Source organism: Nonomuraea sp. NPDC050451, from assembly GCF_044458585.1.
In genome coordinates this window covers 212,067-268,554 of the sequence record NZ_JBITHZ010000006.1, presented here as the reverse complement: position 1 = coordinate 268,554, position 56,488 = coordinate 212,067, and the positions used below count along the sequence as shown (strand labels likewise).

Genomic DNA, 56,488 nt, shown 5'->3' with positions numbered 1-56,488 from the left:
TCGTACGCGCGGCTCAGCCTCGGCCAGGCTTCGGGAGGCTGTCAGTGCGTACCCACACCCCAGGGGCCCGACATACCGCCGATATACCAGCGGGATATAGCGTTCCACGGCGTTGATCGCACGAGGAGCTCTATGAACCACGTTCCGCCTCACCTACCTCACCGGCAGCCCTGGGGCGCGCAGCCGTACGGTCAGCCTCCGATACGCAGGCGCAATCGCACGGCAGGCCGCAGCGTCGTCGACGTCACTCTGGTCGCGGTCATGCTGGTCGCCGCGGGCGTCCTGCTAGCCGCCGGCATCCTGATATGGGAATACGATGATGGCCCCAAAGGGACCGGCGGTTACCGGGCATGGTCGGCGGCTGCGGAGAAACTGGGCATCGCCGACGTCAAGGTGAAGACAGCCGCAGCTATCGGCAAGGGAGCGCTGGCGTCGAACCAGGGGACGGCCTGGTTCACGCAGACGCATTTCGTGCACAGGAAGTCCGGCAAGGTCGTCTCCTACGAGATCGCCACGGGGAAGCTCGCCTGGGAGTACCGCTTGCCGTCCGACGACCGCTGTCCGAGCTCGGCCGAGCAAGTGGATGGCCGGGTGGTGATCACGACCGGGGGCGGTTCCAGGATCGACTGCACGACCCTGACCCTCCTGGACATCGGCACCGGCAAGAAGGTCTGGCAGACCGAGCTCCCCAGCTCCGGTCCGCGGCCCGCCACGTACGACGCGCCGGTCGTCCACGGGAAAAGGGTCGCAATCAGCGCGGGGCACGGCTACTACCTCCTCGACCTGGCGACGGGGGTGCCGGAAACGGTCGAATCCACGCAGGGCTGCCGGAGATTCAGCTTCACTGTCGTCGACGGGCTCCTGCTGGCCAGACGCGTCTGCCCAGCGACCGGCGACGGGCTCGAGGCGTTCGGTGAGGCGGGTGAGAGTGTGTGGCAGTGGTCGTTGCCGCAGGCGCAGGGCGAAGGCGAGAACTGGCCGAAGCTCGCGCAGGTGCTCTCCGCCGATCCGCTCGTCGTCATGGTCACCCTCGACCCGAGCAGTCGCGACGCGGAGGTCTGGAAGGTCGATCGGGAGTTCGGTAGGCACACCACGGTGTGGAAGGGAACCGACGGCGACACCTCACCCTGCGACCCGCACGCCCCCGGCCTGCGTCACTGCCCGCGCGGCGCCATCATCGGTGAGAAGCTCGTCCTGCACACCGTACGCGCCAAGATCTACCCCTCCGCTGAAAAGCACGAGGGAACTCACAATCATGCCAATACCCACGGGGAACTGTTCGCCGTGGACCTGGAGACGGGCAAGACGGTCTGGACCACCCCGGTGATACAGAACCGGACGCTCGGCGTGATCACGGTCGCCGATGGGAAGATCATCGCTTACCAGGAAGCCCTGCCTCCGCAGACTCGGCATAGAAGAAGCCGCAAGTCCACATGGGCGGGCGTGCCGGGGCTGGTGGTCGCCATCGATCCCGCCACTGGCAGGGACACCCCGCTCATGGCCTTGCCCTCCGACTCGACCACATCCCTGCGCAATCTGACCGGCACCTCCTCCTTCGGACGCTTCGGCACCAGCGCGCTCTGGGACGGCAAGCGCCTGGCCATCTACAACAACGAGAGCTTGAACGCGTTCGGGCCCACCGTGGACGCGGTCGTCTTCGAGTGATCAGCGGGGCCGAGGGCTATTCTGCGCTCGAACGCGATCCGTACCGGAATGACAAATGCATTCGCTCGGTACTACCGGGTGGAGCGGGCGGCAGTCGCCGCCGAGTCGGTCTGCTGGGTGTGGTCGAGGAGGACCTCGGGCTCCATCGAGACCGTGGATGCTGTCTTCGGCAACGGAGATCAAACTGGGTAGTGGCTCCCGGAACGCGCGAGAACTCACGATCGATCATCCCGTCTGCCGTCGACCCACCGCGGAGCGGCAGCGGGCCGGTGACGGAGGTGCAAGCCCGGCTTGGCGTGTCCGTTCGCCTATGCAGTTTCCACGGTCATTGGACGCCAACGGTTACAGCCGGGCTTGCGGCGGAGGAGGCGGTCTGCTGGGCTTGCCTGGGTCGATGACAGACGGGATGAACCCTGCCAGCCACCCCACAACCCGCACGTGCGCTCGAACGCCATCCCGGAGCCGGAGCGCCCCCGCCGGAGGCATGTAGTAAGGCTGGCCCCCGTGACCGTGCGCGCATGCGCTGGCCGGCTCCTCCTCGTGACTCGAGAAGTGCGCCCCTGTGATCAGACTGTACCGTCGCACGGCGGCCCCTCCACTCGTCCGCGCCAGCCGTCCGGCGCGCTTTTAGCCGGCCGCCTGGAGCCCTAGGAGTGTTCTGAAGATGTTGCTTGAGTGATCGGTGGCAGGTAGATGGCCGGGTGGGCAAGGCTTCGCGGCGAGGTTGGGTGGTTCGTCATCGCGCTGGGGCGCTTTAGCTGGTGGCGGGCTGCAGGATCCAGGTGCCCTGCACGTGGGTGAGTCCGAGGTTGATCAGGCGGCGCAGGTTCAGGGCGGCTGCTCTCAGGTGGAGCCAGAGGTTGTTGCGCAGGACGCCGCGGTAGCGGAGCTTGCGGGCGCCGCCGTCCGCGCCGATCAGCCAGGCGATGGAGCGTTCGACCATGGGGCGGTGCTGCCGGTAGGTGGCGGCCAGCGTGGGGTCGGTCGGTGGCCCAGGCCCAGCGGGCCTGACGTAACAGGGCGTCGTGCGGGTGCAGCTGCAGGGGACGGCCGTCCTTGCTGGTGGTGCAGCGTTCTCGGAGCGGGCAGGAGCGGCAGGCGGCCCCGAAAGTGACATACCGTGCTGCGGTGATATGCCGTATCACTCCGGCCGGGCAGGTGACGGTGCCCGCGGCCTCCTCGACGTGGAAGTCATCGATGGTGAAGCCGCCGGCCACGGCCGGGCGCAGCGGTGCGGGCTTGATGATGACGGTGTGCCCGGCCTCAGCCAGCGCGGCGCGGGCGTCGCCGGTGCCGTAGGCCGTATCGCCCAGCACCTCGAACGTCGCAGGGCCTGCGGGCGGCTGGGCGGGCGGCTGGGCCAGCAGATCCACACCGACCACCGCCTCATGGTTACCGGCTCCGGCGGCCATGGTCAGCCGGACGCCGGTGAACAGCCCGGTATCGGGTTCGATCACGACGTGGGCCTTGTAGCCGTCTTGGCGCTGATGCACGGTCTTATGCACGTGCCGGGCCTCGGTGTCGATGGTGGAGATGACCCGGTCCGAAGCGACCCTGCGGGCGATCCGCCAGCGCCCGTCGGTGCCGTCGGAGCCCTCGGCCGGCTCGACGTCTTGGCCGGCCACCAGCGCCAGCAGCGCCAGCTCCTGGACCGCCGCCTGCTGCAGTTCACCCGCCACTGCGGCTGCCTCGAACGCGGCCACCACCGTGAGCGCGTCGCTCACCAGGCCGGACACCAGCTCTTGGCGAGCCTTGGCGTCGTCCCAGGCGATCGCGGGCTTGCCCGTATCGGCGTAGTCGACCGCATGGCAGCGCTCAGCGATCACCTGGGCGGCGCCCGGCACATGCCGGGCCACCCGCCGCACCCAGGATGGCGCGACTGTCATGGATCGGATCTTCCCAGGTGATGAAGGTGACACAGGACAGTCACTCAGTTAGTCACCTGGAAGATCAAAAGGGCCACTCCCCATGTTGGGATGTGGCCCTTGACCTTGGTGGGCGATACTGGGATCGAACCAGTGACCTCTTCGGTGTGAAGGAACATCGGGGAGTCTGGAGATGTCGATCTGAGTCGATCGGGGGGCTTCTCACCTCGCCAAACACTCCAGGGAGGACACGGGTAATCCGAGTAAGTCACAAGGCGTTGGCTCCCAAAATTGGCTCCCTGCAGCTCCTTCTTAGTGAGAGGGAGGTCGTCATGTCTACAAGATCAATGAGCGCTCCGACCCAGGCCGTCGGTCGCCCCGGAGGGTGGCCGCCACACTGGTCGGTCACGAAGATCCCTTTTGCTGTGAGTTGCAACCCTCGGTCGCCCCGGAGGACGATCGCCACCCACCCGGCCGAGGGCATCACGCATTTTCGTGGGTGTTGCGATCCTCGGTCACCCCAAAGGGCGACCGTCGCCCGCGGCCCGCGGCTCGCTGGCCGACGACGGGCACGTCGTTATGACCCTCAGTCGCCCCAGAGGGCGACCGCCCACTCGACTGCTGGAGCTGCACGGCGTTGCCGAATCCCCAGTTGCGACCCTCAGCCACCCCAGAGGACGACCGCCACTGTACGTGCAGCCCGACATCATCAGCGTGCTGCTGTTGCGACCCTCGGTCGCAACAGAGGGCGACCGCCACTGTGCGCGAGCTCGACGATCGGCGCGGTGTTTGGGATGTTGCGACCCTCGGTCGCCCCCGGGCGACCGCCACCTCGCGAGATCCCGCTCAAGAGCACTGACTGATCGTTGCGACCCTCGGTCGCCCCGGAGGACGACCGCCACGTGACGCCCGGCTCAACCGTGACCTTTCGCTATACGTTGCGACCCTCGGCCGCCCGGGAGGGCGACCGCCACGGGGATGGTCATCTGCTCGCCGCCGATCATAATGTCGTTGCGACCTCCGGCCACCCCGGAGGACGACCGCCACCCGCCCTGGAGCATCGGGTGCACGAGCTGCAGGTAGCGTTGCGACCCTCGGTCGCCCCGGGAGGCGACCGCACCCAGGAACGCGTGTTCGGCGTTGTCGTTGATGAGCTCGTTGCGATCCTCGGTCACCCCAGAAGGCGACCGCCACATCCAGGTGATCAACGCGATCATGGCTGATCAGCAGTTGCGATCCTCGACCGCCCCTAAGGGCGACCGCCGCCCCTGCGCAGCCTGCTGGTTGTTGAGACTGAGACCGTTGCGACCCTCGGCCGCCCCGGAGGGCGACCGCCACCGGACATCACTTACGCTTCGGTGCCCGACTCCTAGGCAAGTTGCGACCTCGGCCGCCCCGGAGGGCGGCCGTCACACGATACAGCCTCGCCACGGATCAGAGCAGCCTCACGGTTGCGACCCTCGGCCGCTCCAGAGGGCGGACCGCCACCGCTTCCACGTACTTCACCATGGTGAGTCTTGAGGTTGCGACCCTCGGTCATCCTGGAGGGCGACCGCCACGCCCTGCGTGCCGTCCGTGTTGACCGGGTCGTCGGCGTTGCGACCCTCGGTCGCCCTGGAGGACGACCGCCACCTGCCCGGAAGCACTGAGTACTCCTACGCAGAGGTGTTGCGACCCCCGGTCGCCCCGGCGGGCGACCGCCACACGGTTGATTCCGTTCGAGCACGAGGTGCCGGAAGAGTTGCGACCCTCGGTCGCCTCTGGGGGGCGACCGCCACTGCGCTCGCAGGGCGTTGGCGATTGCCACCTCCTGGTTGCGACCCTCGGTCGCCCCAAAGGGCTGCCGCCACTGTGCCACCCTCATGCGCGGCCCGGATCTCGTTGTAGTTGCGACCCTCGGTCGCCCCAGAGGGCGACCGCCACCGCTCGCCCTATCGCTGCTGGGCGACCCGGGCCGAGGCGTTGCGACCCTCGGTCGCCCCGGAGGGCGACCGCCACGCCGCACGACAAGCATCCGGCTATCAACACTGAGCTGTTGCGACCCTCGGCCGCCCCGGTACGTCACCGCCACGTTGCGACCCTCGGTCGTCCCGGAGGGTGACCGCCACCTGGACACCGTACTTGCCCTCGGGGCTGTGACGTGGGTGTTGCGACCCTCGGTCGCCCCGAAGGGCGACCGCCACCACAACCCAGATCTGCACGACAATGCCGACCAGCACGTTGCAACCCTCGGTCGCCCAGGAGGGCGACCGCCACAGCGCCGCGCGGTCAGCCCGACGCCGCTGTGGTTGATCCCGTTACGACCCTCGGTCGCCCCGGAGGCGACCGCCACCCATTCATACCCGTGCCGCGCCGACGCACGATCGGATTGTTGCGACCCTTGGTCGCCCGAGAGGGCGACCGTCACGGATGAGCCGGACCCGTTGTTGACTTCAAGGCTGCGACCCTCGGTCGCCCCGGAGGGCGACCGCCAGCACGCGGGCCCGTCGTCTTCGTGGGGCAGGTGCAGTTGCGACCCTCGGTCGCCCTGGAGGGCGACCGCCACGCCTCCCGATTGCGCCGGCGACTGCCTTGATGATGGGCAGGTTGCGAACCTCGGTCGCCCCGGAAGACGACCGTCACGGCAAGCGCCATGGCGTCGAGCCGACACTCTTGGCTGCACTCCTCGATCGCAGCCGAGAGAGGGAGACCGCCACGACCACATGATGGGCGCGGCGTGCGTGGCCGGGAAGTTGCGACCCCCAGTCGCCCCAGAGGGCGACCGCCACTGTACCGGTACGCGACCAGCGTGCCCCGGATGTTGCGACCCCCGGTCGCCCCGGAGGGCGACCGCCACCCGGAGGACGCTCCTGGTACAGCAGCCAGCCACGCATGTTGCGACCCTCGGTCGCCCCCGAGGGCGACCGCCACTCGTGCAGCGGGACCAGACCGGGTTTGACGATCTCGTTGCGATCCTCGGTCGCCCCGGAGGGCGACCGCCACACGAGCCACGGGCATGAGGTCGGCGTAGATGTGCCAGTTGCGACCCTCGGTCGCCCCGGAGGGCGACCGCCACGGCGAACTGCTGGTCGTGGCGATCGAGCTGACGCAGTTGCAACCCTCGGTCGCCCCGGAGGGCGATCGCCACGCCGGACGCTGAGGCGCGCGACCGTGAGCGCACGTCGTTGCGACCCTCGGTCGCCCCAGCGGGTGACCGCCACGGCCGGATCATGGACCATTGAGACGCAGGCGGAGAGGTTGCGATCCTCGGTTGCCCCGGAGGCCGACCGCCATTCTGCGAACAGTGCGTCATGGCCTGGCTGGTCATGTTGCGACCCTCGGTCGCCCCGAAGGGCGACCGCCACCTTGCCTCCGCGCGCGTCCCCGCTCATGTGACACCAGTTGCGACGCTCGGTCGCCCCGAAGGGCGACCGCCACTTGAATCGGCCGCTACTCCCAATCACGCCCATGAACGTTGCGACCCTCGGTCGCCCCGGAAAGCGACCGCCACGGCGACGGTCATCCGCTCGCCGCCAACCGTAATGTCGTTGCGACCCCCGGCCACCCCGGAGGACGACCGCCACCCTGCGCCCATGAGCACCTGGAGGGGATCCTGGTCGTTGCGACCCTCGGTCGCCCCGGACGGCGACCGCCTCCTTCCGGGTAGATCTCGTTCAGCCCGCCCGGATGTTGTTGCGACCCCTCGGTCGCCCCAGAGAACAACCGCCACCCGAGCGTGAGCGATCACGGGCGGACGGAGCTGGAGCAGTTGCGACTCTCGGTCGCCCCGGAAGGCGACCGCCACGACATCTGAGCAGGCATTATTCCGTTCTCGGTGCCACCACGAGGACTTGTGAATTCACTTATCAAGGAACATTTAGGGTGATAGCCCCTAAGGGATCTACCGGGTGTCGCGTGAGCACTTCGGGTTTCGGCACCCCTTACTCGGAGGATCCCTGCGAGAGCTGAACTTTAGGAGACAGCACCGACAGTTTCGCCGCCTTCCACCAAATCGGCGCCAACAACATCAATTGCTCACGTTTCACCGTCTCCCGCCCCATGCCCTCGGTTGCGCGACCTGCATGCTGGCCACAAGAGTGTTTCCATCCTCCACATGCCGAGCATAGCCATCGGACAGGCCAAATCCGGCTTTGCGGCAAGTGTAAACGGCAGGCCCGGGCGCGCGCCGTCATCGTACGTCGGGCGGCCACACCATAATCACGCACCTTGACGTTCATGGTCATATTGTGCTCCAAGCAGGCGAGAGGCTAATTGTCGGTAGCCCCTTGTACGGTTTCTGGCCATGAGAACAGTTAGCCCCGCCCAGCGGGATTCAGATCCCGACGAATGCCCGTTATGGGCACATAGCCGTGCCAACGGGACTGACCGCAGGCACCTTCTGGAGGATCATCTCCGGTCGGTGGCCTCGTGGGCGGGGCAGTTCGCCGAGGCGTTTGGCGCTGACCAGCTTGCTCGTTGGCTGGGGCTGACGCATGACTTCGGAAAGGCTGCCGATATTTGGCAACGGAGACTGCTTGAGGTGGAAGGCACCGATGATCCTGTGGGGATCGATCACCGAGCAGCGGGGACTCGGTTCCTGGTAGACCAGCTAGGGTTCGACGCGTTCGCTCTACCGGTCTATGGCCATCATGGCGGGTTGGATCATCCGAGCGCGATGGCGAACTTCCTGGCGTCTCCTCCGCTGGATGCCGTGCATGAAGAGCAAGCGCTCCAGCGTCTGCGGGCCCGTCTTCCTGAACTGGCTACGCCGATGGCTCCGATCTGGCCGCCGTGCGCCTCTGATGCGCTGGGTGCTGAGCTGCTGACTCGGATGTTGTTCAGCGCCTTGGTCGACGCGGACCACTTGGATACTCAGGTTCATTTCGGTAAGCGACGCGAGCATGTTGCCGCCCCGGTGGCAGCGGCTCAGCTGCTGGACCGGTTCGAGGCTGGGCGGAAGGCCAAGCTGAGCGATCGACACGATCGGACACCGAGTCCGGTTGATCCATTGCGAGGTGAGGTCTATGACGCGTGCGTCGCCGCAGCATTACTTGAGCCGGGGTTCTTCAAGCTGGCCGCGCCTACCGGCCTCGGCAAGACGATCTCCAGTGCGGGGTTTGCGCTGCACCACGCGGTAGCGCACGGGTTGCGTCGAGTGGTGGTGGCGGTGCCGTTCATCTCGATCACCGAGCAGAACGCGAAGGAATATCGCGGCCTCCTGCGCTCAACCCCACAAGATTCGGTGGTGTTGGAGCATCACAGCAGCGTCGCGTTGGATGGTCCGGGCAGCCGGTGGCAGCGGCTGGCAGCCGAGAACTGGGATGCGCCGTTCATCGTGACCACGACAGTGCAGTTGCTGCACTCGCTGCATGATCGGCGGCCGTGGGCGATGCGCAAGCTGCACCGGCTGGCCCGGTCCGTCATCGTGCTGGACGAGATTCAAGCACTGCCGGTGCACCTGCTGATCCCGATCTTGGCGATGTTGCGTCAGCTGGTGGAGCACTTCGGGGTCACGGTGGTGCTGACCTCGGCGACTCAGCCGGAGTTCTGGGATCTGCCACCACTGCGTGAGGTGCAAGCGGTGGAAATCCTGCCGGATCCTGCCGACCTGCAGCGGCGGCTGCGTGCCATCCGGCCGATGCGTTACCGGTGGGAGGTCAGTCCCCGCCGATCGCTGAAGCAAGTGGCCGCTATGGTGTCCTCAGAGCCGGCCACGCAGGTGCTTACCGTGGTGAACACCGTCGATCACGCCCGCACCGTGTATGACCTGCTGAACCAGGAGCGGTCGGGGGCAGTACGGCATCTCTCCACCCGGATGTGCCCCGCGCATCGCCGCGATGTGCTCGCCGACGTCGAGACGACCTTGAAGCGAGAGCCGACCAAGCCGCTGTATCTGGTGTCTACCCAGCTGATCGAGGCGGGCGTCGATCTTGACTTCCCAGTCGTTTACCGGGCGATGTCACCAGCGGAATCGATTCTGCAAGCCGCCGGTCGGTCCAACCGGGAAGGACGACGGCCCGAGGGCGGCCTCGTGGTGATCTTCGATCCGGTTGAGCACGCCATGCCAGCCAGCTACGGACTGCCGGTCGCCGAGACCCGCCGCCGATTCGGCCCCGCCAAGCAGACCGAACCAGACGACCTCCGAACGCTGGCGGACTACTTCCATGGCTACTATGCCACCCTGCCAGATAAGGCCATGGGCTCCGAACTGCTGGCCGCTCGCGCCTCCTGGGACTTCCCTACGGTGGCCAGAGACTTCCGGATGATCGACGAGGACGGCATCCCAGTCGTCGTGCGCTACCACAACCCCCACGCCAACGAGCGGCCGGATCCGATCGATAGCTGGCTTCAACAGTTGCGGCGTGACCCCGCCCGCGGGCATGTGTGGCTGCGCCGCCTTCAGCCCTACACCATCTCGCTGCCCAAGAGCCAACTCACCAAGCCGCACGTGGCAGCCCTGATGCGTCCAGTCATCGGCGATCTGTACGAGTGGATCGGCGACTACGACCTCAATACCGGCATCGTCATTCCCGCCAAGGAGGAGAGCCCGTGAGCAAACCCGCCCGCGAGTCCTATCCCGCCCTCGTTATGGAGGTGCGCGGAGACTTCGCCTGCTTCACCCGTCCGGAGCTGAAGGCCGAACGGGTCAGCTATCCGGTGATGACGCCCAGCGCCGCCCGCGGCGTGCTTCAGGCGATCTTCTGGAAGCCGGAGTTCGATTACCGGATCGAGCAGATCGACGTGCTCAACGAGATCAAGTGGTTCAGCATCAGGCGCAACGAGGTCACCGACGCGCCCAGCCTGAGCACGGTGCTCAAGGAGGGTCGCCGCTACCACTTCCGCGCCCCAGACAAACGCGACCAGCGCAACACCGTGGCCTTGCGCGACGTGGCCTACCGCATCCACGCCCAGATAGAACTCAAGCCCCACGCCACCGCTCACGTGGCCAAGTACCGCGACCAGTTCCACCGCCGGATCGAGCGCGGAGCCTCCTTCACCCACCCCTACCTGGGCACCCGTGAGTTCTCCTGCACCGACTTCAGCGCACCCGACTACAGCAATCAGCCCATCATGCGCAGTGAAGACCTGGGCGTCATGCTGCTGCGCATCGACTACGCCTCGCCCACACCGCGCTCGCTGTGGTTCACCGCCCAACTGCACCAGGGCGTCTTGAAGGTGCCGCGTGAAGGCATCCACGACCCGGCCCGGGATGCCGAGATCGACACCGCCGAACGGCGGAGGGCCTGATGCTCCTGACTCGCCTCCAGCAATACGCCACCGCCCACCCCGAGCACATCCCGCCGCCCTTCCACATCCAAACCGGTGTGCATTGGCTCGTCGACCTGGACGGACGCGGCTACCCGACCGCAGGACCGGTCGCCGAGCTCGCGCCGATCCGCGATCCCGGTGATCCCAGCGGACGGCGCGGCCTGCCTATGGTGGTGCCCAGTCTGGGCCGCACCTCGGCCGTCGTACCACTACTGGCCTGCGACAAGATCGAGTACGCGCTGGGTTGGCCCGACCCCAAAGACGCCGACGACGAACGTAAACGCGCCCGAGCGCACCGCTACCACCAGGCATTCATCGACCTCGTGTGCGCCTGGGCAGACCACGACCCCCACGAGCCTGCCGCGCAAGCCCTACGCGCCTTCCTCACCTCCCAGGGCGTTGGCCACATCCAGCCGCCGGAACACTTCGCCTCCGGCCAGATCGTGATGTTCCGCATCGACGGCCAGCCCGCCCACGCAACCGCCAGCGCCCGTGCCTACTGGAGCCTGGTCGCCTCACAGCGCAAATCCTCCGGTGCCCACGACCGCTGCCTGATCTGCGACACCGTCCAGCCAGTACTGCAACGAGCCCCACGCCCCGTCCGACCCGGCCTGATACCGACCGTGGGCCACGACCCGTTCAGCAAGACCGAGCGTAAACGCGGCAACTCCGCCTCCCTGGTGAGCGTCAACCAGCCCGCTCAAGGCTTCAACCTTGTCACCGGCCTGCAGCACACTCCCCTGTGTGAAACCTGCGTCGAGGGCTACACGGGCACGCTGGAACACCTGCTGCAACATCCCAACCACCGGCGCACCATCGGCGACACCGCGATCATCTGGTGGATCGTGCCAAACGACCGCACAAGCAACCCGGCCGTCCCGCAGAGCGGGGCTCCCATCCAGCTGCTCTTCAAACCTGATCCCATAAAGATCGCCACCATGCTGGACGCGCCCCGCGCCGGCGCTCCCATCGTCGCCGGCACTGCACACACCGAACGTTTCTGCGCGACCACCCTGTCCAACAACTCCGCCCGGATCATGGTCCGCGACTGGATCGACATCCCTCTGCCCGAGGCGGAACAACACATCGCGTCCTGGTTCTCCGACATGCTCATCACCGACCCCTGGACAGGCCAACGACGCTTCCCCTCCCTGTTTCGCCTAGCCCTGGCACTCGGACGCTGGCAACCCGGCAAGAACGGCGCCCGCGGCAACTACGCCCCCTTCGGCGCCAAGGGTGCCCAACGCCCCGTCTGGATCCAACGCGAACTCCTGCACTCCGCCCTCAACGGCACCCGGCTGTCCTCAGCCATGCTGGCCCACCTGCTGCTACGCATCCGCACCGACGGCGGGTTCGACCTCACCCGCCAAGCCCTGATCCGGCTCTGCCTGACCCGCTGCCACCCCAACCAAGCCCGGAGGCTTCCCATGGCCCTCGACCCCAACGACGACACCCCCGCCTATCTGGCCGGCCGCATGTTCGCCGTTCTGGAGTCCCTCCAATACGCCGCTACCCGCGCGGGTGGCGGACAGCTCAACACCACCCTCGGCGACCGCTACTTCAGCCGTGCCGTCACCAGCCCAGCCTCCGCGCTGATCCCCGCCGTGCGCGGTTCCCGCGCCCACATGAAGAAGCTACAAACCCGCGACCGCAAGGCCTACGCCGACTTCTTCGCCCGCAACCTCAATGACCTCATCGGTCGACTACGCCCCTTCCCCACCTCCCTGACTCTGTACGACCAGGGACTATTCCTCAACGGCTACGCCGACCAGCGCAACCACGACATCGCCCGCGCCCGCGCCCGCCGCCTAGCCGCCGACGACCTCATCCCTGACAGCGCCGCCGACGATCCCAACACCGACGCAGAACCCGGCACCACCCCCGACACCGACAACTCCGTCGCCCTGGAGGACTGACCATGACCGACCAGATCCCCACCCACCTCGACCCCGCCCGCCGCCACGACATCGTCATGCTCTTCGACGTCCACGACGGCAACCCCAACGGCGACCCCGACGCCGGCAACCAACCCCGCCTCGACGCCGAGACCTACCAGGGCCTAGTCACGGACGTCGCCCTCAAACGCAAGATTCGCGACACCGTCCCCCTGCTCCACCCAGACGACCCCCGCTACAAGATCTTCATCGAGGCTGACGTCGCCCTCAACAGCCAGATCGAACGGGGTTTCGCCGGCGCCGGCGTCAAACCCAGCAAGAAAGCCACCCCCCAAGAACGCGACGCTGTCCACAAGTGGATGTGCGACAACTTCTACGACGTCCGCCTCTTCGGGGCTGTCCTCTCCACCGGCGATGCCCAAGCCGGACACGTCCGCGGCCCCCTCCAAATCGCCTTCTCCCGCAGTATCAGCCCCGTGTTCCCCGTCGATCACGCCATCACTCGCATCACCCAAACTCGCCAAGCCGACATCGACAAAGGCGAACGCACCGAAATGGGTTCCAAGTGGACCGTTCACTACGGTCTATATCGCGTCCACGCCTACTACAGCGCCGCCCGAGGTCTCCAAACCGGCATAACCAGCCAAGACCTCGACACCCTCTGGCAAGCTCTGACCAACATGTTCGATCACGACCGCAGCGCCACCCGTGGCGAAATGGCCATCCAGGGCCTCTACATCTTCAGCCACGACAACGCCTTCGGCCGCGCCCGCGCAGCAACTCTCTTCGACCGCATCAAGGTCACACCCCTGAACCAGAACGTGCCCCGATCTATCGATGACTACAAAATCGAAATTAACGACATAGACCTACCAACTGGAATCACACTCACACCCCTCATCTGAGGCAAAGCAGACCGCGAGGCATTATGCACTAACAGCAAGGCAGCGCCAGCTGCACCTGGTGCTGCCAATTACAGCATTACCAGGCATCTGATGATCGTGCTTAGGACAGCCGAGAACTAAAACGGGACGAGGACCGGAGCCTGGATCACGTGAGTCGCGTATCGAAACTTGAGAACTGAAGACAGACGCAAGACATGGCCAAGCAAGGCGGTCGTCCTCATCAGCGGCCGAGTATTGAAACCTGATGGCGAGTGCGACGCGGGTCAACTGACGGTGGGGTGGCAGTCACCCTCCCGGGCGGCCGAGGATCGCAACGACACGTGGGCGGCGACGTTCGGCGACGTCATCACCGTGGCAGTCGCCCTCCGGGGCGACTGAGGATCGCAACAGCTTGGCGATCAGCTTGTTACGCCGACCGATGCCGTGGCGGTCGCCCTCCGAGGCTACCGAGGATCGCAACATCCTCGCGGCGGCCGTCATCCTGCGTGGCGTCTTCAAGGGGCGGTCGCCCTCCCGGGCGACCGAGGATCGCAACCCCACGAGATAGCGCTTCGGCGTCAGAGTCGCGATGAGGTGGCGGTCGCCCTCCGGGGCGACCAAGGATCGCAACAAGCTCAACCCGACGATCGACGGCTCTGGCGTCTCTCGTGGCGGTCGCCCTCCAGGGCGGCCGAGGTTCGCAACACGCCCGGTTCGACTGGGGCAAGCGAACCGTTAGCCAGTGGTGGTCGCCCTCCGGGGCAACCGAGGATCGCAACGCGTATCCGGTCGGGCATCCCCACTGCCGGTCCGGGTGGGCGGTCGCCTTCCGGGGCGGCCGAGGGTCGCAACCACGGTGAAGTGAGATCTTGGCCGCCTCGCTGGGACCTGGTGGCGGTCGCCCTCTGGGGCGACCGAGGGTCGCAACTGCAACTGCTCGACGCTGCTGCGCACCTGGCTCGGCACGTGGCGGTCGCCCTCCGGGGCGACCGAGGGGTCGCAACGGCAAGGGGCCGGTCGAGGCCGGAAAGTTGACTGTCGTGGCGGTCGCCCGCGACCCGCGTCATCGCGAAGGCCGGCGTGGTGGTCGCCCTACGGGGCGACCGAGGATCGCAACCACGGGGTGATGCCCGGCCGCGGGCCGGCAACGGGGTGGCGGTCGCCCTCGGGGGCGACGGAGGATCGCAACCAGCAGAGCGTTCAGGAGGCGTTCTTCACGGGTCTCGTGGTGGTCGCCCTCCGGACGACTGAGAATCGCAACTGCGTCTGGTACGCATCGTGACCGAAAACGCGTCTGCCGTGGCGGTCGCCTTCCAGGGCGGCCTAGGATCGCAACCCCGAGGACGCCCCGGCCCTGGTGCGCTACCCGCTCAAGTGGCGGTCGCCCTCCGGGGCGACCGAGAATCGCAACCGGTTCGCGTACGTGTCCGCTCCCATGGCGTCCGTGCCGTGGCGGTCGCCCTCCCGGGCGACCGAGCATCGCAACAGGGTCTCCGCTGTGAACGTGGCTGCTGCGTCCCGGTGGCGGTTGCGCTTCGGGCGACCGAGGATCGCAACTTCCGGGCGCAGTAACGTGGCGGTCCGCTACGCCGCCGCGGCGGTCGCGCTCCGGGGCAACCGAGGATCGCAATGCGTCCAAGTTGGGGATACAGCCGTACCCACTGTGGTGGCGATCGCCCTCCCGGGCGACCGAGGGTCGCAACTCGTTGCAGGGCGGCACGGGCACCATACGCCGGGGTGGCGGTCGCCCTTCGGGCCGACCGAGGGTCGCAACGTGCTCGTCTCCTGGGACGCGTCCGAACCGTGGCGGGTGGCGGTCGCCCTCGGGGCGACCGAGGGTCGCAACCCTGAGAGGCCCGCCTGCGCACGCAACATGCGCAGGGTGGCGGTCTCCCTTCCGGGGCGACCGAGGATCGCAACGCGTGCGCGTCCGCGCTGAAGCTCGGGTGGGGGCTCAGTGGCGGTCGCCCTTCGGGGCGACCGAGAATCGCAACGACATCTTCGCCCACGATCACGCCTCCCGCACGTTCGAGTGGCGGTCGCCCTCCGGGGCAACCGAGGGTCGCAACACCTACAACTTCGACAACGGCTACTACGTCCGCTGGTGGCGGCCGCCCTCCGAGGCGACCGAGGATCGCAACTTCCTGGAGTTCTGGAGAATCGCGGCGGCGGCGCAGGCGGAGTGGCGGTCGCTCCCCGGGCCGAGCCGAGGATCGCACCAGGGCATCCATGCCCGATACATGCTCGTCATCCTGGTACCGGTCGCCTCCAAGACGACGAAGGATCGCAACTTCGCGAGAGTGCGAAGCAGGTTTTCGAGGAGCATCTTGTGACGGTCGCCCTCTGGGGGGACCGAGGGTCGCAACGGCGCCGCGCGCACGCAACCCACTACCGCCTCGGCGTGGCGGTCGCCCTCCAGAGCGACCGAGGATCGCAACTTGACTCCGGATCTCTGCCAACCTGCCGGATCAGGATGGCGGTGCCATCCGGGGCGACCGAGGATCGCAACGCCGCCCGGGGCCGCGCCGTCACCGCCGAGGACTTCGGTGGCGGTCGCTCTCTGGGGCGACCGAGGATCGCAACCACATGGGCCCCTCCCGAGGCTGGAGTGACATGGGTGGCGGTCGCCCTTCGGTCGACCGAGGATCGCAACGCCGACGGCATCCCCCGGCAACTGGCCGGCCGCGGCGTGGCGGTCGTCCTCGGGGGCGACCGAGGATCGCAACGCCCGAGTCATGTACGCCGTGGCCACCGGCGACGCCGGTGGCGGTCGCTCTCCGGGGCGACCGAGGATCGCAACCAGCGGGCAGAAGGGCTCAAGGCAGATGGCGTGGTCGGTGACGGTCGCCCTCCAGAGCGACCGAGGATCGCAACTTCATCAACAGCGCGCTGCCGGGCGGCGTCATCGAGGTGGCGGTCGCCCTCCGGGGCGACCGAGGATCGCAACCAATGGTTCCCGGACCGCCCGTAGGTACACGCGAGTGGCGGTCGCCCTCCGGGCGACCGAGGATCGCAACCTGACCGTCACCCTGCCCCACATGCTCGGCGCGGTGGTGGCGGTCGCCCTCCGAGGCGACCGAGGATCGCAACCACGTGCCGCTGGGCAGGTACTTGTTGACCAGGTAGTGGCGGTCGCCCTTCGGGCGGCCGAGGATCGCAACATCAACGGCCAGTACGTGAAGCCGACCACGAACGGTAGCGGTCGCCCTCGGGGGCGACCGAGGATCGCAATTACTACTCCGACTCCATCAGCGGCTCGTGGACGCAGGTGGCGGTCGCCCTCCGGGGCGACCAAGGATCGCAACGTTGAGCGTGCTATGGATGCCGACGCCTGGGACGGTGGCGGTCGCTCTCCGGGACGACCGAGGATCGCAACGTGCCCAGCAGCAGCGTGCGGAACTGATCGCCCTGAGTGGCGGTCGCCCTCTGGGGCGACCGAGGATCGCAACATGGCCGTGACCTTGCTGCGGACCCCCGTGGCGAAGTGGCGGTCGTCCTCCGGAGCGACCGAGGATCGCAACTGGCTACGGCACGACGGCACCATCTACGTGGTTGCCGCGTGGCGGTCGCCCTCCGGGGCGACCGAGGATCGCAACTTTGAGCTGTACGGCTGGAGTGATGGGGCCGGGAAGTGGCGGTCGCCCTCCGGGGCGACCGAGGATCGCAACTCGTTCGCGGATAGGTCGGTGACCTCGTCACCGGGTGGCGGTCGCCCTCCGGGGCGACCGAGGATCGCAACTACGCGTACCTGACCCAGAACGTGGCCGGATCGCTGGTGGCGGTCGCCCTCCGGGGCGACCGAGGATCGCAACGTAGGACAGCGCGATCACGCTCTCTCCGCTGATCGTGGCGGTCGCCCTCCGGGGCGACCGAGGATCGCAACACCATGGCCTTGTCGGTCGGCACGGGCGGCTCGCGTGGCGGTCGCCCTCCGGACGACCGAGGATCGCAACTCTCTCGCCAGACGCTCACGGGCGATACTGAGCTGTGGCGGTCGCCCTCCGGGGCGACCGAGGATCGCAACTTGTAGACGCCATACCCGGCCACACCAGTACCGGAGGTGGCGGTCGCCCTCCCGGGCGACCGAGGATCGCAACTCTAGGTAGACCATGCTGGGCTCATCGCCAGGGAAGTGGCGGTCGCCCTTCGGGGCGACCGAGGATCGCAACTCGATCGCGAACTCGACGCCTTCTTCGCTGATCTCGTGGCGGTCGCCCTTCGGGGCGACCGAGGAACGCAACGCTTTCAGCCACTGGTCGATGACCCAGCCCTTGAAGTCGCGGTCGCCCTTCGGGGCGACCGAGGATCGCAACATTCTCGACGTCCTCGACGGCAACACGCACCTCTGCGTGGCGGTCGCCCTCCGGGGCGACCGAGGACCGCAATCTGGTGGACGGGCCAAGGCTCGCTCTGTGAGGAATGATGTTCCTATATGAAGGGTTACATTCAGGCCGTGACCACTGCGCCGAGCGCTGACGAGGGTGCTGCTCTGGCACATAGCATCGCCTCGGAGCGTCTGGCCGCTGGCGTACAGATCGTCGGCCCAATTCGGTCTCTGTACTGGTGGCGAGGGTCTTTACGCGACGAGCAGGAATGGCAGTTGATCATTATAACCACGCATGCTCTGCTCCCCGCGCTTGAGAACCACATCAAAGCCAACCATAGTTATGAGACACCAGAAATCATCGCAACTGAAATTATTGCAGGAAGCGATGATTATCTAGACTGGATCAGACAGGAGACGCGGAGAATTGACGCTTCGTGATGGCCAACTCTTCTAGGAACGCGCGGACTGGCGGTTGAGTCTGCCAGCGCCTGAGCGACTCTGCGAGAACGATAAAGCGTGGCAGCCAGATGCCGGACTCCGTTTCACGAATGATCGCGAGACCCTCCCTGGCTGCTTTGACAGCTTCCATCACCGAGCCGTGCACGAGATGAGCTGTGGCAATGTCGCCAAGAATGATGCCTGCGCGCTTTCGTTCCACCTCGGGCAAGCGCGCTATGACGGCACGGGCTACCTGCTCGGCTTCGTCCAGTCGGCCGATTTGTGCGTAGGTGGAGATCTGGAAGGAGTCGAAGCGATCCCGGTCTAGGAATCTTGTCCATACGCGGTCCTCTTCTGGATCCGCGATATTGAACGCCTCGTTGGCGTCAGCCCACGATTGAAGGGCTGCTTCCTTTTCTCCTAGCGCGGCGCTCTCTTCCGCGTGCCTTGCGGCCAACCATGATGTGGTTCCAGGTGATGTCTCCCTGGGCAGATGCTGTAGCGCGGTGGATAGGAGGGCGCGCGCCCGCCCGTGATTTCCTTTGCCGCTTGGTATGTAGCTCCTGTATCCAAACGCGCACGCGATGATAGCTGGGTCGTTAGCCTCCTTGGAGGCTTTCTCTGCCGTGTCATAGAAGTTCCGGGCAGCAGATACGTTGCCTAGATCTGTTGCGATCCAGCCGGCCAGGACGCTGCTTTCTCCCGCCACGACGATCAAGCGTTGGCGAAGCTCGTCTTTGGGATCGGTCGCGGTGCCGTTCAGGATGGTGCCGACCTCGTTCAGGTGGGCTGCAAGTCCCTTGAAAATCGTATGTGCGGGGAGCATTTCTTCGAGACGGTGGAAGCCGGCGGATCTGGCCTCCATCTCCCGCACGACCGCTTCGTCAAGTGCGCTCGGCCTGGACAGGGCGAATGCGACCTTCTCCCATGCCTCACTTTGAGCTAGAGCTGACTGGGCACCGAGTTGTGCGACCATGGCTAGCAGTTCGCGGCGTTTCAACGGCTCGCCCCTTTTCCCGATCGCTTCAGCGAAGAGCTGCAAGTCGAAAGTGTCTGTGGGGATCTGGACCCCATCACTGACGACCTGTGCACCGCCTCTGCCGCCAGAGGACGACAGTCCCAAATGGCGACGCAGATGGGCAGGCATGCCCAAACCATCAGCGAACGCCTCAAATGTATGCTTTGCGGTCGGGATGCGCTTGCCGCTCTTGTACTCGCTGATGCGGCCCTGGGGCCTCCCGGTGAGATGGGCGATCTGGCCTTGGGTGATGCCGTACTTGGTGAGGATGCGGATTAACCCGCCCAGATCACGGCGTTTGCACGCGTCTTCCACGTCCTGACGTGCGAAAACAGTCTCAAGAACTTGTCGTGCCCGCTCTTGATCCATAGTCATGGCGGCGTTCCGTTCCCCTGGTAGCGCAGCCTTTCGAGAGAAGTGAAGCTCTTCAAGTCCATCACACCGTGAGATATCACGGTGAGATTCTGCGGAACCGGTCTACTTGGAAACCTCACATCAGTTCATGGCGCAGGTCAGGGCTGATCTGAGGCAGAGCCGAAGATCCGCATTTGTCTGGCTTCCGCCTGTTCTTTGCTCAGAAAGCGGAGTTGCGGGAGGGCCAGAGCATGACCGGGGAGCACGAGGCGTATCGCCTCAACCCCATCGTCGCCGTGGCCGATCAGCTACAGCGGGAGCTGGCCGTGCACGGGATCACGACCGATGTGCACGACGGCTACGGGCTGGCCGTGGTGTCGGTATGGCGTGGCCTGCTCGTGTGGACCAACGGTGATCTCTTCTGGTGGCTGGCCGGCTGGAATGACCGCCGCGCCCGCGCCATCTACGCCTGGCATTCCACGACCGACCCGAAGAGGGCTGCACGACGTATCGCCGCCCGGTACAAGGATCTTCGCGGCGTGCTGGACGGGTCGTGATCGAGATGGGGCAGAGCAAGTGGAGCCAAGCCCATCCCGTGGCCGATGAAGCGTCCGAGCTGGGGAAGACTCACGCATGGTGCAGCCCCTTTTCTAAGGCCGCGTTCCTCGACCATTTCGATCTGAATATCGATGACTGCCGTCAGGGTTACACCGCCGCCTCGCTGTATCACCTGTACTTGGATTCTCGTATCTGTACGCGAGTCCGGGCCTGGACCGAAGCGGAAGACGCACGGTCGGCGCTTGCCGAGAATCCCGCGCTGCCGCCGCCCTGACGCGCGACGGTGCGGTTGATCGTGGCTCGCTCACACCTGTGCCACCGCGTCCCGCATCGTCGCGTCAACGCCCCCGGCAGAGCCCTCTGCGCTCGAAAGAGTGCCAGTTCCCAAGGGCTCTGTCGGGGGTCCCTTTGCGTCTGGCGTCGTGAGCTGGGGTTTATCTCACCGCAGGATCTGATCCATCTCATCGCCAGATGTTTTTGATCTCACTACACGATCACACCGCGCGATGGGTTCACCCCTTCCCCGAAACCTACTTTCGCCTCGTAGGTCACCGGAAACGGAAGGGAAGTGATCTAGATGAGCCCAGCTCAGCACCACCGGCGCCGCGACCTGATCGCGGGGCTGCGCACGCTCGCCGCTTTCCTGGACAGCCACCCGCAGATGCCCGTCCCCAGATACGGAACGGTACGGGTGTCGATCCACACGCTCTACGACACCGACGCCACCACGGAGACGGAGGCGATCGCCGAAGTCGGGCGGGTGGCCGCGCTGTTGGGCGTCACGCCCACGATCCAGGGCGGACATCACGTCGCCTGTGCGACGTTCGGCGCGGTCTGCTACGAAGCGCTTCACGTCACGCACGCGGCCATGGCGCGTCGCCAGGCCCTGGACTCCTACCGCGACGCGATCACCCTCGACGAGATCGAGGGGGCGTGAGCGATGGACATCGGACTGTTCGTGGTGTTCCTGGGCCTGGCCCTGTCGATCGGCACGCTAACGCTGTTCGCGGTGCTGGTCACCGTGATCCGCGCCGAGGACCGCCGCCACGCCCCCACCGGAACCCTGAGCCGCCGCCTCCTGGGCACTCACGCCCACCACTGCCCGCCGGCCGCCCGTCCCGGGAGGAGGTGAACCCCTGATGCGAGCCCTCCCATTCCAGCCTGGCCAATGCCTGTGCGGAGCTGCCACGCCCGGAACCCTGCGATGCCGCAAGTGCCGCGCCCGCTGGCGCTGGTGCCGCCGCAAGTCCCGCCACGACGGCATCTAGCCCCATCCCCCAGTCCACCGCGAGATCCCGTGAGAGGAGGTGAAGCCCAAATGACGGTAACTATCCCGCTGGTGCTCGTGGTCGGCGCGGTCGTGTTCATCGCCTGGCGCTATCTGGGCCTGCGCTGGTGGCACGCGCTGATCTGCCTGCTGTTCGGCTTCCTGCTGGCCGCCACCACGCTCGCACCCGACATCCGCACCGTTATCCAGGCCGCCCTGAGCTGGATCACCGGCCACTGAACTGCCCGCCAACCGAAGAAGGTGATGCTTAATGCCCCAACGCCACCCCTACCCCCACGCTGATCTCCAAGGAGCTGCCACCCGCAACACCACCGCCGCCGAACTGCTGACGGCATTCGCCAAGTCCGCCCCCGCTCTCGACCACCTGTGGCGCCACATCTTCGACGCCCTGGCCGATACCCCCGTCCTGATCACCGAAATCGACCGTCTCCGCGCCGAGCTGTCCACCGCCCGCTACCAGCGCGCCAACCTGATCGCCGCCATCCGCGCTACCCTCGCTGCCCACGAGGAGGGCGAGTACGACCCCCTGTTCTACGTGCGCGACGAACTGCACTTCCAGCACCGCACCGACACCCGACGCGCGACAGGTGGTGGCCGATGAACCGTCATCGCGCCTCGCGCTACCAGATGCGGCGCAATGCCCGCCGCATGCGCCGCTACGGCGTCGAACCCATCGGCCTGATCACCGATGACCTCGAATTCGCGCCCCTGGTCATCGCCAGCATCGCCCGCACCGTCTGGCGCTACCGGTCCGAACTCGCCCCCTTCACCGCCGCGTTGGTCACCGTGGCGGTGGGGGTGACCCTGCACACCTGGTACCCGGCCTGGTGGCCCATCGTCCCCCTGCTAACCGCCGCCGTGGCGCTGACGCTGCTCGTGTGGGGACGCTGGGTGAACCTCACTCGCCCGATCGAACGCGGCTATGCGGCGATCACCACGGCGTTCGCGGGTGGATGGTTGACCGCCGCCGCCCGCATCGGCCCCTTCACCCCGCCGCTGCCAGCGATCCTGCTGATTGGCGGAGTGCTGCTGGCTGTCCCGTGGTGGGCGCACCGCCGTCGGCGTGCCCGGGTCCGCGTCGAGCGGGCGCTGGCCGCCTGGCCCGACATCGCCAAGGCGGTCGGCCTGACTGGATCACGCGTCCAGTCCGCGATCGTGGACCTGTGGGGCTACCGCTTCCGGCTCGGGCTGGGACTCGGCCAAACCGTCGAAGACGCCATCAGCGCCGTCCCCCGCCTGGAATCGGCACTCGGCACCACACGCGGCGGCATCCGCGTCCAACCGGTGGCCACCAAACAGGCCAACCGAGCCGACGTACGGGTCATCGAAACCGACCCACACGCCGACGCCATCGCCTGGCCAGGCCCCTCCATCGCCTCGATCACCCAGCCCGCCAAGCTGGGACTGTTCGAAGACGGCGCACCTGTCCGTGTCCCCCTGCTGCGGCGGCATGGGCTGTTCGCGGGCATGTCTGGGGCAGGCAAGTCAGGTGGTGTGAACGTGCTTCTCGGAGACCTGACCGCCTGCCAAGACGTCATCTTGTGGGCGGTCGACCTCAAGCGCGGAATGGAGCTGATGCCCTGGGCATCGTGCATCGATCGCCTGGCCACCACCCCGCAAGAGGCAGAGAACCTGCTGGCCGATGCCGTGGTCATCCTCGACGGACGGGCCGACGACCTCACCAAACGGGGCGAACGCGTCTGGGAGCCGTCCCCCGACAGGCCCGCGCTGATCATCGTCATCGACGAGTACGCCGAGCTGGCCAGCGAGGCGCCACGAGCCATCGACTACGCCGACTCGATCGCACGGCGGGGCCGCGCACCAGCCGTCAACCTGATCGCAGCCACCCAACGCCCCTCCAAGGACGCCATGGGCAAGAGCGCGGTCCGCGCACAGATGGATGTCCGGCTGTGCTTCCGCGTCCGGGAGCCCCGCGACGGTGACCTCATCCTGGGCCAGGGCATGGTCAAGGCCGGCTGGCACCCCCACAAGCTCGACGCCCCCGGTAAGTTCCTGATCAGCTCCCCGGAACACGACATCCCCCGCCGCGCCCGCACCTACCTCCTCGACGACGAGGGCGTACAGGCCACCGCCGAACGGCACGCCGAACACCGCCCGTCCCTCGACGAGGTATCGGCTCAAGCCCTGCAACGCGCGACTGAGACGCCCGCCCCGCCGCCGCAACCCGCCGTCCGACCGTCACCCCGGCACGCCCGCGACAACGCCGTACGGGAAGCCGAGGAGGCTCTGACAACCGCGCTGAGGCAGGCCCCCGACGACGGGACAAGCATCGGTGATCTCATACACGCAACCGGCATGCGCCGCACCTGGGTCTACCAACGCCTCCAGGAACTAGGCCATGCGCGCCAGGTCGAACAGGTCGCACGGGGACGCTGGCGCGCCCTCCCCGAGATACACGATCCGTAATCGTCTGCGTCCGTTGTCCGCGTCCGTCCGCGCGTCTGCGCATGTATAGGCCGTGACAGACGCGGACGGACGAACGGACGGAACATCACAGCCCGTAACCAAAACACGCAAACCCCGCGAAGGAAGAGAGCCGCCCACGACAAACCGAGAGGGGGGATGCACATGCAGGCATACACCGTCGAACAGGTCGCAGAGATGCTGAGCATCGGACGCGACAAGGTCTACTACCTGCTCCGCACACAGCAGCTCAAAAGCATCAAGATCGGCAAGCTTCGCCGGATCACCGACCAGCACCTTGCCGACTTCATTTCCTCGCTGGAACCGATGGACGAGGCGTAGAACGCTGTGCTACACCGTTCGCATAGGCCGGACGCGAGACACAACCCACCGTCCGGCCGGCGCCTCTTGATAACTGCATGACACGAAAGGAAGCCGTCTATGACGAGCGACCGAACGACCCTGCCTCCCGTACGCGTGGACACAGAACTGAAAGACCGTCTCCGCAAGTACGCCGAGTCGCAGGAACGAGATGTGTCGTGGGTGATCAGGAAGGCGATCGAGGAGTACCTCAACCGTCACGAGAAAGGGTGATCCCTTGGCCAAGATCCTGATCGGCAAGTACGAAGCGACCATCTACCCCGAGGGGGACGGCTACACCGGAGCCATCTCCCTCGGGTTCGGCCCCGACGGCAAGCGCCAACGCCTCAAGCGCAAGGCCAAGACCAAGACCGCGGTCAAGGACAAGCTGATCAAGGCCGTCAAAGACCTTGAGGCGGGCATCACCGCATCGGAGACCTACACCGTGCGCGATGCCATCAACGACTGGCTCAGCAAAGGTCTCAAGGGCCGATCCGAAAGCACCGTCACCAAGCTACGCATCCTCGCCGAGACACACGTCATCCCAGGGCTGGGAAAGATCAAACTCGAGCAGCTACGTGCCGATCACGTGGATGAGTGGCTTGACCAGCTCGCCGGCAAGCTAGCCACCACCACCCTGCGAGAGATTCACAGCGTACTTAAGAGGGCCATCCGGCAAGCTCAGGCGCGTGACATGGTGCTCAGGAACGTTGCCGAACTGGTCACCACGCCCAAGGGCACGGACGGCCGGCCAAGTAGAGCACTCAATCGGCAACAAGCCGAAGCGGTGCTCAAGGCCGCCAAGTCGTCCGAACTCCACGCGTACGTGGTGATCAGCCTCACCACAGGTGTTCGCACCGAGGAAGCCCGCGCGCTGCGCTGGGATCATGTCGTCGCCTGGATACCGGACAGCAAGTCCTGGCGACCGGTGACCGAAGTGGGGTTCAACCACAGGAAGTTCGCCATCTACGTGTGGCGCGCCGACCGAGATGGAGGTGACACCAAGACCCGCAAGTCACGTCGCACCCTGGAACTGCCCAAGCTGGCAGCTCAGGCCCTCCGGCAACACCACGTCCGCCAAGCCGCCCACAAGCTCAAGGCCGGCGAGGCATGGCAAGATCACAACCTGGTGTTCTGCACGAGCGTCGGCACCCAACTCGACGCGTCAAACGTGCGACGGGCATTCCGAAAGATCACCAAGGACGCGGGACTCGGAACCGCCTGGACGCCCCGCGAACTGCGTCACTCGTTCGTCTCCATCATGAGTGACCAGGGCGTGCCCATCGAGACCATCGCCGATCTCGTCGGGCACGCGGGCACCAGCGTCACGGAAGCGGTCTACCGGCACCAACTCAGGCCAGTGATCACCAAGGGTGCCCACACGATGAACATCATCTTCGGCGACAGCCGACACGGGTAGAGAGTCCGAGTGAGATGGCTCCCCGATTGGCTCCCATCGACTTCCAGACACGAAAAACGGGGCTCCGGATCTCTCCGAAACCCCGTCTCATCTGCATCTTCGTGGTGGGCGATACTGGGATCGAACCAGTGACCTCTTCGGTGTGAACGAAGCGCTCTCCCGCTGAGCTAATCGCCCGCCCTGTCGGTTCCTCGCGGTGCCGACGGGGAAAACCATACCGCACTCTGGCGCCTGCTGGCGAAGCGAAGCGATCGGGCGGTGGAGCGTGGGTGTGGATCCCCGGTGGATCTGAGGTGGTTCGCAGGTGGCTCCGCGGTTGCTCTGGGGTTGCTCCGGGGAGGATCGGGGGAGGTTCCGGGGTGACGACGACGGGGCCGTGGGAGGGATTCAGGTGAAACGCGGCGGTTGCCCACCGGCGGGGTGGGTCGGTGGCATACCATCGTCCTGTTCCGTAAGGCACCGATCGCGATCTTTTGGCAAGAAACGTTCATGGTCGAGCGCGGCGGGACAGGCTCCACAACACGCAAAACCCTCGTAAATACGACCCGATTTGATCCCGTTTAGCCTGGTAGATGCCTAAATGTCCAGCTGTGATGTGCGTTACAGAAGGCCCCTGGAGCGGAATCTTTCCTACAGGTTTCTTCGTTCCGCGTCATAGCTCAGGACGAAGTCCGTCAGAGCAGTGAAAGCCCCGAAGAGGGGACCTACGACGAAAAGGTTTGGCTGACGATGAACAGCACCACCGTCTCCGCCGAGCTTGGCCTTCGGCTTGTGGTCCCCGACCGTACTACCGTCCCCCTGCTCGCCGGACTGAGTTACACAGCCGACGATCCTTACGCCATACGCATGGCCTTCCACGTGGGGAATGACGAGCCGGTCGAGTGGATCTTTGCTCGCGAACTGCTCACTGTGGGCATCGTGAGGCGTGTCGGCGACGGCGACGTGCAGGTGTGGCCCGCGCGTGCCGATGGCGAGCGCACGCTCCACATCAGCCTCACGTCCCCGTTCGGGCAGGCGCTCTTCGAGGTGCCGCTGGCCCCGCTCACCGAGTTTCTCCACCGTACGTACGAGAAGGTCCCCGCGGGCCGTGAGACGGACTACATGGACCTCGACGCCGAGCTGACCAACATGCTCTGGCCCTCCTGACCCTCTAGCCAGGCAGCGTTTCCAGGACTTTGCGCATGCGGGCGATCTCGATGCTCTGACCCGAGTACACGTCCTTCGCCATCAGCCGCATGCGCTGGTCCCGGCCTGTCGCCAGCTCCTCCCCCGCCATCTTGACCGCTCCCTCGTGGTGTCTGGTCATCAGCTGCAGGAACATACGGTCGAAGGCCGCCCCCTTGACGCCGCGCAGCGCGTTCAGCTCCTCCGGCGTCGCCATGCCGTACCCCGCCGCCTGGGTGTGCGTGTGACCGTCCGGGGCGGTACGGCCGAGCTCGGCCAGCCAGGCCGTCATGGCCTTGATCTCCGGGGTCTGGGCGGCGGTGATCTGGCGGGCGAACGCGCGGATGGTGTCCGTGGTCGTACGGTCGTTCACCAGTGAGGTCATCTCCAGGGCCTGGCGGTGGTGGGGGATCATGGCCTCGGCGAAGCGCACGTCCGAGGCCACCGTCGGTCTGGGCGTCTGCCCGACCCGCTCCCCCGGCGTCGCGGTACGGCCCGGCGTCCCCGGGCTCCCCGGCACGATCACCGGTGCCCCCGTGCCCACGGGGGAAGGCCCGGCCGGCTCCGGAGAGCAGGCGGCAAGGGCGATTGTGGTCACAACTGTGATGAAGACGGCACGCGGGCCCGTACCCACTGACATAGCTTCCATAGTGAACTACGAGACAAAGGGGAATGCGCGTTGATCTCTGCCAAGTTGCGCGGAGCGTTGTTGTGTACGGTGCTGCTGTTAACTTCGGCCTGCGCGGCGGGACAGACAGCGTCCGGGGCCTCGACGCCCGACACCTCCACGCAGGAGACCAGCGCTCCAGCCGGCAAGCCGTCCGCCACCGGTGACGTGACGATGAGCGACAACGTCAAACTCGTCGCCCAGATGCGCCGCCCAGCCCCCCTGAACGGCCGGGACGACATCAACACAGACCTGGCGTTCCAGGGCGATTACGCGTTCGTGGGCAACTTCGGCGGGTTCGCGATCTACGACATCAGCAACCCGACCAAGCCTCAGCTGGTGAGCACGGTGTCCTGCCCGGCCCAGCAGAACGACGTCTCGGTGTACGGCGACCTGCTCATCCTGTCCATCGACGAGCCGCGCGGGGGCGAGGAGTGCGACTCCGGCGAGGACAGCCCCGAATGGGAGGGGCTACGGATCTTCGACATCAGCGACAAGAAGAGCCCCAAGTACCTCAGCGCGGTCAGGACCGACTGCGGCTCGCACACGCACACGATGGTCCCCGCCGGGGAAACGCTCTACGTGTACGTCTCCTCGCCCGGCCCCGAGCCCGACTCGCAGACGTGCCCCCCGCCCCACGAACTCATCCAGATCGTAGAGATCCCCACAAAGTCGCCTCAGTCCGCGAAGATCGTGGCGAAGCCGGATATCTTCCCTGAGCGGCAGCACTCCGAGCTCGCCTCCGGCTGCCACGACATCACCGCGTACCCCGAGAAGAAGCTGGCCGCGGCCGCCTGCTTCGGCGACGGCGTGCTCCTCGACATCTCCGACCCGGTCAGTCCGAAGGTCCTCCAGCAGATCACCGACACGGAGAACTTCCAGATCTGGCACTCGGCGACGTTCAACAACGATGCCACGAAGGTCGTGTTCAGCGACGAGCTGGGCGGCGGCGGCCAGGCCACGTGCGACAGCAACACGCCGCGCACGAAGGGCGCGGATGCCGTGTACGACATCGTGAACGGCAAGCTGGAGCGGCGCGGATACTTCAAGATCCCTCGGGATCAGCAGGAGAACGAGAACTGTGTCGCCCACAACGGCTCCCTGATCCCGGTGCCGGGCAAGGACGTCATGGTGCAGTCGTGGTACCAGGGCGGGGTGTCGATCTGGGACTTCACCGACTCGGCCAGCCCGAAGGAGATCGGCTTCTTCGAACGCGGCCCGTTCCCGGGCGGCGGCATCGCCGGGTCGTGGTCGGCGTATTACTACAACGGGTACATCTACTCCAGCGACATCATGGAGGGGCTGGACGTCCTCCAGATCAACGATCCCCTCACCGACCCGGCCAAGAAGGTCAAGATGGACGACTTCAACGTCCAGACCCAGAAGTCGTACTGAGCTGAGGGCTGACCGCCTACCGCCGGCCGCCCCACCCGGGCTGGGGCAGCTCACCCGGCTACCCGGGGGCGGCCCACGTGGCCGTCCCCGGACCTCGGCTCTCCCGTCGGCACCCGCCCGGGGCGGCCCCTGGACGCTGCTCCGGGGCACGGCCCACCCGGGGCCCGGGTTGCAGCCCGCTCGGCCGCCCCTGGACGTCGTTCCCGGACGCGACACCCCGGCGACCGTCTGTGGGTGGGTGCTCTTCTCGTGGGCGCCCGCTCACTGGGTGCTTGGGGCCCGCTTGGGCACTGCCACTACGTGGACGATGTAACCGAGTGAGGGTGGCGGGCCGATCAGTCGCCGCAGGGTGAGGCTGGCGGGCCGCTTGATCGCCGCCGGGTGAGGGTGGCCGACCGGTTGACCGTCGCCGGATGAGGATGGCGGGCCCATCGGTCGCCACCAGGTGAGGGTGGCGGAGCATCAGGCGCCACCGGGTGAGGGTGGCCAGCCGGTGGGCCGTCATCGGGTGAGGGCTGTGGGACGGCCGGTCCTAGGGTGAGGTGGTGGGGCGGTCGGTTGTCGCCGGGAGTTGCCCGATCAAGCCGAACAGCAAGAAACCCCAGCTCACGGCGGGTGCCGCGAGCTGGGGTTGGAGCATGGTGGACGATACTGGGATTGAACCAGTGACCTCTTCCGTGTCAGGGAAGCGCTCTCCCGCTGAGCTAATCGTCCTTGGAGGTGGCGACGGGATTTGAACCCGTGTGGACGGCTTTGCAGGCCGCTGCCTCGCCTCTCGGCCACGCCACCGAGCCGGAAGCTCCGAGCGGAAGACGGGATTCGAACCCGCGACCCTCACCTTGGCAAGGTGATGCTCTACCACTGAGCCACTTCCGCATCCGCCTCGTTTAACCGGGGCGACGAGAGAACTCTAGCGAATCCTGGCCGAGTACCCAAACTGGATTACGCTCGCGCAGGTCACGTGTGGCCCCCGTTAACGGTGATGCGCTGGCCCGTGACGAATGCGCCGCCCTCCGAGGCGAGGAACGAGACGGCCGCCGCGACGTCGTCGGGCGTGCCCATGCGCCCCAGAGGCACCTCCGCGAGGTAGCCGCTCTCGTCGAGGCCCGCGTGCCGCTCCACCGGGATCCAGCCGGGGGCGACGACGTTGACCGTGATGCCGTACGGGCCCAGCTCGCGGGCCCAGACCTCGGTCATGGCGTGCTGCGCGCTCTTTGCCGCGATATAGGCGGACATGCTGGGCAGTTTGCGGTCCACGACGTCGGAGCCGATCTGGATGACGCGCCCGCCGCCGTTTTCCTTCATGCCCGGCAGCACCGCCTGCACCAGCAGTGTGGGACTCTTGACGAAGAACTCGAGCTGGTCGAGCTGCGCCTGCCAGGTGAGGTCCTCCAGCGCGATGGTCGGCTGCGGGCCGGTGGCGTTGGCCACCAGGACGTGGACCGGGCCCAGGCGCTCGGTGACGTCGGCGATCAGGGCCGGCACACTGGGCTCCTGCGTGACGTCGGCGGCGAACGCCTCCGCGGCGCCGCCCGCGGAGCGGATCTCGTCCACCACCCTCGCGGCGCCGGCGGCGTCCCGGTTGTAGTTGACGGCGACGGCCAGGCCGTCGGCGGCCAGCCTGCGCGCGATCACGGCTCCCAGGCCGCGCGACGCGCCGGTCACGAGGGCGACTGCTGTCATGAGACCCGACTCTAGCGACGATCTCCGGCGACGATCCCCCTCAGCCCCTCAGCCCCTCACCCCCTCGGACAGGGCCTCAGCCTCAGTGACTCGCCCCCCGCCGACCAAGCCCAAGCCCAAGCCCAAGCCACGCTACCGCCAGGGGCCAAGGGCCAGGGCGCAGGCTCAAGCGGCGTGAGGCCCCGTGAGCGCTGAGAGGCATGAGCGGCCCTGAGCGGTACATGAGTGGCGTGAGGGCCGCGAGCGCCCTGAGCGCCGTAGGCGCCGTAAGCGCCGTGGTTCAGAGCTTCGGTGACGCGGCCCGCCGCCGAACAGGGTCGACACCGTAGGCAGGGTTCTAGCGGCGTTGCCGGCCGCCGGTCAGGCTCGCCGGGTACGGTTCCTCCGTTTCCAGGCGGTAGTCCCGGCCGGAGACGGCGCGGTTGCCCTCGATGACGCGCTCGGACGGCGGCCGCTCCCCATCCGCCAGCGCCTGCCGCATCCTCCGGAACCGCTCGTGCTCCTCCAGCACGTACCCGGTGCCCAGCGTCGTGCGGTCGGCCTGGGTGGCGAGCAGATCTCGGAGGTACGCCTTGTTCGGCTCGAACGTCATCGGCGGCGGGCACGCCTGAGCCAGCACCTGGTCGGGATCGCGCCCGTCGAACCGCCTGAACAGCTCGGCCGCCAGCCGCAGGTGCTCCAGCTCCATGTTGAGATGCAGCTCCCAGATGCCCTTCACCCGGGGATCCGACTCGGTCTCCATGAACGAGTAGTACAGGTAGCACTCGTTGTACTCGTGGTTGAGCAGCCGTTCCCACCAGCTCTCGCCCGCGTCGACCAGCGACTCGTAGTGGGTGAGGTGCCCCTCCTCGACCAGCCCGATCTCCTGGTAGAGCCGGCGCGCCGCGGGCTCCAGGCACATGGGGCCGGCGGTCATGGAGAAGTTCATGATCTGCTGCTCGACCGCCATGACGGTGAGCGCGTGCAGCCGTGACAGCGGCTCCGTCTTTCTCCTGTCGTACGGCTCGCGCACGTTGTCCACCGGATCCCGATGCTGCAGGTGCGTCGGCCGCCCCGGCATCACCTCGGTCACCCGGCCCACGATCTTCTCGGTCGCGCGGTGCTCGATCATCTCGTACAGGTTCGCGTACCGGTAGAGGTGGTCGAGGTGCTCCAGCAGGCCGAACTGGTAGGCCTGCTTCAGGTACTCGTCCGGCTCCATCCGCGCCGCCCACGCCGTCAGGTCCACCGCCGCCTGCTCGTAGGCGATCGTGGTCTCCAGCACCGACGAAGATCCCGGCAGCAGCCAGTTGACCACTTTCTGCTGCTGCGCCTCGATGTAGCGCACCCGCGCCAGTCGCTGCCTGATCTCGGTGTCGGGGCAGTGTCGGGCGAGCTGGTGGCTGAAGAAGATCGCCTCCGTCTCGATACCGTTCATGGTGACGATGCGGCACCGCGTGTAGGGGTCGGTGTGGTCGGGATCGATCGGCGTGACGTTCAGCTGGTTCCAGTGGCGCAGCTGGTCGTCCAGCGGGATACCCCGCTCCTGCAGTGGGTCGAAGGCCATGTCGCTGCGCTTACCCGGCGCGAAATGCGGCAACCTCCGCTTTCGGTCCGCCGACGGCCCGCGTTCGGTAAGGAAGCGCGTGCCCCCCGGAGGCTCGGGTAGGGCGCGGGCGTGGGTGAACAAGATGTCATCGATTTGCTGGTGATCCAGCACAGCCAGATCAGGGACCTGTTCGACGAGGTTGAGCAGGCGCCGCCGGACAAGGTGGAGGAAGCCTTCGACCGCCTCACCCGGATGTTGTCCGTGCACGAGACCGCCGAGGAGGAGATCGTCCATCCGTACGCGCGCAGGAAGCTCGACAACGGGCAGGGCATCGTGGGCGACCGCCTGACCGAGGAGAACCGGGCCAAACGGCTCCTCCTCGACCTCCACAAGGGCGGCGTGGACCATCCGCAGTTCTGGGAGCGGCTCGGCGAGCTGCGCCTGGCCGTGGCAGCACACGCCCGCAGCGAGGAACGGTACGAGTTCGTCAAGCTGCGCGCGAACACCTCCATGGTCGAGCGGCGGGCCATGGCCGCGGCGGTGCGGGCGGCCGAGAGCCTCGCCCCGCTGCGCCCGCACCCCGGCACGGAGAGCGCCACCAAGAACATGCTGGTGGGCACGCCGATCGCGCTGATGGAGCGGGCGCGCGAGCTGATCCGCAAGGCGCTCGGCAAGCGCGCCTGACCCTTCGACGCAGGTCGCAAGGCGCTCGACGGTCCGATGCGCGTCGCAGGGCGCTCGGCAAGCGCGGCCGACCCTTCGACGCAGGTCGAAATGTCGCCGTACTAGCGTCGTACGCATGGAGTACATCGCTCGCGACGCCGACATAGCGCCCGTCGCCGCGCTCATCGCGGACCCGACCAGGGCGGCCATGCTGACCGCCCTCCTCGACGGGCGGGCCCTGGCGGCGGGAGAGCTGGCCAGGGTGGCCGGGGTCAGCGCCGCCACGGCGAGCGCCCACCTGGCCAGGCTGCTCGACGGGCGGCTGGTCGACGTCGTACGCCAGGGCCGCCACCGCTACTACCGCCTGGCCGGGCACGACGTGGCCGAGGTGCTGGAGGTGCTGGCCAGGGTCAGCGCCCGCCCACCCGTGCGGTCCCTGCGCCAGTCCAGGCAGGCCAGGATGCTGGAGGAGGCCCGCACCTGCTACGACCACCTCGCGGGACGGGCCGGGGTGGGGCTGCTCGACCGGCTCACCGAGGGCGGCTACTACGCGGCGCAGGACCTGACCGAGGCGGGAGAGCGGCTGCTGACCGGCATCGGCGTGGACGTGGACGGCGCGCGGAGGTCCAGGAGGCGGTTCGCGCCCGAGTGCCTGGACTGGACCGAGCGCAGGTCGCATCTGGGCGGTGCGCTGGGGGCGGCGATCACCGAGGTGCTGTTCGAACGGGACTGGTACCGGCGCGGCAAGGTGCCCAGGGCGGTGGTGCTCACCGACGAGGGCAGGGAGGGGCTGTCCGCATTGTTCCCGAGTAAGGAGCTAACATCGGGTACGCCGGTTACTTAGCGAGCAGCGAGAGAGACACCCCATGCGCGACAAAGAAGTCGTGAACGTCGGCCCCGAGCCCCTGACCTTCGACGACGTCATCAGGGTGGCCCGCCACGGAGCCCCCGTACAGCTCACCGACGACGCACTCGCCGCCATCTCGGCGGCCCGCCAGCGGGTGGACGAGCTGGCCGAGAGCCCGACGCCCGCGTACGGCATCTCGACGGGCTTCGGAGCCCTGGCCACCCGGCACATCGACCCGGCCCTGCGCGCCCAGCTCCAGCGCTCGCTGGTGCGCTCCCACGCGGCGGGCAGCGGGCCCGAGGTCGAGACCGAGGTCGTACGCGCGCTCATGCTGCTGCGCCTGCACACGCTCGCCACCGGCCACACCGGCATCAGGCCCACCACGGCCAAGACCCTGGCCGCGCTGATCAGCGCGGGCATCACGCCGGTCGTGCACGAGTACGGCAGCCTCGGCTGCTCGGGCGACCTCGCGCCGCTGGCGCACGTCGCGCTCACGCTGATGGGCGAGGGCGTCGTACGCGACAGCTCCGGGACCCTCCAGCCGGCCGGCGAGGCGCTCAAGCAAGCCCACATCGACCCCGTAGAGCTGGCCGCCAAGGAGGGCCTGGCGCTCATCAACGGCACGGACGGCATGCTCGGCATGCTCATCCTGGCCATCCACGACCTCACGGCGCTGGTCAGGACCGCCGACGTGAGCGCCGCGATGAGCGTGGAGGCGCTGCTGGGCACCGACCGGGTGTTCATGCCGGAGCTGCAGGCGCTCAGGCCGCACCCCGGCCAGGCCCTGTCCGCCGCCAACATGACCAAGGTCCTGCGCGACTCCGGAATCATGGCCAGCCACCGCGACCCGGAGTCCTGCACCCGCGTCCAGGACGCCTACTCGCTGCGCTGCGCCCCCCAGGTCGCCGGGGCGGTCCGCGACACGATCGCGCACGCCGCCACCGTGGCCGGGTGGGAGCTGGCCAGCGCCGTCGACAACCCCGCCGTGCTGGCCGACGGCCGCGTCGAGTCCAACGGCAACTTCCACGGTGCCCCGATCGCGTACGTCCTGGACTTCCTCGCCGTGGTGGCCGCCGACCTGGCCTCGATGTCCGAACGGCGTACCGACCGGTTCCTGGACGTGGCCCGCAACCACGGCCTGCCCGCGTTCCTGGCCCACGACCCCGGCGTGGACTCGGGCCACATGATCGCCCAGTACACCCAGGCGGCCATCGTCTCCGAGATGAAGCGCCTGGCCGTGCCCGCCAGCGTCGACTCCATCCCCAGCTCGGCCATGCAGGAGGACCACGTGTCCATGGGCTGGTCGGCGGCGCGCAAGCTGCGCAGGTCGGTGGACGGGCTCACCCGCGTGCTGGCCGTCGAGGTGCTCACCGCCGCCCGCGCGCTCGACCTGCGCGCCCCGCTGGAGCCCGCGCCGGCGACCGCGGCCGTCGTCAAGGCGCTGCGCGAGACCGTACCGGCCCCCGGACCCGACCGGTTCCTGGCGCCGGAGATCGAGTCCGCCGTACGCCTGGTCGCCGAGGGCGGCGTGGTGGCGGCGGCGGAGTCGGTCACCGGCTCCCTGGCCTAGCGCGGGAGGGCGACGATCAGGTCCACCTCCAGCAGCAGCCCCGGCCGGAACAGCCTGGACACCTCCACGGTGGTGCTGGCCGGGGGCGTGCCGGTGATGTACTTCGCGCGGACCCGTCCGTAGTCGAGAAGCTGGTCCATGTCCGTCACGTACGTCCGGATGAACGCGATGTCCTCGAACGTCGCCCCCTGGTCGGCGAGGATGCGCGAGATCACCTGGAAGATGTGCTCGGACTGGGCGGCCATGGATCCTTCGCCGACGATGTCCCCCTGCTCGTCGAAGGCGGCCTGGCCGGAGACGTAGAGCATGTCGCCGACGCGTACGGCGTGCGAGTAACGGCCGTTCGTGGCGGGGATCGTCGACAGGTTCAGCGGCACCGCGCGGCGGGCGGCGCCCCCGCCGACGTGCTCGGCGATCGCCGTCAGGTCGCGCTCCCCCAGCCCGGCCGCCCGCGCCTCCTGCAGCCTGGCCCGGGCGGCGCCGATCATCGATGGGGCCATGGACGCGCCCTCCCAGGCGCCCAGCTCCAGGTCCTTGGTCGCGTGCCCCAGCGAGTAGCGGGTCTCGGCGGACGGCACGCGCAGCCGCTCCGCCAGCGTGCCCAGCGGGGTGCCCGACAGCACGTCGATCAGCGCGCCACGGTCCACGCCGTGCGCCTCGCCGTACGCGAACGTCTCCGCCAGCAGCACCTGGGCGGGCACGATCGCGCTCATGACGGCGATCTTCATGGCCGCGCCCGCGCCCAGCGGCCCGAGCTCCCGCACCGACCCGAACACCGACAGCAGCTCGCGGCAGCCCGACACGTCACCGCCGGCCAGCACGGTGAGCGTGCCGTCGGCCGCGGGGCCCACGCTGCCCAGGACCGGCGCGTCCACCAGGCCCACCTCGGCGGGCAGCAGTGCGCGCAGCTCGCGCACCGCCTCCGGGCCGATCGTGGACATCTCCACCACCGTCGCGCCGGGCCGCAGCCCCGGCAGCGCCGCCGTCAGCACCTCCCGCACCGCGGCCGGGTCGCTGAGCATGGTGATGACCAGCTCGGCCCCGTCCACCGCCTCCGCCGCGGACACGCCGCTCGCGCGCCGCCACGTCGTCACCTTGTGCCCGGCCTGGGTCAGCCGCCGGGCCATGGGGACGCCCATGCGCCCCTGTCCGAGAAAAGCAATCATGTGCCACAGTCAACCTGGGTGCGAGGTATTCCACCACCGACTAGATTGCATATCAGCCATGCGAGATCTGAATGCCTTGGACCCGGGAGCGCTGCGGCTGTTCCACGAGGTCGCCGCGAGCGGTTCGTTCACGGCCGCCGCCGAGCTGCTCGGATACACCCAGTCGGCGGTCTCCCGCCGCGTCGCCGCGCTGGAGCGCGCCACCGGCGGGCCGCTCTTCGAGCGCCTGCCGCGCGGGGTGCGCCTGACCCCGGCGGGAAAGGCGCTGCACCGGCACGCCGTGGCCGTGCTCGACCGGCTCGAACGCGCGGGCGAGGAGCTGGCCGCCATCCACACCGGCCGGGGCGGGACGCTGCGCGTGGGCGCGTTCGCCACGGCCAACGTGGACCTGGTGCCCGGCACGCTCAAACTGTTCGCCGAGCGGCGGCCGGACGTCGAGCTGCGGCTGATCGAGGGGCTGACCTCGCGGCTGATGGACCGGCTGCGCGGGGGCGCCCTCGACGTGGCCGTGATCAGCGACTATCCGGCCGGGCTGTCCGCCGAGGGCGTCCGTACGGTGCCGCTGCGCGAGGACCGGCTGCTGGTCGCGCTGCCCGGCGGCCACCGGCTGGCCGCCGAGGCCGACGTGGACCTGCGGGACCTGGCCGAGGAGACGTGGATCGAGGCCGCCCCGCGCGGGCAGCCGACCCTGCTGGTGACCGCGTGCGCGGCGGCCGGGTTCACGCCGCGCAGCGGGCTGCGGGTGGCCGAGTGGACGGGCAAGTTCGGGTTCGTCGCCGCCGGGCTCGGGGTGACGCTGGTGCCGGAGCTGGCGGCGCGGGCCGTGCCGCGGGATCTGGTGCTGCGGCCGCTGCGGGGGCTGGCTCCCGCGCGGAAGGTGTACGCGGCCCTGCCCGAGACTCCGCTGCCGGCCGCGCTGGAGCTCGTCGAAATGCTGGGAGAATGGAGAATGTGTACGACGGTTTCGCCCACTTAGGCCACGTGTACGCGACCGGGTTGCGTGACGTGACCTCCGACCTGGCCGCGCTCGACGGCGAGGGCTGGTGGGCTGTCGTCGTCGACTACGAGGGCAAGGTGACGTGCGCCCGGTTCGACCGGGTGCGCCGGTCGCCCCTGCCCGCTCCCGCCCGCCCTTGGCACGGGCCCCGGCCCGACCAGTGGCGCAGTTCGCTCGACCAGGCCGCCTACGAGCAGGGCGTGCGCGCCATCCGCGGCTACATCGAGCAGGGCGAGGTCTACCAGGCGAACCTCTGCCGGATCCTGACGGCCCCCGTCCCGGCCGACGCCGACCCGCTCGCCCTGGCCGCCCGCCTGGCCGCGGGCAACCCCGCGCCGTACGCGGCCGTCATCCGGGTGCCCGGCCTGAGCGTGGTGTCCGCATCGCCCGAGCTCTACCTGTCGCGCGACGGCGACATGGTGGAGTCCAGGCCCATCAAGGGCACCGGCGCGACCGCGGACGACCTGCTCGACAAGGACTACGCCGAGAACGTCATGATCGTCGACCTCGTCCGCAACGACCTCGGCAGGGTCGCGGCCGTCGGCTCGGTCGAGGTGCCGTCGCTCTGCGCCGTCGAGGAGCACCCCGGGCTCGTTCATCTCGTCTCCACCGTCCGGGCCAGACTGGCGCCGGGGGCGGGCTGGCCCGAACTCTTCGCCGCGACTTTCCCGCCCGGATCTGTCACGGGCGCGCCCAAGTCGTCGGCTCTGCGCATCATCAACGAGCTCGAACCCGCTCCCCGGGGGCCGTACTGTGGGGCTGTGGGCTGGGTCGACGCCGACCGCCGCCGGGCGGCGCTGGCCGTGGGCATCAGAACATTCTGGATCTCGTCGCTGGCTCACGGCAGAGGCGAGATCCGATTCGGCACGGGAGCGGGCATCACCTGGGGCAGCGACCCCGGGCGCGAATGGCTCGAGACCGAGCTCAAAGCAGCCAGGCTCATCGCACTGGCATCCACAGGAGGAACTACATGAACATCCCTGTCTGGGTCAACGGCGAGCTGATCGACCCCGCGCAGGCCACCGTCTCGGTGTTCGATCACGGACTCATGGTCGGCGACGGCGTCTTCGAGACCATCAAGATCGTGAACGGCCGGTCGTTCGCGCTCACCCGCCACCTCGACCGGCTCACGCTCTCCGCCCAGCGCATGGACCTGCCCGAGCCCGACGTCGACGCCATCGCCGACGGCATCGGTAAGCTCCTGGCCGTCGCGCCCGCGTGGGAGCTCGGCCGCATCCGCGTCACCTACACCAGCGGCCCCGGCCCCCTCGGCTCCGACCGCGGCGACCAGGGCACCACCTCCGTCGTCATCGTGGACGAGCAGAAGCCGTTCCCGGCCACCGCCAACGTCACCGTCGTCCCCTGGCCCCGCAACGAGCGCGGCGCCCTGTCCGGGGTCAAGAGCACCTCGTACGGCGACAACGCCAAGGCCCTGCTGTACGCCAAGAAGCGCGGGGGCGGCGAGGCCATCTTCGGCAACCTGGCGGGCGACCTCTGCGAGGGCACCGGCTCCAACATCTTCATCGTCCGCGACGGCCGCCTGCTCACCCCCACCCTCGAGGCCGGCTGCCTGGCCGGGGTGACCAGGGCGCTGGTGCTCGAATGGTGCGGCGGGGAGGAGACCGACGTGCCGCTGTCGGCGCTGTACGAGGCCGAGGAGGCGTTCCTGACCTCGACGACCCGCGACGTCCAGCCGATCAAGCTCGTCGACGACACCGAGCTGCCGATCGCTCCCGGCCCGATCACCACCAAGGCCATGCGGATCTTCGCCGAGCACTCAGCCGCCGACCTCAACCCGTAGGCCGCCAGGGGCGGGGGCGGCGCTCACCGGTGAGCCACTTCCCCGTCACCGTGCGGCGGCACCCGACCCGGCTCGGGCAGAGGACCGGGTGTGGCGAAGACGACCGGTATCTTCCTGCTCGCGGCCGTGGTCTCCGCGCTCGCCGTCTCCGGCGTGTGCGCCCTGCCGCCCGTGGGCGGTTTCCTGCTCGGCCGGGCCCTCGGCGGCGTGCTCGTCTTCCCCGGGCTGGGTAGGGGCGCTGCGGGAGGCACGGCGGCGACCTTGGTGGCCTTCTCCCTGGCGCTGACCGGCGGGGCGTATCTCGCGTTCCGGTGGGCCGGGTTCGGCGGGTCGCGGCTGGGGGTGCTGGTCTGCTGGGGGCTCGCCGGCGGTCCCGCGGGGGTGCTGGCCGTGCTGATGTGGGCGCGGCTGCAGGGCGTGCCCTTCCGGGAGTACCTGACGTACGCCGCCTCGTGGGGGATGGCGACGGCGCTGCTCGCCGCCCTGCTGGCGCTGGCCGTCACGCGGATCGCGCCCGCCGGGCCCGCGAAGAAGGGCAAGCCGGCGTTCCGGCCGCGTGGCTGGGTGCTGCCGGGCCTGGTGGCCGGGTGGTCGGTGGTGTGGAGCGTCTTCCTGGAGCGGCAGGAGCTGCTCGCCTGGCTGCCGCTGTCGCTGAGCTACTTCGACCAGGTGGCCGTGCTGCTCGCCGCCGTCGCGGCCGGGTCGCTGGAGGGCGTGCTGCGGCGGCGATTACCGGTCGAGGGGCGGCCGGGGCGGGGGTTCGTCCTGGCGTGGATCGCGCTGACCGCGGCCCCGGTCGTGTACGCGGCCGTCGTCGCGATCGACCGCGGCATGCGGGAGCTGCTGCTCGCCGACCCGCTGAGCTGGGCCTGGCCGGCGGAGTACCTCCGCGACCTCGGGGCGGCGCTGATCGCCCACCCCGCCCAGGTCGCGGTGCCCCCGCTGCTGCTCGCACCGGCGGCCACGGGGCTCCAGACGCTCGTTCCCGCCCGGGAGCGCCCGGTCGGGGCGCCCGATCCCGTACGGCCCGATCGGCGCTGGAGCCTGCAGGTGGCCGGGGCGGCGGTCGCGCTGACGTACTTCTGCCTGGCCGTCACCTCGAGGTTCCCGCTGCTGACGCGGCGGACGTTCGACGAGGAGACGCCCGCGCCGCTGCGGGCGCTCGCGCTGCTCGCCCCGCCCGACGCGGCGCTGGGCAGGACCGTGGTGGTGTGGGCGGTGGTGGCGGTGTTCGGGGTGACGGCGACGGCGCTGGTGTACGTCGCGATCCGGGGGCAGCTCGTACGGCTCTTCCCCGCTTCTGACTACCTGGTGCTGACGGGCGCGCTCGCGCTGGCCGCCGCGCTGGCCTGGAACCTCGGCAGCGTGATCGGCCACGCGGTCACCGGCGAGCGCCCGCTGGACGTCGCGCCCGCCCGGGAGGCCGCCGCGTTCACCGGGTTCGTGGTGCCGGTGTTCGCGGCGCTGCTGTTCATCGTGCATTCGCAGGTCGGCCTGACCAGGTTCGTACGCATTGTCGAGCTGGAGGGCGAGGAGGGCTGGGCCAAGCTGCGCGAGCGGTACGGGGCCTGGAAGGAGCAGGTGCGCCCGCACGTGCCGAGCCGCCGGGAGCGCGGCCTGGCCGCGGCGCGGGCGGGCGGGGCGGCGCTGGTGATCGCCGTGGTGGCGGGGGCGTTCCAGGGGTTCGGGGCCGGGCCGCCCGTGGGGCGGGTCGACGCGCCGTTCCTCGCCGTGCCGGTGCTGTGCGTGACCCGGCCGCCGCTGGAGAACCTGACCGGCGCGCTGTACGTGGTGCTCCTTTCCGGGCTGGTCTACCTGGGCTTCGCCCGGCTGAACACGAAAGAGCGCCGCGCGGCCCCTTTCCTGGCCGTCTGGGGGCTGTCGGTGGTCGCGGGCGGGCTGGCCGGGCTGTTCGACCCGGTCACCGGGCTGCAGACGGGCCTCGTCGCCGGGCCGCTCGTGGCCGCGGCGCTGGTGGTGCCGCTGCGGCGCAAGATCCTCCTGTACGGCGCGGCGCTGCTGGTACTCGTGGCGGCGGCGCCGGCCGTGAAGGGCGGCCCGGCCCGCGAGCGGGTCGCCCTCAGCCCGATTGCCTGGCGGGAGCAGCGCCCGCGGCTCACGATCGACGTCTCCTACCCCCGGGCCCGGGGCGCCGACGCGGAGCGGATCAACGCGGCGCTCGCCGAGCCCGTGCGGGAGGCCGTCGAACAGGCGTCGCGAAGCCTGCGGGCCGATCCCACGGCCACCGGCCTGGTCACGGCCACGTACGTCGTCGTGCGCAACGACGCCGACGTGATCTCCGTCCGCTACATGATCGCGGGGGATGCCGGGCGGGCCGTCAACTACGACCGGGCCGCGGGCCGGGCGCTCGCCGTGCAGGAGATCTTCGTCCCGGCCGTGCTCACCCCTGCGGGCCGGCGGCGGCTGGCCGACGCGCTGCGCCCGCTCATGCCGCCGCCCCAGAACCCGCGGACCGTGAGCGTGGACAACGACCGCGTGCTGGTCAACCTGGGCTCGGGCGCCGTGGAGTTCACGTTCGGCCGCGGCTACTTCTGCGCGGCCTGCGAGCCGTTCACCGTACGGGCGTCGCGCGAGCGGCTGGCCGGGCTGCTGCGCCGCTGAATGATCTGGCCAACGAGCGCACATAGCGCGACGATCAACCCCATGGACACGCAGGAGATCGCCGATCGACTCGAAATCACCGGACTGCTGGCCCGCTACACCCGCGCCATCGACTCTGGCCAGTGGGACCTGCTCGACCAGGTGTTCAGCCCGGACGCGGTGATCGACTACCGCGCCACCGGCGGCATCAAGGGCACGCGGGACGAGGTCAAGGCCTGGCTCGCCGAGGTGCTGCCGCACTGGCCGGGGCGGCTGCACCTCATCGGGGCCCCGACCATCGACTTCCAGGACGGCGAGGCGCTCGTGAGCGCCCCGTTCACCGACACCCTCGCCCCCACCAGGGACATGGTCACCGCGGACACCGAAGGTTTCCTGCACGGCGGCGGCTGGTACCACCATCGCCTGCGGCGCACCTCCGACGGGTGGCGCAGCGTGGAGCTGGTCGAGGAGCAGGCCTGGCGCACCGCCCGGTAATCCGGCCGGGGAGCGGTGGGAGGCGCGGCTGTACTGTGCGGCCGCTCAGCCCGCACGCCCGCTGAGCTGCGGGGACGGGGGCGGATACAGAGTTAAGACGTTTGTGGTCAAAACCCCCAGGGCAGCGCGAGTGCGGGCAGCAGTCCCCCTGCCCTTCCCGGTCGAAAGGCTGTGCGGCACATGGCATTCGCATTGGGTCTTCTCGGTCATGACATAGCCGTCGATCTCGGTACGGCCAACACTCTCGTCTACGTCCGCAGGAAGGGCATCGTCCTGAACGAGCCCTCCGTCATCGCGATCAACCTGCACAAGAACACCGTCGTGGCCGTGGGCAAGGCGGCCAAGCGCATGATGGGCCGTACTCCCCCGCACATCGCCACGATCAGGCCGCTCAAGGACGGCGTGATCGCGGATCTGGACGCGGCCGAGCGGATGCTGCGCATGTTCATCCAGAAGGCGCACCCGAGCCGGTTCCTGGCCAAGCCGCGCATCGTCGTGGCGGTCCCGAGCGGCACCACCTCCATCGAGCAGCGGGCGGTCAAGGAGGCCGCCTACGAGGCGGGCGCGCGCCGGGTGCACATCATCGAGGAGCCGATGGCCGCGGCGATCGGCGCCGGGCTGAAGGTCGGGGAGGCCACCGGCAACATGGTGGTCGACATCGGCGGCGGCACCACGGAGGTCGCCATCGTCTCCATGAGTGGCGTCGTGGTCGCCAAGTCGCTGCGGGTGGGCGGCGACGAGCTGGACGAGGCGATCATCACCCACACCAAGAAGGAGCACGCGCTGCTGCTGGGCGAGCGCACGGCCGAACGGCTGAAGATCGACCTGGGCATGGTCAGGCCCGCTCCCGTGCACGACGCCGACCCCAGAGGCAGGCACCGGGTCGGCGTCCCCCTCGCCGACGGGCAGGGCCCGGCGGTCGTCGTGGAGGAGGCGGAGCCGGAGCCGCCGGCCGCCCCGCACCGATGGAACCCGTTCAGGTCCAGGACCAGGCAGCTCGACGCGGCGGCCGCGACCGGGCCGCGGCGGCTCGACCCGAAGACCTCGGCCCCGGTACGCGGCCGCGACCTGGTCAGCGGGCTGCCCAAGACCACCACCATCACCTCCGAGCAGATCAGCGAGGCCATCGAGGACCAGGTCCAGGCCATCATCGACGCCGTGCAGGCGACACTCGACCAGTGCCCGGCCGAGCTGGCGGGCGACCTGCTGGACAACGGGATCGTGCTGACCGGCGGCGGCGCCCTGTTACGCGGCCTGGCCGACCGGATGGGCGCGGCCACCGGCATGCCGATCCGGGTCGTGGACAAGCCGCTCTACTCGGTGGCGCTGGGCGCGGGCCGCTGCGTCGAGCGGTTCCAGGCCATGCGTGACGTGCTGCTGCCCGATTGGTCCCGTCGGTGAAACGGGCGTTCGTCCTGCTCGTGCTCGCCGCCGCCGTCCTGACCGTCGTGATCGACCGTACGCTGACGCCCCTGGCCCCGCTGCGGGCGGCGGGATCGGCCGTGTACGGCACGCTGGAGAACGCGATCGGCGCGCTCACCAGATCCGTCGGCGGCGAGCAGCGGGTGCGGCTGCTGGAGCGCGAGAACGCGCAGCTGCGGGCCGACCTGCTGGCGGCCCGGCAGCGGCCCGCACCGGCCGCGCGGGGCGTGGCGGCGCACGTGGTCGGGTTCGGGCAGGGGCGGCGGGTCACCATCGACGCCGGAACCGGGGCGGGCGTCGTGCGCGACGTGACGGTGCTGAACGCCGACGGCCTGGTCGGCAAGGTCACCTGGGCGGGCCCCGCGACGGCCACGGTGTCGCTGATCACCGACGCCGGGTCGTCCGTGGGCGCGCGCATGGCGGGCTCGGGCGAGCTCGGCCTGGTCACGGGCGTGCCGGGTGAAGGGAGCCTGCGGCTGAGCCTGTTCGACCCGAACGCGCCCGTGAAGGTGGGCGACCGGGTGGTGACGCTCGGCTCGGCGGGCGGGCGGCCGTACGTGGCGGGCGTGGCCATCGGCACGGTCAGCGCGATCGAGAGGGTGCCGGGCGCGGCCACCCGCACGGCGCTGGTGCGGCCCGCGGCCCGGCTGTCGGCGCTCGACCTCGTCTCGGTCGTCGTCCCCGACCCGGGACGGTGAGCCATGGGGCTGGTGGTGTTGGTGTTCGCGGCTCCGCTGCTGCAGGTGCTGCTGGTCAACCGGTCGCCGTGGGGCGGTCCCGACCTGGTGACGCTGGCCGTGGTGTGGCTGGCGCTGGCCCGGGGACCGGTGTGGGGGTGCGTGGCGGGGCTGGTGGCCGGGCTGGCCGCCGACGTGACGCCGCCCGCCGACGGCACGGTGGGCCGAGCGGCGCTGGTGCTGTCGATCGTGGGCCTGCTGGTGGGCCACTGGCGCGAGGGCAGGCCATTCCAGGTGGCCGCGGCGGGCGCCGCCATGGGCATCCTGCTGCAGGCCGCGGCCGCCGTGGCGCTCGGGGACGCTCCTTGGACGGGGGTCGTCCCCGAGCTGCCACGGACGCTGGCCTGGACGGTGGTGCTCGGCGCGGCGATCGGCGCGGCGATCGGCGCGGCGCTGACGCGGCGCAGGCCGAGGGAGCCCTGGCCGATGCCGGGCCGCTCGGCGGCGGAGCCGCGCCGTGTCTAGGGCCAGGCTCTTCGTGCTGCGGCTGGTCGTCGCGGCGATGATGCTCACGCTGGTGGGGCGGCTCTGGCAGCTGCAGGTGGCCGGCGGCGCGCGGTACGCGCAGGCGGCGGCCGAGGTGCGGATCAGGACCGTGTCGCTGCCGCCGACCAGGGGGCAGATCCTCGACGTGGCCGGACGGCCACTGGTGACCAACAACACCAGGCCGGTGGTCACGGTGGACGCCGTCGAGCTGGCCCACCAGCCCGACGGCGGCGAGGCGGTGCTCACCCGGCTGGGAAAGGTGCTGCGGCAGCCGTACCGGCAGCTGGCGGAGAAGGTGCGGCTGTGCGGGCCGCGGGTGGCGCAGCCGTGCTGGCAGGGCTCGCCGTACGAGCCGATCCCCGTCGCCGAGGGCGTCACGGCGCTGCAGATCAGCGAGCGGCAGCAGGACTTCCCCGGGGTGCGCACGGAGCTGCGGCCCGTCCGGGTCTACCCGTTCGGCGCGGCGGCGGCGCACACGCTCGGGTACGTGCAGGGCGCGAAGGGCCGCGACGGCCTCGAAGGCGTGTACGACAAGGAGCTGGCCGGCAGGGCGGGACGGCGGGAGGTGGCCGTGGACAACACGGGCCGGGTCACCAGGGTCATCCGACTGGACCCGCCCGTCCCCGGTGACACGCTCGTGACCAGCATCGACTCCCGCATCCAGACCATCGCCGAGCAGGCGCTGAGCCGGGCGCTGTCGAGCAGCGGCGGTTCGTCGGGCGCGGCGGTGGTGATGGAGTCGAGGACCGGGCGGGTGGTCGCGCTGGCGGGGCGGCCTTCGTACGACCCGGTCGTGTGGACCGACGGCGTGACGGCCCGCGAGTACAAGGCGCTGCCGCTGCTGTCGCGGGCCGTGCAGGGCGAGTGGGCGCCGGGCTCCACGTGGAAGGTCACCTCGGTGGCCGCCGCCGCGGCCGCCGGGTACGGGCTCGGCGCCACCTACGACTGCCCGAGCGGCTACACGGTCGGCAACCGCCTGTTCAGGAACTTCGCCAGCGCGGACCTCGGCCCGATGACCATGCACGGGGCGCTGGTGGAGTCGTGTGACACGATCTTCTACCGGCTCGCCGACCAGCTCTGGGAGCGCGGGTCGGACGTCATGCAGAGGACCGCCCGCGGGTTCGGGTTCGGCCGGGCGACGGGCGTCGACCTGCCGGGCGAGGCGGCGGGCGCGGTGCCCGATCCGGCGTCGAAGAAGGCGTACTGGCAGGCGACGCGCGAGGAGAGCTGCCGGCGTGCGGTCAAGGGCTATCCGGAGCTGGCCGACCGGGGGCGGGCGGCGTACCTGACGGCCATCGCCGGGGAGAACTGCCGGGGCGGCGGCGTGTGGCGGGGCGGCGACGCGGCCAACTTCGCCATCGGGCAGGGCGGCGTGCTGGTGACGCCGCTGCAGCTGGCGCGGGCGTACGCGGCCGTCGCCAACGGCGGCACGCTGTACAGCCCGCGCGTGGGGCTGCGGGTCGTGCGGCCCGACGGGAGCACCGCGCGGACGATCCAGCCGCCGGTGGCGGGGCGGCTGCCCGCCTCCGCCGAGACGCTGCGCTTCGTCAGGCAGGCGCTGAGCCAGGTGCCCCGGTCGGGGACGGCGCGGGGCGCCTTCGAGAAGTTCCCGTTCGACCAGATCGCGGTGGCCGGGAAGACCGGCACGGCGGAGTCGTTCGGGCGGCGGGACACCTCCTGGTTCGCCTCTTTCGCCCCCGATCCGGCCTACACCGTGGTGGTCGTGCTGTCGGAGGGCGGCCGGGGCGCGGAGGGCGCGGCTCCCGCGGCCCGCAAGATCTGGGAGGGCATTTTGAGATTGAGGGAGCGGCGATGAGGCCACGATTGGCGTGGGCGCCGACGCTGGCCGCGCCCGACCGGATCCTGACGCTGCTGGCGCTGGCGCTGTCCGTGGTGGGCCTGCTGCTGGTGTGGTCGGCCACGCGGATGGCGGGCGACTACTCGCTGCTGGTGCGGCAGGCGGTCAGCGTCGGGCTCGGGCTGGTGCTCATGTGGCTGGTCTCGCGGGTCGACCTGCGGGTGCTGCGGGCGTACGTGCCGGTGGTGTACATGCTGGCCCTGGTCTGCCTGGCGGGCGTGCTGACCCCGCTGGGCGTGCGGGTGAACGGGGCGCACTCGTGGATCGTTCTGGCGCCCGGAGTGCGGTTCCAGCCGTCGGAGTTCGCGAAGGTGGCACTCGCGCTGGCGTTCGCGGTGCCGCTCGGCGAGCTGCGCGACGGGCAGCGGCGGCCCGGGTTCGGCGGGGTGGTGCTGGCGCTGGTGCTGGCCGCGGTGCCGATCGGGCTGATCGCGCTGCAGCCGGACCTGGGGACGATGATGGTGTTCGCGGCCATGGTGACCGGGGCGCTGCTGGTGTCGGGGGCGCCCAAGCGGTGGCTGCTGGTGCTGTTCGCCGGGGCGGTGGGCGCGGGCGCGGCGGCCTGGAAGCTGGGGCTGGTGCGGCCGTACCAGATCGAACGGCTGCTCGTGCTGGCCAACCCCGCGGCCGACCCGGGCGGCGTGGGGTACAACGCCGCCCAGGCGCGCATCGCCATCGGGTCGGGCGGCCTCTACGGCAAGGGGCTGTTCAACGGCGAGCAGACCGCCGGGCACTTCGTGCCCGAGCAGCACACGGACTTCATCTTCACCGTCGCGGGCGAGGAGCTCGGGTTCGTCGGCGCGGCGCTCATCGTGCTGTGCGTGGGCGCGCTGCTGTGGCGCGGGCTGGCCATCGCCCGGCGCGGCGATTCCCCTTACGGGACCGTGCTGGCCGGTGCATTGGTGTCGTGGATCGCGTTCCAGACGTTCGTGAACGTGGGCATGACCGTGGGTCTCGTGCCGATCGTGGGCGTGCCGCTGCCGTTCGTCTCCTACGGCGGCTCGGCCACGGTCGCCGGGCTGGTGGCCATCGGGCTGCTACAGGCCGTGCACCGGACCAAGGCCATGGAGGCGTAGCAGGTTCTCGCCCAGGATCTTGCGCTTGGCCTGGTCGGTGAGCTGCGGGTAGCCGTACCCGTCGCACAGGTCCTGCGGGATCCGGAAGTCCCTGAACGCCCTCAGCGCCCACTGCGGATGGAAGATCGGCGCCTCCGAACCGTAGACGATCTTGTCTTCGCCGCACCAGAAGAGCAGCTTGCCGATGATCTCGGCGAACAGATCGGGTACGCCACCCGGGGGTCGTCCATGCGCCACGGGTACGGCGTGCCGTAGTCGTAGCGGACGTTGTACAGCTTGAACGCCTTGGCGTTGTACTCCCCCACCTGCTCCATCAGGTCGAGCGCCTTGCGCCCCTCCAGCGGGTTGACCGTGCCCCAGAAGATCGTGCGCTCCGGGTCGCGGGCGGCCAGCTCGGCGCACTCCTGCCAGGGCGACAGGCCGTCGTGGTAGAGGTCGGTGAGCGGCAGCGGCATCGCGACCAGCATGTCCGTGTCGGACTCCTCGTAGACCATGCGGCGGATGTCCTCGATCGTCCACTGGCGCAGGAACTTATCGGGCGGCAGCTTGGTCTCGCCGTCGGGGGGCTCCCGCACCTGCGCGGGGGCGGGCAGGAAGCGCAGCAGGCGGGCCGCCCTCGGGGAGAGCCGCTCCACCGTCCACGCCTCGTCCCAGACGACCTCCACCTCGGCCTCGCGCACGCCGGACTGCTCCTGGATGCGGTCGCGCACCTCCATGATCACCCGCGCGGCGAACGGGCACCAGCCCGAGGTCAGCAGCAGCTCCACCCTGGCCCGGCCGCCGTCCATCTGAACCGACCTCACCAGGCCTATCTCCACGACCGAGATGCCTTTCTCCCGGCAGCACGGGTCGTTGACCTCGGACAGCGCCTGGCTGGCCCACTGCGGTATTTCCGACATTTCCTGATCATCGGACCGGTGCTCGGACCTGAACAGGTGGCATGACGGGTCGAGACCCGTACCCGTCACGTCCGCCGACGGCTGCAAGCTCGGTCCTTCGCGTAAGGGCGGAGAAGCCGACGCGGCGGCATGCTGTATGGATGACCGGGGAAGAACCCAGCGATCTGATCCGCAGCGTCTCCCGCGCGTTACGCGTGCTGGAAGAGGTCTCGCGTGCCGACCGGCCGCTGTCGGTCAAGGTCATCGCCCGCCGATGCGGCCTGAACCTGTCGACGTCGTACCACCTCGTCCGCACCTTGTGCTACGAGGGCTACCTGCACCGGCTGCCCGACGGCGACTACCTGCCGGGCTCGCAGGTGGCCGAGCGGTTCCACGAGATGCTGGAGTCGTTCGAGCGGCCGCCGCGCGCCTCGGAGGTGCTGCGGCACCTGGCCGACGCCTCCGGCCACACCGCCTACCTGGCCCAGCTCGCTGACGGGCGGCTGATGGTGGTGGAGGTGGCGGAGGGGCCGCGCTCGCCGTGGCTGGAGGACCTGCAGGCGGGCCTGGAGACGGCGCCGCACGCCACCGCGCTCGGCAAGGCGCTGCTGCTGTCCCTCCCACCCCATGTCCGGCGCGGCGTGCTCACCGGGTACGGCTTGCAGCGCTTCACCTCCGTGACCCCTTCCAGCGTGGAGGAGCTGGAGGAGGAGCTGGCGGGGCTGCGGCCCGGGCAGGTGGTGGAGGAGCACGGGCAGTTCAGGGAGGACGTGGCGTGCGCGGGCGCGGTCGTGCCCGGGACGCAGTGGGCGATCGGCATCTCGGCCCGCGGCCTGACCATCCCGACGCCCGCCGCCGCCCACCTGGCGCTCGCGGTCCGGGACCTGGCGGGGCCATAATCCGTTGCCCACCGGTGCGGATCTTCGCCAGGCTGGGCGGCATGAACGTGCCCTACCGGCAGATCCGTGCCGCCTACACCGGGGAGTCGATCACCGTCTATCAGGCCTACGACGCCGCCATCGCCGGGCCCGCCGTGGCGGCGCAGCGGTTCGTGGCGCCGTTCAAGCGGGAGCGGATGACGTGGATCAAGCCGTCGTTCCTGTGGATGATGTACCGGTGCGGCTGGGCGACCAAGCCCGGCCAGGAGCGGGTGCCGGCCGTCTCGCTGTCGCGGGAGGGGTTCGAATGGGCGCTGGCGCACTCCTGCCTGAGCCATGACGACCGCCGTCCCGAGTGGGCGGCCCGGGTGCGGGAGGGGCGCGCGGCCGTCGTGGGCCGCGCGGACGTGAGCGGTCTGCTGCCCGCGGAGCGGCCCTATCCCCTGCCTGACGAGATCCGAGAGACAATCGGGGCATGAGGGTGATCGTGTTCGGGGCGACCGGGATGATCGGGCGCGGAGTGCTCAGGGAATGCCTGCTCGACGAGCGGGTGGACGCCGTGCTCACCGTCGGGCGCGCCCCGACGGGGGTCGTCCACGGCAAGCTGCGCGAGATCACCCACCGCGACCTGCTCGATCTCGCCCCGATCGAGGCCGAGCTGGCCGGCTACGACGCCTGCTTCTTCTGCCTCGGGGTCTCGTCGGCGGGCATGAGCGAGCAGGACTACCGGCGGATCACCTACGACGTCACGCTGTCCGCCGGCCGCACGCTGGCCCGGCTCAACCCGGGCTCGACGTTCGTGTACGTGTCGGGCGCCGGCACCGACGCCCAGGGGCGCTCGATGTGGGCCAGGGTGAAGGGCGCGACCGAGAACGCGCTGCTGGAGCTGCCGTTCGAGGCCTACATGTTCCGGCCCGGCTACATACAGCCGATGCACGGCGTCACGTCGCGCACGCGGGTCTACCGGCTGGCGTACGTGGTGACCCGGCCGCTCTACCCGATCCTGCGGCGGCTGTTCGCGTCGGCGGTCACCACGACGGAGCGCATCGGCCGGGCCATGATCGCCGTCGCCGAGCGCGGTGCGCCCAAGCGGATCCTCGACCCGTCCGACATCAACGCGCTGGCCGCCTGACCGGTCAGCCTCCGGGAGACAATGATGGAATAACTCATCGGGGCCGCGCGCTACCGTATCCGTCAAAGATTCAACAGTCATGGATGGTGACTAAAGTGCAGTTCGGAATCTTCAGTGTGGGCGACGTGACCACTGACCCCACCACGGGCAGGACGCCGACAGAGCACGAGCGGATCAAGGCTATGGTGGCGATCGCGCTCAAGGCCGAGGAGGTCGGGCTCGACGTGTTCGCGACCGGTGAGCACCACAACCCGCCCTTCGTGCCGTCCTCGCCGACCACCATGCTCGGCTACATCGCGGCCAAGACGGAGCGCCTGATCCTGTCCACCGCCACCACGTTGATCACGACCAACGACCCGGTGAAGATCGCCGAGGACTTCGCCATGCTGCAGCACCTGGCGGACGGCCGGGTGGACCTCATGCTGGGCCGGGGCAACACCGGGCCGGTCTACCCGTGGTTCGGCCAGGACATCAGGCAGGGCATCCCGCTCGCCATCGAGAACTACTCCCTGCTGCACAAGCTCTGGCACGAGGACGTCGTCGACTGGGAGGGGCGCTTCCGCACCCCGCTGCAGGGCTTCACCTCGACGCCGCGCCCGCTGGACGGTGTGCCGCCGTTCGTGTGGCACGGCTCGATCCGCAGCCCCGAGATCGCCGAGCAGGCCGCCTACTACGGCGACGGCTTCTTCGCCAACAACATCTTCTGGCCGAAGGAGCACTTCATGCGCCTGATCCACCTCTACCGCCAGCGCTACGCGCACTACGGCCACGGCACGGCGGAGCAGGCCGTCGTGGGCCTGGGCGGCCAGGTGTTCATGCGCAAGAACTCGCAGGACGCGGTGCGCGAGTTCCGCCCGTACTTCGACGTCGCCCCCGTGTACGGCCACGGGCCGTCGCTGGAGGAGTTCATGGCGGAGACGCCGCTCACCGTGGGCAGCCCGCAGCAGGTCATCGACAGGACCCTCGAGTTCAGGGACTACTTCGGCGACTACCAGCGCCAGCTGTTCCTGATGGACCACGCGGGCCTGCCGCTGAAGACCGTGCTGGAGCAGCTCGACATCCTCGGCGAGGAGGTCGTGCCGGTGCTGCGCAAGGAGTTCGCCAAGGACCGCCCCGCCGAGGTGCCGGACGGACCCACCCACGCCTCCCGCGTCCCCGCCGTCACCGCCTGACCAACCGGAAAGGAGACCGACCAGATGAAGCTCGCCGTCGTCACGGCGGGGCTGACCCAGCCCTCCTCCAGCCGCCTGCTCGCCGACCGCCTGGCGGAGGCCGTCACGCGCCAGGCGCAGGCCGAGGTACGCGTGATCGAGCTGCGCGACCTCGCCGTGGACATCGCGAACAACTTCGTGACCGGCTTCCCGAACACCCGGCTGCGCGAGGCAATCGAGGCGGTGACGGAGGCCGACGGGCTCATCGCGGTCACTCCGATCTTCAGCGGCTCGTACAGCGGCCTGTTCAAGTCCTTCTTCGACGTGATCGACAACGGGGCGCTGGCGGGCAAGCCCGCGCTCATCGCCGCCACCGGCGGCACCGCCCGGCACTCGCTGGCGCTGGAGCACGCGCTGCGCCCGCTCTTCGCCTACCTGCGCGCCGTCGTCGTCCCCACCGCCGTGTACGCGGCCTCGGAGGACTGGGGCGGCGCGGCCGACGCCTTCACCGACGGTCTCGGCCCGCGCATCGCCCGCGCCGCCGAGGAGCTGGCCGACCTGCTGCTGCACCGCAGCCCCAAGGGGGCCGGGACCGAGGAGGAGGAAGTCGTGCCGTTCGAGCAGCAGCTGGCGGCACTGCGCCCCTTGGGTTAGTTTTCACAACATGAGCCCCATAGGTTGACTTATCGGAGTATGGTTCGTTAGGAAACTTTCCTAACCTCCTTCTCCTCCAGGGGCTCATGTGCTGACCGCCACACTCCTGACCCTCTCCCTCGCCGTCACGGGCACCGGTCCGGCCGACCTCGACGATCCGCACAAGAAGGACATCGCCATGCAGCTGGTGTCCAGCGCGGAGAACTCCTCGCTGGACTGGAAGGCCCAGTACGGCTACATCGAGGACATCGACGACGACCGCGGCTACACGGCCGGGATCATCGGCTTCTGCTCGGGCACCGGCGACATGCTGGAGTTAGTGGAGCTCTACACCGAGCGCAAGCCCGGCAACGTCCTGGCCAAATACCTCCCGGCCCTGCGCAAGGTGAACGGCAGCGCCTCCCACAAGGGCCTCGACCCGAACTTCACCAAGGACTGGAAGACGGCCGCCAAGGACACCGCCTTCCAGCAGGCCCAGAACGACGAGCGCGACCGCGCCTACTTCAACCCGGCCGTCAAGCAGGCCAAGCAGGATGGACTGCGCGCGCTCGGCCAGTTCGTCTACTACGACGCCATGGTCATGCACGGGCCGGGCAGCGACAAGCTGAGCTTCGGCGGCATCAGGAAGTCCGCCCTGGCCAAGGCCAAGCCGCCCGCGCAGGGCGGGAACGAGGTGACGTACCTGAACGCGTTCCTGGACGCCAGGAAGGCGGCGATGAAGGCGGAGGAGGCGCACGAGGACACGACGCGCGTGGACACGATGCAGCGCGTCTTCCTCAAGAACGGCAACCTCGACCTGAACCCGCCGCTGACCTGGAAGGTCTACGGCGACAGCTACACGATCAAGAAGTAGGGGCCGGACGGGCAGGGCGGCCCCCTGCCCGTCCAGGGCTGTCAGCGCTTGACGGCGACCACCGAGTACGGGGTGTCGGGGGCCGGGGTCGTCGTGAAGCGGGCGTTGGGCAGGTAGAGCCGCTTGCCGAAGGCGGCGACCGTCGTGGGGATGTCGAACCGCGGATCGGTCAGCCGTTTCACGACTTTTCCGGATGCGCCGTCGCGCGTCAGGCTGACGACGGCGATCGCGTTCAGGCGGTTCTGCACCGCGTACAGGGTCCGGCCCTCCAGCAGCAGGCCGTCGCCGTTGACGAGCGACTCGCCGCCCAGGTCCACCTCCGTGGTGACCCCGGAGGACGGGTCGGCCTCGAACAGCTTGCCGGTGTTCGACTGGACGATCAGCAGCGACTTCCGGTCGGGGCTGGGGGCGATGCCGTTGGCGTTGTTGCCGGTCGTGTACTGGATGGCGCCGGACAGCGGGATCTTGACGGCCTCGCCGGGCAGCGCGCCGCCGCGCCCGAGCTCCAGCTTGTACAGGACGGGGTTGCGGGAGTCGGTGAAGTACGCGGCGCGCCCGGTGAGGATGACGTCGTTGACGAACGCCGGGTCGGTGGTCAGCTTGTACGACTTGACGACCTCGCCCGTACGCAGATCGATCACGCGGGCGTCGCCGCCGGTGCCTCCGGCCACGAACAGCCGCCCGCGCCCGTCGGTCTTGAGCCCGAGCGAGGGCGTGCCCGGGCCCTTGCTGATGACGGACCCCTCGCCGGTCCGCAGGTCGGCCCGGTAGATGTCACCGGTCGCCCGGGAGCCGAAGTAGGCGTTCGGGCCCGGCCCGATCGCGATGCCCTCCGGCTGGAACCCGTTCGGCAGCGCGAACGTGTCGGGCTTCCCGGTGGCCTGCGCGGGCACGCCGCCGAGCAGGACCACGACGAGGGCGCTGAGTGCGGTCTTCAGGATCGCGGATCTCATGCGGCCCACGATGCCCGCGCCCGCGGCCCGGGCAAAGCCCTGAGGGCAGCCTTCACAGGGAGCTTTCAGCAAGCGGGCACGGGGCCGGGCGCGGAAGGCGACCCGCACGCCGTGGGATCGCGCGGTAGGTTGGGGCACAAGCGAACAAACGGGGTTTAGACATGTCAAACGGTGCCCGTCATGTTCTGGGAGTGGTCGCGGGACTGCTCCTCCCTCCAATCATCGCCGCGAGCCTCTGGTACGGCATCGGCGACCATCTGCTCAGATTCCAGGCGGCGTTCGAGCTGTCCTGGTTCGGGCTGTCCGCGATCGTGGCGTCGGGGATCGCGTTCGCGTTCCTGGCCGGTTCGCGGCTGTCGCCGATCGCCTCGCTGCTCGGCGGCCTGGCGTTCACCGCGCTCGGCGTCCTTCCCTTCGTGGAGCTGCGGGGCGTGCGGGTGCTGCCCGACGACTGGCTGCCGAAAGTCATGGAGGTGGGCTTCCGGACCGTGTCGGACTCGGGGGTACTGCTGTTCCTGGGGGTGGCGCTGGTGGTCGTCTCGCTGCTCCCGTCGCGGTGGCGGTCCTCGGGGAAGCAGGCCGCGTACGCGCCCGAGTACGGCCCGGCGTCCTCGCCGTACGTGTCGTACAGCGGACCGGAGGACGCCACGCGGCCGATGCACCGGGAATGAGGGAGGTCTGGCCTGGCAGAATGCCGCCATGCGCGACTCAAAGATCGTCGACTTCCTGACCGAGCTGGCCGACAGGGTGCCCGCGCCCGGCGGCGGCGCCACGGCCGCCCTGCACGCGGCGCAGGGTGCCGCGCTGCTCGGCATGGTCGCCCGCTACACGACCGGGGAGAAGTACGCCGGCCACGCCGAGACCGTCGTCGGCGTGATCGGGGAGACCGACACCCTGCGGGTTCGCGCGCTGCGGCTGGCCGAGGCGGACGCGGCGGCGTTCACCGCGGTCACGCACGCGTACCGGCTGCCCAAGGGCGAGGAGCGCAGCGCCGCCATCGCCAGGGCGCTGGCCGGCGCCGCCGAGCCGCCCGCCAGGGTGGTCGAGACCGCCACCCGGGTGATCGAGCTGGCCGAGGTGCTGCTGCCGATCTGCAACCGCAACGTCGTCACCGACGTCGCCGCCGCCGCGGAGGCCGCCCGCGCCGCGCTCACCACCGCCCGGATCAACGTCGAGGTCAACCTGTCGGGCATCAAGGACGAGCGGGTACGCGCGGAGCTGAACTCCCGTGTCTCCGGTGTGGACGCGGCCGTGGCCAGGGCAGACTGGGTGACCGCCGAGGTACGCGAGGAGATCAACCCGTGAAGACGCTGACCGGGAAAGAGCTGGCCGCCGCCATCAGGGCCCAGACGCAGGCCGAGGCCGCGGCGGGCCCGCAGCCGCGGCTGGCCGTGGTGGTGGCGACGGACGACGAGGCGAGCCTGTGGTATGTCCGCTCGATCGCCAAGGCGGCGGCCGGCGTGGGCATCGCCTGCGACCTCGTCGATCTCGGGCCCGAGGCCGCTCCCGAGCGGATCGGCGAGACGCTGACCAAGCTCAGCGCCGACGCCAACGTCCACGGCCTCATGCTGCAGACCCCGCTTCCCGCGGGCGCCTCCGCGCAGCGGCTGGCTTCGGCCATCGACCCGCGAAAGGACGTCGACGGCGCCAACCCGCTCTCGCTGGGCCGGCTCGCCGCCGGGCTGCCCGCGTTCCCGCCCGCCACGGCGGCGGCCGTGATGGCGCTGCTCGACCACTACGAGGTGGAGCTGGAGGGGCGGCGGGCGGTGGTGGTCGGACGTTCGACCGTGGTGGGCAAGCCGCTGGCCCACCTGCTGCTCGACCGGCACGCCACGGTGACCGTCTGCCACTCGCGCACCCGGGACCTGGCCTCCGTCACCTCCGCCGCCGAGGTGCTGGTCGCGGCGGTGGGCCGCGCCGGGCTGATCGGCGCCGGGCACGTGGCGCCGGGCACGGTGGTGATCGACGTCGGCACCAACCCCACGGACGACGGCGGGCTGGTCGGCGACGTGGACTTCGACGCGGTGGCCGAGGTGGCGGGCGCGCTCACGCCGGTCCCGGGCGGGGTCGGCCCGGTGACGACCGCGCT

At 69.2% G+C, this 56,488-nt stretch carries 51 protein-coding genes, 4 tRNA genes, 1 pseudogene and 1 CRISPR repeat array (1 of these 57 running past the window's edge); of the genes and pseudogenes, 41 read left to right on the top strand and 15 right to left on the bottom strand.

The window, feature by feature from the left end; translation table 11 throughout:
* Nucleotides 1-132: 132 nt before the first annotated feature.
* Nucleotides 133-1,665 carry a PQQ-binding-like beta-propeller repeat protein gene (locus ACIBI9_RS22120; RefSeq protein ID WP_397224027.1) on the top strand — a complete coding sequence of 511 codons (1,533 nt, stop codon included), beginning with the start codon at nt 133-135 and terminating at the stop codon, nt 1,663-1,665.
* A 754-nt stretch (nt 1,666-2,419) separates the two neighbouring features.
* On the opposite strand, the pseudogene ACIBI9_RS22115 reads toward ACIBI9_RS22120, so the two are convergent.
* Nucleotides 2,420-3,530 (bottom strand): annotated as a pseudogene (locus ACIBI9_RS22115) (transposase); the annotation flags it as partial.
* Nucleotides 3,531-4,444: 914 nt separating this feature from the next.
* Nucleotides 4,445-4,705 carry a hypothetical protein gene (locus tag ACIBI9_RS22110; RefSeq protein WP_397224026.1) on the bottom strand — a complete coding sequence of 87 codons (261 nt, stop codon included), beginning with the start codon at nt 4,703-4,705 and terminating at the stop codon, nt 4,445-4,447.
* Between the two features lie 1,556 nt (nt 4,706-6,261).
* A CRISPR array of direct repeats spans nt 6,262-7,314; the repeat unit is 22 nt; unit sequence GTTGCGACCCTCGGTCGCCCCG.
* 498 nt (nt 7,315-7,812) lie between these two features.
* Here ACIBI9_RS22110 and cas3 point away from each other — a divergent pair.
* The 5 genes from cas3 (at nt 7,813) to ACIBI9_RS22085 (ending at nt 15,890) form a co-directional block, all read left to right on the top strand.
* Nucleotides 7,813-10,062, top strand: a complete 2,250-nt coding sequence (cas3, locus tag ACIBI9_RS22105) for a CRISPR-associated helicase Cas3' (protein ID WP_397224025.1) — start codon at nt 7,813-7,815, stop codon at nt 10,060-10,062.
* Nucleotides 10,059-10,757, top strand: a complete 699-nt coding sequence (cas5c, locus tag ACIBI9_RS22100) for a type I-C CRISPR-associated protein Cas5c (protein ID WP_397224024.1) — start codon at nt 10,059-10,061, stop codon at nt 10,755-10,757. Before cas3 ends, cas5c begins: the two co-directional genes overlap by 4 nt.
* Nucleotides 10,757-12,694, top strand: a complete 1,938-nt coding sequence (locus tag ACIBI9_RS22095) for a type I-C CRISPR-associated protein Cas8c/Csd1 (protein WP_397224023.1) — start codon at nt 10,757-10,759, stop codon at nt 12,692-12,694. The genes cas5c and ACIBI9_RS22095 overlap by 1 nt, the downstream gene beginning before the upstream one ends.
* Before the next feature lie 2 nt (nt 12,695-12,696).
* Nucleotides 12,697-13,578 carry a type I-C CRISPR-associated protein Cas7/Csd2 gene (gene cas7c, locus ACIBI9_RS22090; RefSeq protein WP_397224022.1) on the top strand — a complete coding sequence of 294 codons (882 nt, stop codon included), beginning with the start codon at nt 12,697-12,699 and terminating at the stop codon, nt 13,576-13,578.
* Between the two features lie 1,901 nt (nt 13,579-15,479).
* Nucleotides 15,480-15,890, top strand: coding sequence for a hypothetical protein (locus ACIBI9_RS22085; protein WP_397224021.1), 411 nt, complete (start codon nt 15,480-15,482; stop codon nt 15,888-15,890).
* 1,493 nt (nt 15,891-17,383) lie between these two features.
* On the opposite strand, the gene ACIBI9_RS22080 is transcribed toward ACIBI9_RS22085, so the two are convergent.
* The gene (locus ACIBI9_RS22080; protein ID WP_397224020.1) at nt 17,384-17,872 is read right to left on the bottom strand and encodes a hypothetical protein; all 489 of its coding nucleotides are present in this window, start codon (nt 17,870-17,872) and stop codon (nt 17,384-17,386) included.
* 138 nt (nt 17,873-18,010) lie between these two features.
* Between ACIBI9_RS22080 and cutA the strand changes: the two genes are divergently transcribed.
* A complete protein-coding gene (gene cutA, locus ACIBI9_RS22075; protein ID WP_397224019.1) occupies nt 18,011-18,322 on the top strand; it encodes a divalent-cation tolerance protein CutA in 312 nt (103 codons plus the stop codon).
* Here the strand turns inward: cutA and ACIBI9_RS22070 are convergent.
* Entirely contained in the window at nt 18,288-19,715 is a 1,428-nt protein-coding gene (locus ACIBI9_RS22070) for a helix-turn-helix domain-containing protein (RefSeq protein ID WP_397224018.1), read from the bottom strand. The two genes, cutA and ACIBI9_RS22070, sit on opposite strands and share 35 nt — an antisense overlap.
* Before the next feature lie 230 nt (nt 19,716-19,945).
* Here ACIBI9_RS22070 and ACIBI9_RS22065 point away from each other — a divergent pair, with 230 nt between their 5' ends.
* From ACIBI9_RS22065 to xerC, 10 genes are all read left to right on the top strand, one after another.
* A complete protein-coding gene (locus ACIBI9_RS22065) occupies nt 19,946-20,251 on the top strand; it encodes a hypothetical protein (RefSeq protein WP_397224017.1) in 306 nt (101 codons plus the stop codon).
* Complete coding sequence (locus tag ACIBI9_RS22060) at nt 20,248-20,526, top strand: hypothetical protein (RefSeq protein ID WP_397224016.1); 279 nt, start codon at nt 20,248-20,250, stop codon at nt 20,524-20,526. Before ACIBI9_RS22065 ends, ACIBI9_RS22060 begins: the two co-directional genes overlap by 4 nt.
* Nucleotides 20,527-20,829: 303 nt before the next feature.
* Nucleotides 20,830-21,189: a hypothetical protein gene (locus ACIBI9_RS22055; protein ID WP_397224015.1), complete on the top strand. Its 360-nt coding sequence runs from the start codon at nt 20,830-20,832 to the stop codon at nt 21,187-21,189.
* Between the two features lie 3 nt (nt 21,190-21,192).
* Complete coding sequence (locus tag ACIBI9_RS22050) at nt 21,193-21,384, top strand: hypothetical protein (protein WP_397224014.1); 192 nt, start codon at nt 21,193-21,195, stop codon at nt 21,382-21,384.
* A 186-nt stretch (nt 21,385-21,570) separates the two neighbouring features.
* Nucleotides 21,571-21,759 carry a hypothetical protein gene (locus ACIBI9_RS22045; protein ID WP_397224013.1) on the top strand — a complete coding sequence of 63 codons (189 nt, stop codon included), beginning with the start codon at nt 21,571-21,573 and terminating at the stop codon, nt 21,757-21,759.
* 31 nt (nt 21,760-21,790) lie between these two features.
* The gene (locus ACIBI9_RS22040) at nt 21,791-22,141 is read left to right on the top strand and encodes a hypothetical protein (protein ID WP_397224012.1); all 351 of its coding nucleotides are present in this window, start codon (nt 21,791-21,793) and stop codon (nt 22,139-22,141) included.
* Nucleotides 22,138-23,967 carry a cell division protein FtsK gene (locus ACIBI9_RS22035; protein WP_397224011.1) on the top strand — a complete coding sequence of 610 codons (1,830 nt, stop codon included), beginning with the start codon at nt 22,138-22,140 and terminating at the stop codon, nt 23,965-23,967. The genes ACIBI9_RS22040 and ACIBI9_RS22035 overlap by 4 nt, the downstream gene beginning before the upstream one ends.
* 162 nt (nt 23,968-24,129) lie before the next feature.
* The gene (locus ACIBI9_RS22030; protein WP_397224010.1) at nt 24,130-24,306 is read left to right on the top strand and encodes a helix-turn-helix domain-containing protein; all 177 of its coding nucleotides are present in this window, start codon (nt 24,130-24,132) and stop codon (nt 24,304-24,306) included.
* 99 nt (nt 24,307-24,405) lie between these two features.
* Complete coding sequence (locus ACIBI9_RS22025) at nt 24,406-24,558, top strand: CopG family ribbon-helix-helix protein (protein ID WP_106240258.1); 153 nt, start codon at nt 24,406-24,408, stop codon at nt 24,556-24,558.
* A gap of 4 nt (nt 24,559-24,562) precedes the next feature.
* A complete protein-coding gene (xerC, locus tag ACIBI9_RS22020) occupies nt 24,563-25,744 on the top strand; it encodes a tyrosine recombinase XerC (RefSeq protein WP_397224009.1) in 1,182 nt (393 codons plus the stop codon).
* Nucleotides 25,745-25,846: 102 nt separating this feature from the next.
* Here xerC and ACIBI9_RS22015 read toward each other — a convergent pair.
* Nucleotides 25,847-25,921: transfer RNA gene (locus ACIBI9_RS22015), tRNA-Val, on the bottom strand.
* Nucleotides 25,922-26,473: 552 nt separating this feature from the next.
* On the opposite strand from ACIBI9_RS22015, the gene ACIBI9_RS22010 reads away from it, so the two are divergent.
* Nucleotides 26,474-26,890, top strand: coding sequence for an SsgA family sporulation/cell division regulator (locus tag ACIBI9_RS22010; RefSeq protein WP_103958541.1), 417 nt, complete (start codon nt 26,474-26,476; stop codon nt 26,888-26,890).
* Between the two features lie 4 nt (nt 26,891-26,894).
* On the opposite strand, the gene ACIBI9_RS22005 is transcribed toward ACIBI9_RS22010, so the two are convergent.
* On the bottom strand, nt 26,895-27,506 hold the full coding sequence (locus tag ACIBI9_RS22005) for a DUF305 domain-containing protein (protein WP_397224008.1): 612 nt from the start codon (nt 27,504-27,506) through the stop codon (nt 26,895-26,897).
* Between the two features lie 120 nt (nt 27,507-27,626).
* On the opposite strand from ACIBI9_RS22005, the gene ACIBI9_RS22000 reads away from it, so the two are divergent.
* Complete coding sequence (locus tag ACIBI9_RS22000; RefSeq protein ID WP_397224007.1) at nt 27,627-28,970, top strand: LVIVD repeat-containing protein; 1,344 nt, start codon at nt 27,627-27,629, stop codon at nt 28,968-28,970.
* A 639-nt stretch (nt 28,971-29,609) separates the two neighbouring features.
* Here ACIBI9_RS22000 and ACIBI9_RS21995 read toward each other — a convergent pair.
* The 5 genes from ACIBI9_RS21995 to ACIBI9_RS21975 form a co-directional block, all read right to left on the bottom strand.
* Nucleotides 29,610-29,684 (bottom strand) — tRNA-Val (locus tag ACIBI9_RS21995).
* Nucleotide 29,685: 1 nt separating this feature from the next.
* Nucleotides 29,686-29,759, bottom strand: a tRNA-Cys gene (locus ACIBI9_RS21990).
* Nucleotides 29,760-29,774: 15 nt separating this feature from the next.
* Nucleotides 29,775-29,846, bottom strand: a tRNA-Gly gene (locus tag ACIBI9_RS21985).
* 81 nt (nt 29,847-29,927) lie between these two features.
* Nucleotides 29,928-30,653, bottom strand: a complete 726-nt coding sequence (locus ACIBI9_RS21980; RefSeq protein ID WP_397224006.1) for an SDR family NAD(P)-dependent oxidoreductase — start codon at nt 30,651-30,653, stop codon at nt 29,928-29,930.
* A 337-nt stretch (nt 30,654-30,990) separates the two neighbouring features.
* Complete coding sequence (locus tag ACIBI9_RS21975; protein ID WP_397224005.1) at nt 30,991-32,199, bottom strand: hypothetical protein; 1,209 nt, start codon at nt 32,197-32,199, stop codon at nt 30,991-30,993.
* Between the two features lie 111 nt (nt 32,200-32,310).
* On the opposite strand from ACIBI9_RS21975, the gene ACIBI9_RS21970 reads away from it, so the two are divergent.
* The 3 genes from ACIBI9_RS21970 to hutH all read left to right on the top strand — a co-directional run bounded on the left by ACIBI9_RS21970 (nt 32,311) and on the right by hutH (nt 35,261).
* Entirely contained in the window at nt 32,311-32,865 is a 555-nt protein-coding gene (locus ACIBI9_RS21970) for a hemerythrin domain-containing protein (protein ID WP_397224004.1), read from the top strand.
* A gap of 115 nt (nt 32,866-32,980) precedes the next feature.
* Nucleotides 32,981-33,688 carry an ArsR/SmtB family transcription factor gene (locus tag ACIBI9_RS21965; RefSeq protein WP_397224003.1) on the top strand — a complete coding sequence of 236 codons (708 nt, stop codon included), beginning with the start codon at nt 32,981-32,983 and terminating at the stop codon, nt 33,686-33,688.
* Between the two features lie 22 nt (nt 33,689-33,710).
* Nucleotides 33,711-35,261 (top strand): histidine ammonia-lyase, encoded by a 1,551-nt coding sequence (hutH, locus tag ACIBI9_RS21960; RefSeq protein ID WP_397224002.1) that lies wholly within the window; start codon nt 33,711-33,713, stop codon nt 35,259-35,261.
* On the opposite strand, the gene ACIBI9_RS21955 is transcribed toward hutH, so the two are convergent.
* Nucleotides 35,258-36,427: a Rid family hydrolase gene (locus ACIBI9_RS21955; RefSeq protein ID WP_397224001.1), complete on the bottom strand. Its 1,170-nt coding sequence runs from the start codon at nt 36,425-36,427 to the stop codon at nt 35,258-35,260. The two genes, hutH and ACIBI9_RS21955, sit on opposite strands and share 4 nt — an antisense overlap.
* Before the next feature lie 58 nt (nt 36,428-36,485).
* On the opposite strand from ACIBI9_RS21955, the gene ACIBI9_RS21950 reads away from it, so the two are divergent.
* From ACIBI9_RS21950 to rodA, 10 genes are all read left to right on the top strand, one after another.
* Nucleotides 36,486-37,403 carry a LysR family transcriptional regulator gene (locus ACIBI9_RS21950; RefSeq protein WP_397224000.1) on the top strand — a complete coding sequence of 306 codons (918 nt, stop codon included), beginning with the start codon at nt 36,486-36,488 and terminating at the stop codon, nt 37,401-37,403.
* Entirely contained in the window at nt 37,370-38,398 is a 1,029-nt protein-coding gene (locus ACIBI9_RS21945) for a chorismate-binding protein (protein ID WP_397223999.1), read from the top strand. Before ACIBI9_RS21950 ends, ACIBI9_RS21945 begins: the two co-directional genes overlap by 34 nt.
* On the top strand, nt 38,395-39,225 hold the full coding sequence (locus tag ACIBI9_RS21940) for an aminotransferase class IV (protein WP_397223998.1): 831 nt from the start codon (nt 38,395-38,397) through the stop codon (nt 39,223-39,225). The genes ACIBI9_RS21945 and ACIBI9_RS21940 overlap by 4 nt, the downstream gene beginning before the upstream one ends.
* A 90-nt stretch (nt 39,226-39,315) precedes the next feature.
* Complete coding sequence (locus tag ACIBI9_RS21935; protein WP_397223997.1) at nt 39,316-41,847, top strand: hypothetical protein; 2,532 nt, start codon at nt 39,316-39,318, stop codon at nt 41,845-41,847.
* A 42-nt stretch (nt 41,848-41,889) separates the two neighbouring features.
* Nucleotides 41,890-42,321, top strand: coding sequence for a nuclear transport factor 2 family protein (locus ACIBI9_RS21930; protein WP_397223996.1), 432 nt, complete (start codon nt 41,890-41,892; stop codon nt 42,319-42,321).
* A gap of 180 nt (nt 42,322-42,501) precedes the next feature.
* Nucleotides 42,502-43,722: a rod shape-determining protein gene (locus tag ACIBI9_RS21925; RefSeq protein ID WP_397223995.1), complete on the top strand. Its 1,221-nt coding sequence runs from the start codon at nt 42,502-42,504 to the stop codon at nt 43,720-43,722.
* A complete protein-coding gene (mreC, locus tag ACIBI9_RS21920; RefSeq protein ID WP_397223994.1) occupies nt 43,719-44,441 on the top strand; it encodes a rod shape-determining protein MreC in 723 nt (240 codons plus the stop codon). Before ACIBI9_RS21925 ends, mreC begins: the two co-directional genes overlap by 4 nt.
* Before the next feature lie 3 nt (nt 44,442-44,444).
* Nucleotides 44,445-44,945, top strand: a complete 501-nt coding sequence (locus ACIBI9_RS21915) for a rod shape-determining protein MreD (RefSeq protein WP_397223993.1) — start codon at nt 44,445-44,447, stop codon at nt 44,943-44,945.
* Nucleotides 44,938-46,782: a penicillin-binding protein 2 gene (mrdA, locus tag ACIBI9_RS21910; RefSeq protein ID WP_397223992.1), complete on the top strand. Its 1,845-nt coding sequence runs from the start codon at nt 44,938-44,940 to the stop codon at nt 46,780-46,782. The genes ACIBI9_RS21915 and mrdA overlap by 8 nt, the downstream gene beginning before the upstream one ends.
* Nucleotides 46,779-47,900, top strand: a complete 1,122-nt coding sequence (gene rodA, locus ACIBI9_RS21905) for a rod shape-determining protein RodA (protein ID WP_397223991.1) — start codon at nt 46,779-46,781, stop codon at nt 47,898-47,900. Before mrdA ends, rodA begins: the two co-directional genes overlap by 4 nt.
* Here rodA and ACIBI9_RS21900 read toward each other — a convergent pair.
* A complete protein-coding gene (locus ACIBI9_RS21900) occupies nt 47,862-48,077 on the bottom strand; it encodes an amidohydrolase family protein (RefSeq protein WP_397224192.1) in 216 nt (71 codons plus the stop codon). The two genes, rodA and ACIBI9_RS21900, sit on opposite strands and share 39 nt — an antisense overlap.
* Complete coding sequence (locus tag ACIBI9_RS21895; RefSeq protein ID WP_397223990.1) at nt 48,002-48,799, bottom strand: iron-sulfur cluster assembly protein; 798 nt, start codon at nt 48,797-48,799, stop codon at nt 48,002-48,004. Before ACIBI9_RS21895 ends, ACIBI9_RS21900 begins: the two co-directional genes overlap by 76 nt.
* A 140-nt stretch (nt 48,800-48,939) precedes the next feature.
* Between ACIBI9_RS21895 and ACIBI9_RS21890 the strand changes: the two genes are divergently transcribed.
* The 6 genes from ACIBI9_RS21890 (at nt 48,940) to ACIBI9_RS21865 (ending at nt 53,446) form a co-directional block, all read left to right on the top strand.
* The gene (locus ACIBI9_RS21890; RefSeq protein ID WP_397223989.1) at nt 48,940-49,677 is read left to right on the top strand and encodes an IclR family transcriptional regulator; all 738 of its coding nucleotides are present in this window, start codon (nt 48,940-48,942) and stop codon (nt 49,675-49,677) included.
* 14 nt (nt 49,678-49,691) lie between these two features.
* Nucleotides 49,692-50,135, top strand: a complete 444-nt coding sequence (locus ACIBI9_RS21885; RefSeq protein WP_397223988.1) for a DUF4291 family protein — start codon at nt 49,692-49,694, stop codon at nt 50,133-50,135.
* Entirely contained in the window at nt 50,132-50,788 is a 657-nt protein-coding gene (locus ACIBI9_RS21880) for an NAD-dependent epimerase/dehydratase family protein (protein WP_397223987.1), read from the top strand. The genes ACIBI9_RS21885 and ACIBI9_RS21880 overlap by 4 nt, the downstream gene beginning before the upstream one ends.
* Nucleotides 50,789-50,883: 95 nt before the next feature.
* Nucleotides 50,884-51,960 carry an LLM class flavin-dependent oxidoreductase gene (locus tag ACIBI9_RS21875; RefSeq protein WP_397223986.1) on the top strand — a complete coding sequence of 359 codons (1,077 nt, stop codon included), beginning with the start codon at nt 50,884-50,886 and terminating at the stop codon, nt 51,958-51,960.
* Between the two features lie 24 nt (nt 51,961-51,984).
* Nucleotides 51,985-52,593 (top strand): FMN reductase, encoded by a 609-nt coding sequence (locus ACIBI9_RS21870; RefSeq protein WP_397223985.1) that lies wholly within the window; start codon nt 51,985-51,987, stop codon nt 52,591-52,593.
* An 88-nt stretch (nt 52,594-52,681) separates the two neighbouring features.
* Nucleotides 52,682-53,446: a chitosanase gene (locus tag ACIBI9_RS21865; protein WP_397223984.1), complete on the top strand. Its 765-nt coding sequence runs from the start codon at nt 52,682-52,684 to the stop codon at nt 53,444-53,446.
* Nucleotides 53,447-53,487: 41 nt separating this feature from the next.
* Here the strand turns inward: ACIBI9_RS21865 and ACIBI9_RS21860 are convergent, their stop codons facing one another.
* Entirely contained in the window at nt 53,488-54,399 is a 912-nt protein-coding gene (locus ACIBI9_RS21860) for a superoxide dismutase (protein ID WP_397223983.1), read from the bottom strand.
* Between the two features lie 161 nt (nt 54,400-54,560).
* On the opposite strand from ACIBI9_RS21860, the gene ACIBI9_RS21855 reads away from it, so the two are divergent.
* The 3 genes in view from ACIBI9_RS21855 to ACIBI9_RS21845 are tightly spaced (at most 28 nt apart) and all read left to right on the top strand, a layout consistent with a single transcriptional unit that may run on beyond the window.
* A complete protein-coding gene (locus tag ACIBI9_RS21855; protein WP_397223982.1) occupies nt 54,561-55,070 on the top strand; it encodes a hypothetical protein in 510 nt (169 codons plus the stop codon).
* A 28-nt stretch (nt 55,071-55,098) separates the two neighbouring features.
* The gene (locus ACIBI9_RS21850) at nt 55,099-55,704 is read left to right on the top strand and encodes a cyclodeaminase/cyclohydrolase family protein (protein WP_397223981.1); all 606 of its coding nucleotides are present in this window, start codon (nt 55,099-55,101) and stop codon (nt 55,702-55,704) included.
* Nucleotides 55,701-56,488, top strand: the 5' portion of a protein-coding gene (locus tag ACIBI9_RS21845; RefSeq protein WP_397223980.1) for a bifunctional 5,10-methylenetetrahydrofolate dehydrogenase/5,10-methenyltetrahydrofolate cyclohydrolase. Its footprint extends 40 nt past the window's final position; 788 of the gene's 828 nt are visible here — the first part of the coding sequence; its start codon is at nt 55,701-55,703; the stop codon falls past the right edge of the window. The genes ACIBI9_RS21850 and ACIBI9_RS21845 overlap by 4 nt, the downstream gene beginning before the upstream one ends.

What these genes read in the sequence shown, in the direction of transcription:
- ACIBI9_RS22120 (WP_397224027.1), top strand. Translation starts at nt 133, where the DNA reads ATGAACCACGTTCCGCCTCACCTACCTCACCGGCAGCCCTGGGGCGCG.
- cas3 (WP_397224025.1), top strand. Translation starts at nt 7,813, where the DNA reads ATGAGAACAGTTAGCCCCGCCCAGCGGGATTCAGATCCCGACGAATGC.
- ACIBI9_RS22095 (WP_397224023.1), top strand. Translation starts at nt 10,757, where the DNA reads ATGCTCCTGACTCGCCTCCAGCAATACGCCACCGCCCACCCCGAGCAC.
- cas7c (WP_397224022.1), top strand. Translation starts at nt 12,697, where the DNA reads ATGACCGACCAGATCCCCACCCACCTCGACCCCGCCCGCCGCCACGAC.
- ACIBI9_RS22080 (WP_397224020.1), bottom strand. Translation starts at nt 17,872, where the DNA reads ATGTTGCGATCCTCGGTCGCCCCGAAGGGCGACCGCGACTTCAAGGGC.
- ACIBI9_RS22070 (WP_397224018.1), bottom strand. Translation starts at nt 19,715, where the DNA reads ATGACTATGGATCAAGAGCGGGCACGACAAGTTCTTGAGACTGTTTTC.
- ACIBI9_RS22065 (WP_397224017.1), top strand. Translation starts at nt 19,946, where the DNA reads ATGACCGGGGAGCACGAGGCGTATCGCCTCAACCCCATCGTCGCCGTG.
- ACIBI9_RS22055 (WP_397224015.1), top strand. Translation starts at nt 20,830, where the DNA reads ATGAGCCCAGCTCAGCACCACCGGCGCCGCGACCTGATCGCGGGGCTG.
- ACIBI9_RS22050 (WP_397224014.1), top strand. Translation starts at nt 21,193, where the DNA reads ATGGACATCGGACTGTTCGTGGTGTTCCTGGGCCTGGCCCTGTCGATC.
- ACIBI9_RS22045 (WP_397224013.1), top strand. Translation starts at nt 21,571, where the DNA reads ATGACGGTAACTATCCCGCTGGTGCTCGTGGTCGGCGCGGTCGTGTTC.
- ACIBI9_RS22040 (WP_397224012.1), top strand. Translation starts at nt 21,791, where the DNA reads ATGCCCCAACGCCACCCCTACCCCCACGCTGATCTCCAAGGAGCTGCC.
- ACIBI9_RS22035 (WP_397224011.1), top strand. Translation starts at nt 22,138, where the DNA reads ATGAACCGTCATCGCGCCTCGCGCTACCAGATGCGGCGCAATGCCCGC.
- ACIBI9_RS22030 (WP_397224010.1), top strand. Translation starts at nt 24,130, where the DNA reads ATGCAGGCATACACCGTCGAACAGGTCGCAGAGATGCTGAGCATCGGA.
- ACIBI9_RS22025 (WP_106240258.1), top strand. Translation starts at nt 24,406, where the DNA reads ATGACGAGCGACCGAACGACCCTGCCTCCCGTACGCGTGGACACAGAA.
- ACIBI9_RS22010 (WP_103958541.1), top strand. Translation starts at nt 26,474, where the DNA reads ATGAACAGCACCACCGTCTCCGCCGAGCTTGGCCTTCGGCTTGTGGTC.
- ACIBI9_RS21980 (WP_397224006.1), bottom strand. Translation starts at nt 30,653, where the DNA reads ATGACAGCAGTCGCCCTCGTGACCGGCGCGTCGCGCGGCCTGGGAGCC.
- ACIBI9_RS21975 (WP_397224005.1), bottom strand. Translation starts at nt 32,199, where the DNA reads ATGGCCTTCGACCCACTGCAGGAGCGGGGTATCCCGCTGGACGACCAG.
- ACIBI9_RS21965 (WP_397224003.1), top strand. Translation starts at nt 32,981, where the DNA reads ATGGAGTACATCGCTCGCGACGCCGACATAGCGCCCGTCGCCGCGCTC.
- hutH (WP_397224002.1), top strand. Translation starts at nt 33,711, where the DNA reads ATGCGCGACAAAGAAGTCGTGAACGTCGGCCCCGAGCCCCTGACCTTC.
- ACIBI9_RS21955 (WP_397224001.1), bottom strand. Translation starts at nt 36,427, where the DNA reads ATGATTGCTTTTCTCGGACAGGGGCGCATGGGCGTCCCCATGGCCCGG.
- ACIBI9_RS21950 (WP_397224000.1), top strand. Translation starts at nt 36,486, where the DNA reads ATGCGAGATCTGAATGCCTTGGACCCGGGAGCGCTGCGGCTGTTCCAC.
- ACIBI9_RS21945 (WP_397223999.1), top strand. Translation starts at nt 37,370, where the DNA reads ATGGAGAATGTGTACGACGGTTTCGCCCACTTAGGCCACGTGTACGCG.
- ACIBI9_RS21940 (WP_397223998.1), top strand. Translation starts at nt 38,395, where the DNA reads ATGAACATCCCTGTCTGGGTCAACGGCGAGCTGATCGACCCCGCGCAG.
- ACIBI9_RS21930 (WP_397223996.1), top strand. Translation starts at nt 41,890, where the DNA reads ATGGACACGCAGGAGATCGCCGATCGACTCGAAATCACCGGACTGCTG.
- ACIBI9_RS21925 (WP_397223995.1), top strand. Translation starts at nt 42,502, where the DNA reads ATGGCATTCGCATTGGGTCTTCTCGGTCATGACATAGCCGTCGATCTC.
- ACIBI9_RS21915 (WP_397223993.1), top strand. Translation starts at nt 44,445, where the DNA reads ATGGGGCTGGTGGTGTTGGTGTTCGCGGCTCCGCTGCTGCAGGTGCTG.
- rodA (WP_397223991.1), top strand. Translation starts at nt 46,779, where the DNA reads ATGAGGCCACGATTGGCGTGGGCGCCGACGCTGGCCGCGCCCGACCGG.
- ACIBI9_RS21895 (WP_397223990.1), bottom strand. Translation starts at nt 48,799, where the DNA reads ATGTCGGAAATACCGCAGTGGGCCAGCCAGGCGCTGTCCGAGGTCAAC.
- ACIBI9_RS21890 (WP_397223989.1), top strand. Translation starts at nt 48,940, where the DNA reads ATGACCGGGGAAGAACCCAGCGATCTGATCCGCAGCGTCTCCCGCGCG.
- ACIBI9_RS21880 (WP_397223987.1), top strand. Translation starts at nt 50,132, where the DNA reads ATGAGGGTGATCGTGTTCGGGGCGACCGGGATGATCGGGCGCGGAGTG.
- ACIBI9_RS21870 (WP_397223985.1), top strand. Translation starts at nt 51,985, where the DNA reads ATGAAGCTCGCCGTCGTCACGGCGGGGCTGACCCAGCCCTCCTCCAGC.
- ACIBI9_RS21860 (WP_397223983.1), bottom strand. Translation starts at nt 54,399, where the DNA reads ATGAGATCCGCGATCCTGAAGACCGCACTCAGCGCCCTCGTCGTGGTC.
- ACIBI9_RS21855 (WP_397223982.1), top strand. Translation starts at nt 54,561, where the DNA reads ATGTCAAACGGTGCCCGTCATGTTCTGGGAGTGGTCGCGGGACTGCTC.
- ACIBI9_RS21850 (WP_397223981.1), top strand. Translation starts at nt 55,099, where the DNA reads ATGCGCGACTCAAAGATCGTCGACTTCCTGACCGAGCTGGCCGACAGG.